The following is a 57,671-nucleotide window of genomic DNA, read 5'->3' as shown; positions in this document are numbered from 1 at the left end:
TAAGGAAAAGAAGAGGAAAAGAGGGTCAGCTAATGCTGGTCATGTTGTCTGCGGCTATTGCGCCAGGATTGGCGCTTCTCAGCTATTTTTATTTGAAGGATCAATATGAAACCGAACCGATATCGGTTGTGGTCAAAACATTTTTATTCGGCGTCTTTCTCGTTTTGCCGATCATGTTCATACAGTATGTGCTTGAAACGGAGCATATTTTGAATACGGACTTAGCAAATGCTTTTTTATGGGCAGCATTGCTTGAAGAATTCTTCAAGTGGTTCATCCTCATTTATGTTATTTACCAGCATGTAGCCTTCGATGAACCCTATGACGGGATCGTGTACGGTGCGGCCGTATCGCTGGGATTTGCCACGATGGAGAATATCTTATATTTGCTGGCAAATGGAGTGGAGCATGCTTTTATCAGAGCCGTGCTTCCTGTATCCAGTCATGCCTTGTTTGGTGTCATAATGGGGTACTATTTGGGCAAGGCGAAATTTTCATCCTCAAATAATAGATTTTATTTATTTTTGGCATTGATCGTCCCGATAGCATTACATGGCGTGTATGACTATATTTTAGTGTCGCAGAAATTTTGGATATACTTCATAATGCCCTTTATGATCTACCTTTGGTGGTTAGGGATGAAAAAAGTGAAAAAGGCCCGTCTATTATCAGATTTCCATGCAGAAAAACTGTCCCGGAATCAATTTATAAGTAAATGACCATTATTATCAAAACGGAGTGCTGGCATATTTTGCCCGCTCCGTTTTTTTTATGGATTGGAATAAAAAAGACAGTTAAGAAGAAAATAGAATTACATTAATTCAAGAAAAAGAGGAGTGTTTTTGATGAAAGGAATTTCGTCAAAATGGAAATGGCTTTTGCTGTTTTCGTGTATAACAATAGGTTTCGGAATTTACCCGGAAACAAGAACAAATGCCTTTTCGAGCCAAATCATTCAAAAAGGTGCGGTTGGAGATGATGTCATCGAACTTCAGGCACGCTTGCAAAACATCGGTTACTATCATGGAAAGATTGATGGGGTCTATGGATGGGGCACTTATTGGGCACTCCGAAACTTTCAACAAGATTTCGGGCTGCCGGTCGATGGCCTTGGAGGCACCACGACAAAAAAGAAGTTGACGAATGCCTCCAACTTCAATAAACAATTCGTCCACGATCAGATTAATAAAGGGAACGAGTTCACTTATTATGGCGGGGTAGATATTGATAAGCAGGTAAAGGTGAAAGGCAATGGGAATGATTCCAAGTCAGGTGGAGGTAACGCCAATGCAGGCAAGGAACCTGCAAAGCCAGGCACTTCAGCCAATCTTCCTGGAGGGTATTCGCAGAATGACATACAGCTGATGGCCAATGCGGTCTATGGAGAATCGCGTGGCGAGCCGTATACCGGACAGGTGGCCGTTGCAGCGGTCATTTTAAACAGGGTCGAAAGCGCTGCTTTCCCTAACTCGATTTCAGGCGTGATCTTTGAACCTGGAGCCTTTACGGCTGTTGCGGATGGGCAAATATGGCTGACCCCGAACGAACGGGCAAAAGAAGCTGTCGTGGATGCCATTAATGGATGGGACCCGAGCGGCAATGCCGAATATTACTTTAATCCTGAAACGGCAACAAGCAAATGGATTTGGTCGAGGCCGCAAATTAAAAAAATCGGAAAACATATCTTTTGTAAGTAAAGAGGTGAAGGTACATGATCAGGAATATAGTCATTGCCCTGCTTGTTGTAGGTGTTGGAGGAACTGCATTCTGGGGCTATCAAGAACATAAGGAAAAAAACGCAATCTTAATCAATGCGGAAAACACTTATCAGCGAGCCTTTCATGATTTAAGCTACCAAGTAGATTTATTGCACGATAAGGTAGGCGGTACATTGGCAATGAATTCACGATATTCATTAAGCCCAGCACTGACGGATGTATGGCGCATCACTTCCGAAGCACAAAGCGATGTCGGGCAGCTGCCATTGACCCTGCTTCCTTTTAATAAGACGGAAGAATTTTTATCGAAGATTGCGGATTTCAGTTATAAAACAGCTGTACGTGACCTTGAAAAAGAACCATTGAATGATCAGGAATATTCGACTTTACAATCCCTGTATGCACAGGCAGGAGATATCCAGGGTGAATTGAGGAAGGTTCAATATCTCGTCCTTAAAAACCATTTAAGATGGATGGATGTTGAAATGGCCCTAGCGACCGGAAAGGAAAATTCGGATAACACGATCATTGATGGACTAAAGACCGTGGAGAAAAAAGTTTCAGGGTATGGGGAAGCGAATGAAATGAACCCGACCTTCACCTCAACCCAACAAAGGGATGAAAACTTCAAGAATTTGCAGGGGAAAACGATCACTAAAAAAGAAGCGATCGAGACTGCGAAGAGATATGCACATTCAAAAAGCGGGAATGTGGAAGTGAATGTGGAGGAAAATGGAAAAGGTTCTGATTATGGCTTTTATAGCGTCAGCATCCTGAATAAAGATTCCAATAGCGAATTGAATATGGATTTGACAAAAAAAGGCGGTTACCCGATTTGGTATATCAACAATAGGGATGTGAACAAAACCAATATTGATTTGAATCAAGCCTATACAAAAGCGGCGGAATTTCTTAAAGAACATGACTTCAGTTCGCTTGAACTCTTTGAAAGTGCCCAGTATGATAACATCGCTTTGCTGAATTTCGTGTCATCAGAGAATGGGGTCAAGATTTATCCGGATTCAGTCAAGGTGAAGATCGCCTTGGATGACGGAGCCGTGATCGGATTCTCGGCGGATGAGTATTTAAGATCACATAAAACGAGGGAAATCGGAACTCCAAAGATACCCGCGAAAGAAGCAAGGGATAAAATCAATCAAAATGTTAAGATCATGGAAGAGGGTAAGGCGCTGATCATCAATGATATCGGCAAAGAGGTTCTCTGTTATGAATTTCTTGGCACGATTAAGGAAGATACATACCGTATTTTCATTAATGCCGATACTGGTCAAGAAGAAAAAGTGGAAAAATTGAAGAATTCGGAGCCCGTATATGAAAATTTAATCTGATTGTATGTCTAATTTCGATTTTAAATGGGGAAATGTGCCTAGTCACTTTCCCTTTTTCTCATTTCATGACATAATAATAGAAACGATTTTTGGATTAAATGGGAAATTTGATGGGCAATGGGATGTCGTTAACCAAATTCCATTACATCATGAAGGAAGTGGAACGTGATGATTAAAATTGGTGATATATTAATGCTCGAACAAAAGTACTCCGCCCAGAAGGAAAAGTTCAAATGTATGGTTGTCGAGATGGAGCCTGGTTTTGTTTATATAGATTTTCCCATCCATTTAGAAACTGGAAAAATTGCCTTCCTGATGGACGGGACTCAGCTGAACGTCACGTTTACAAGTGAGGAGCAGGCGGTTTATGTGTTTGATTCCGAAGTCCTGGGAAAAGTGAAAGGCAGGATACCGATGATACAGCTCTCCCTGCCCCATTTGGACACGTTTGTGAAAATTCAACGAAGGCAGTACGTTCGTCTGGATGTAACGCTTGATGCTGCCCTCCATCCTGAGCATGCCGAGTTTACCCCCTTTCGAGCATTAACGGAGGATATCAGTGCCGGCGGAGCATCGATAAGGCTTTTGAAAGGGGCAACCATCCAATCGGCTTCACAGATATACCTATGGCTGGCGCTAACGCTTAAATCGGGGGAAATCCATTACTTACGTTTGAAAAGCAAAGTCATCCGAGTGACGGAGAAGGATTTTGGCAATATGCTTTTGCATGTCCAATTTGTTGAGCCGTCAAAAAATGATGTACAAACATTAATGCGATTCATTTTTGAAAAGCAGGTCGATTTAAAGAAAAAAGGGTTGTACGCATGACGGGGTTGAATGAAAACCGGCGATTCCACCCATACTGCTAATATAATCAGTATGGAAGGGGCGGAGCATGAAAACATTTGAAAGAATATTAATTAAAGTGATTCTCATCCAATTGGCCTGCTTATTCTTATTCCAGTTCCTATTAAGCAGGGAGGACCAAATCTTTGATTTGACCAAGCTTTCGAAATATGAAGGCGTTACCAGCAATAATTATACGAAAATCATTGAAACGTTCAATGGGATTACAAAATAAAGCGGTGATCCGCTTTTTTTTTGTATGAGGAGTTACGATGATCGGAAAACTATCGGGGTGGGAGGATTCATAGGGGATTTTGATTGTACGCTTCCTTTTATTAATGATTTTCCAGCCATTTGTGATAAAATGAAAGTGTAATAACTAATCAGCATGATTGTAGGATTCTTGGGAGGATTTATGGAAAAAAAATTATCAGTTGCAATCGATGGGCCAGCTGCGGCTGGAAAAAGCACGGTTGCTAAAATTGTTGCAGAAAAGTTCAATTACATATATGTGGATACAGGCGCGATGTACAGGGCCCTTACCTTTAAGGCCCTTAATCAACAGGTACGCCTCAATGATGAACAAGCTCTTTTTGGAGTGCTCATCGATACGGAAATAGAATTAAGGACGAGTGAAAAGGGACAGCTGGTATTCTTGGATCATGAGGACGTGACAGCCCAAATCAGAAACAATGAAGTGACTGGCTCTGTATCGGAAGTGGCGAAGCACCGGAGCATTCGCGAAGAAATGGTGCGCAGGCAGCAAATCTTTGGCGAAAACGGCGGCGTCGTCATGGATGGAAGGGATATCGGCACGCATGTGCTGCCAAACGCTGAAGTGAAGGTTTTCCTGATTGCGTCTGTAGATGAAAGGGCCCAACGGCGACACCAGGAAAATGTATTGAAAGGTTTCCCTTCCGATATCGAAAAGCTGAGGGAAGAAATTGCAACAAGGGATAAGCTGGACTCCGAACGTGAAGTATCGCCCTTGAAAAAGGCAGCGGATGCCATCGAAATCGATACGACTTCCTTATCAATTCAAGAGGTGGCCGAAAGTATCATGTCTTTAATAGAAGAGAGGAAAAGATAAATTGGATTTTTACACATTTGCCAAAAACGTTGTAAAAGGCGTTTTAACGCCTGCTTATAGGGTTAAAACCTTAGGAAAGGAACATTTCCCTAAAGAGGGCGGTGTCTTGATCTGCTCCAATCACATTGATAATTTGGATCCGCCCGTAGTTGGCATGACATCACCTCGCGATATACATTTCATGGCGAAGGAAGAGTTGTTTCAAGCGCCTGTTTTAAAGGGTATATTACCTAGGGTGAATGCTTTTCCGGTCAAGCGGGGCAACAGTGACCGGGAATCGCTCAGGAAGGGTTTAAAGCTTCTGAAGGAAGGCAAGGTCCTCGGGCTGTTTCCCGAGGGAACCAGAAGTAAAACTGGTGAATTGGGAGAAGGCTTGGCAGGTGCTGGTTTTTTCGCATTGCGATCTGATGCCGTGATCATACCTTGTGCAATCATCGGCCCCTATAAGTTTTTACGGCCATTGAAGGTGGTTTACGGTCCTCCCATCGATTTCAACGAATATCGGAAACAGAAGATTTCAGCCGATGAAGCGACAAAGATCATCATGGACCGTATCGGGAAATTGATTTCCAAGCATAAATAGTTCTTCATACTTGACAATTTTCTGATTTTGTTGGAATTTATAAAATAGGGGCAATGTTCCTTATTGGCGATGAAAAAGGATATAACCTGATTATTCTAAAAAAACTGTTTTTTTATCTTTATTAGGAAAGTGTTTTTATTGAACCACTTAAATAAAATATGTGGCCGATGAAGAGGAAGATTGCTGATCAGTCATGGGTTAAGGAGGAGTTAGTAATGACAGAAGATATGAACCAGGTAGAAGTGAACAATTACAAAGTTGGGGATCAAGTGAAAGCAACCGTTTCAAAGGTAGAAGAAAAGCAGGTCATTGTCGATGTTGAGAACAGTAAGACTGATGGAATCATCCCTATCAGTGAGCTGTCCAGCCTTCATGTCGAAAAGGCATCAGATGCCGTTTCGGAAGGGGATGTATTGGAGCTTGAAGTTATTAAAGTGGAAGAAGAAGCTCTCATTCTATCAAAACGTAAAATCGACGCACTAAAGGCATGGGATGACCTGGAATTGAAGTTTGAAAATGGTGACGTATTTGAGGCAGAAGTGAAAGATGTCGTCAAAGGCGGACTTGTTGTGGATCTAGGCGTACGTGGTTTCGTTCCGGCTTCTCTAGTAGAAGACTATTTCGTTGAAGACTTTTCTGATTACAAAAACAAAACTTTAACATTCAAGATCGTTGAGCTTGAGAAAGACAAGAATCGCTTAATTCTCTCACATCGTGCGGTAGTCCAAGATCAAAAGGAAAAACAAAAGGCAAATGTACTCGATAATCTTGAAAGCGGGCAAGTGCTTGAGGGTGTCGTCCAAAGGATCACCGATTTTGGGGCATTCGTCGATATCGGAGGCGTGGACGGCCTTGTCCACATTTCCCAGCTTTCGCACCAGCATGTCGACAAAGCGTCCGATGTCGTTTCCGAAGGCGATAAGGTACAAGTGAAGGTGCTTTCCATTGATCGTGATAATGAGAGGATCTCGCTTTCCATCAAGGATACCCTTCCAGGACCGTGGGCAGGCATTGCCGATAAGGCAGCAAAAGGATCTACACAATCGGGAATCGTCAAGCGCCTTGTTTCTTTCGGTGCATTCGTCGAGATTTTCCCTGGGGTAGAAGGGCTTGTTCACATCTCGCAAATATCGCATAAACATATTGCCACACCACAGGAAGTACTGAAGGAAGGGCAATCCGTCGAGGTGAAGGTTTTGGATGTCAATGAAACGGAACAGCGTTTATCATTGAGCATAAAAGAACTTGAAGAACCTCAGTCCTCTAATTACAACACATCAAACTATGAACTTCCTGAAGAAACAAAGGGTTTTCAGCTAGGTGAAATGATTGGGGATCAATTGAAAAAACTAAAATAAGATAATAATGGTGATAGCCTTGGAGAGAGAAAAACGAAAATTAGATCATATAGAATTTGCGCTAAAAACAGGTCAGCAGCATAACTCCGGACTGGAAGATATTTCGTTTATTCACCAAAGCTTACCAGGAATTTCTTTGAATAACGTGACCCTCACAGCAGAAATTGGCGAACTTGAATTAAGTTCGCCAATTTTTATAAATGCCATGACCGGAGGCGGGGGCGCTGAAACGGAAAAATTGAATGGTGATCTTGCCATAGCTGCAAGGGAAACGAAAATCGCCATGGCGGTCGGTTCGCAGATGGCTGCAATCAAGGATCCTGCCCAGCAGGCATCTTTCAAAGTGGTCAGACAGGAGAATCCCGACGGCGTGCTGATTGGCAATCTTGGCGGTGAAGCAACTGTAGACCAAGCGAAGCGAGCAAGCGACATGATTCAGGCAAATGCCCTGCAGATTCACATCAACACGATACAGGAGCTGACGATGCCTGAAGGAGATAGGGATTTTGCCGGAACCCTGTCAAGAATAGAAAAAATCACTAGCAGCATCGGAATTCCTGTCATTGTAAAAGAGGTCGGTTTTGGAATGAGTAAGGAAACGGTGGATCAATTGCTTTCCGTTGGTGTTTCAATCATTGATGTAGGCGGTTTTGGCGGCACGAACTTTGCTAAAATCGAGAATGAAAGACGAGCGAAAGTACTCGGATACTTTAATGAATGGGGCATTCCTACGGCTGCTTCGATTGTGGAAGCGGTTAAAGTTTCACCTGAACTTTCGGTGATTGGATCCGGCGGCATCCGTAATTCTCTGGAAATCACAAAATGCCTCGCTTTAGGAGCGAGAGGGGTCGGTTTGGCCGGTCATTTTCTCAAGTTGCATAAAGAGTTGGGCCTTGTACAATTAATTAAAGAAATAACCTACATACATGAAGATATAAAAATCATCATGACTGCACTCGGCTGCCGAAATATCGGCGAATTAAGGAAATCGAAAATGATCATTTCAGGAAATACCTACCATTGGTTAACGCAAAGGGGAATCGATTGCTCCGCCTATGCAAGATGATAGCCATAGAAAGAAGCACCTCAATGGGAATGAGCATTGAGGTGCTTCTTTTTTTCGTTCATATATGCCTAGCTATTCCTTTTTCGTGCCTCTTCGGGGCCTTCCATACTCGTGGCCCCTTTATGATCCAAGGATTGATCCCTATCGGACTCCACCCGCTTACTTTGTTTCAACTTCTTCTCCTGGCGATCTTTGCCCATGTTTCCACCTCCTTAATTTAAAAATGACCGAACGGAATTGTGAATGAATGCATAGAAAGCCCCAATAATTGCAGGACATTACGTTTATTCCTTAAAAAAATGAGCCATAATGTTTCCTAGAGGGGGATGCTGCATGGATGGAATATTGTTTTATTGGTTTTCTTGGATAGTTTGGGTCATTGTCATGTTTTTTATTCCGAAAACGGTGCCATATCGGTTTGATTTTTTGTTTCATCTGTTGGCAGTCATGCTATTAGCGGGATATAAGTTGGAGATTTCCTTGCTTTCCATGCATGTGAGCGGACTCTACCTATTCTTAATACTGTGTGTGTATATCAGGAAGCAATCGATTTTCAAAATCATGGAGTTGATCAGCGGCTGTCTTATCGTTACGCTCGCCTATGCAAGTTTTCAACTTTTTTCTTTGCTAGACCCGATATGGCTCATTATCAACCCCTCCTACCTCTTGTGCCTCTTTTTGAATTATCTTATCCTATTACTTTTTAAAAATTGGAAACATCGCTTGTTTGCCCTTTTAATTGGTTTAATAATGGGGGATATCATATATTCTGTTTTACTGGTTTATCACTCTTTCCCATATGTGGCCTTGGCATTCGCTTGGCATGATGATGCAGCCCTGATTCTGGGAGCAAACGTACTTTGGCGGATGTTGGAGCTTGTTGGCCAATATGTATATTCAGCTTCCCAATCGAGATTTTTAGCGAAACAGAGAAAAGAGAACTTCAATCAGTGAACAAGGGGAGGAGGATCCTTTCTCGTGTTTTATCCCAATGATGCCTGTTAAATGGAGTAAATTGGAATGGGAGGCTTTTATTTATACAATCATTGTTGATTGGCGCGAAATTTGGTACTATAGGGTAGTTAGAGGTCTGTAGATAAATCGTAAAGTGCTCTAAGCAATTAATAAGGAAGCACATGCTTGAGAGCTTTCTTCATTTTTTTTTGGGCTGTATATAATCATGTTTGAGCATGCAGTCGGTTCATGTAAAGAAAGTGAACGAACTTGCCTGTAAATCCTTGATACGTTTAACTGATCATCAGTTGTGCATGTAGTCCTGATGGAAGTTTCCTTTATATGATGATGGATACAGTCTTTTCCTTGAAGTAGGAAATAATGAAAAACAATAATGCAATGCAAGTAGTGCATGCATTCCTGGATTTCGTGACTTTGACAGAGATATAGTAGCAGAAAGGGTGAATAGCAATGCCAAAACCGGTAATTGCGATTGTCGGTCGTCCGAACGTAGGTAAATCGACGATCTTTAATAGAATAGTGGGAGAACGGGTTTCGATTGTCGAAGACGTTCCAGGAGTGACACGTGACAGGATATATAGTTCAGGTGAATGGTTGACACATGATTTTAACATTATTGATACAGGCGGAATCGATATCGGTGATGAGCCGTTCCTTGAACAAATTCGCCAGCAGGCTGAAATTGCCATCGATGAAGCCGATGTGATAATCTTTATGACGAATGGCCGTGAAGGGGTTACGGCTGCTGATGAAGAGGTAGCCAAGATTCTTTATAAGTCGAGAAAGCCGGTTGTCCTTGCGGTTAATAAAGTCGATAATCCAGAAATGAGAGATCAAATTTATGATTTCTATGCGTTAGGCTTTGGGGATCCATTCCCGATTTCCGGGTCACACGGACTTGGGCTCGGAGACTTGCTGGATGAAGCAGCGAAGCACTTCCCTAATTTCAGCGGCCAGGATTATGCTGACGATGTCATTAAATTCAGCTTGATCGGAAGGCCGAATGTAGGCAAATCATCATTGGTCAATGCATTGCTGGGGGAAGATCGCGTTATCGTAAGTGAAATTGAGGGTACGACCCGTGATGCGATCGATTCGCCTTATAAATATAACGGTAAAGAGTATGTCATCATTGATACCGCTGGAATGAGGAAAAAAGGGAAAGTGTATGAAAGTACGGAAAAATACAGCGTACTTCGTGCATTACGGGCAATTGAACGCTCAGACGTCGTTCTTGTCGTATTGAACGCTGAAGAAGGCATTCGCGAGCAGGATAAAAAAATTGCCGGTTATGCTCATGAAGCAGGCAGGGCGGTCATCATCGTCGTCAATAAATGGGATGCGATCGAGAAAGATGAAAAGACAATGAAGGATTTTGAAGAAAAAATCCGTGCCCACTTCCTATTCCTGGATTATGCGCCGATCATCTATCTTTCTGCATTGACTAAAAAGCGGACACATACATTGATTCCGGTCATCGATCAGGCTAGTGAGAATCATGCCATTCGAGTTCAGACAAACGTATTGAATGAAGTGGTCATGGATGCCGTGGCGATGAACCCTACGCCAACCCATAATGGGAACCGCTTGAAAATTTACTACACGACCCAGGTAGCGATCAAGCCTCCTACTTTCGTTGTATTCGTTAATGATCCTGAGTTATTGCATTTCTCCTATGAAAGATTTTTAGAGAATCGAATTAGGGATGCCTTTGGTTTCGAAGGAACACCAATTCGGATTTTTGGGCGCCAAAGAAAATAGTAAAGGGAGTCATACAATGGTGAAAGCAAAAGAAAGCATCGCAGTCATTGGTGCAGGTAGCTGGGGCACTGCTTTAGCGATGGTATTAGCTGATAACCAGCATGAAGTGAGATTATGGGGACATAATCCGAAGCAAATTGAAGAAATAAACCAACATCATACGAATGAAAAATACTTGCCTGGGATTGAATTGCCTAAAGGGATTAAAGGCTATTCTTCCATCAAGGAAGCGTTGTTCGGAATTGAAATGATCATTTTGGCTGTGCCGACCAAAGCATACCGGGAAGTTCTTGGGCAGATCGAAGCGGCCCATGATAAACCATTGACAGTTGTGCATGTAAGTAAGGGGATCGAACCGGACTCCCTGCTGCGTATTTCTGAAATGATCGAAGAAGTCTCTTCTCCGGATTGGCTAAAGGATATCGTTGTTCTTTCGGGACCAAGCCATGCGGAAGAGGTCAGTCTCCGTCATCCAACGACAGTTGCCGTTTCTTCAAAAAATATGAAGGCGGCAGAAAAAGCTCAGGATCTTTTCATCAACAACAATTTCCGCGTTTATACGAATCCCGACTTGATTGGTGTTGAAATTGGCGGAGCCCTGAAGAACATCATTGCTTTGGCTTCAGGAATTACCGACGGGTTAGGCTATGGTGATAATGCAAAGGCTGCCTTAATGACCCGTGGTTTGGCAGAAATATCCCGTTTAGGAGTGGCCATGGGTGCCAATCCACTTACTTTTTCAGGATTAGCTGGAATTGGTGATTTGATCGTCACTTGTACAAGCGTTCATTCCCGAAATTGGAGAGCAGGGAATATGCTTGGTAAAGGAAAGAAACTGGATGAAGTATTGGAAAGCATGGGAATGGTGGTCGAAGGGGTCAGAACCACTAAAGCCGCCTACCAGCTAGCCCGGAAATACGAAGTCAATATGCCGATTACTGAAGCCCTGTACCATGTTTTATTCAATGGAAAAGAAGTGAAAAGTGCAGTTGACCTTTTGATGAATCGTTCAAAAACGAATGAAATGGAAGAACTATACAACATTTTGGATAACAGGCAGTAGGATTTTCCCTTTTTTTGCTGCTTTCATAAAAGAATTTCAATTAATTAGGCATTCGATGATGCGTCTTGCCATGTATCAGCATACAATGCAACGAAAGTAAACTAGTAATTTGACCTCGGCACGGGGGATTTAGTCAAATGAGCAGAAGATATCTTAATATCTTCTGCTTTTTTTGTGGAAAAAAAACTTCCCTGAAAGTATGAAAAAATGAATAGGTTATTCAAGTTTGCATCAAGCATACTCTATATTTCCTTATTTTTTGTTAAATAGCGACTATTTTTTTTGGTATGAAAATTGCTGAGTGTAATATAACCAAGAAATTTTTTGAAATGAACGGAGAAGCTGGTCGATTTTTCTCGAAAAAAAGGGAAGGGGCATGATACATGCAAACAGGTAAACTGAAAAGGTCTTTAAACTTATGGCAAATCGTCTTGCTTGGTGTTGGGTACATGACGCCGATGGTCGTCTTTGATACATTCGGGATCGTTTCCGAATTAACGGGAGGACATGTGCCGACCGCTTATGTCATTGCTTTGGTGGCCATGCTGTTTACGGCAGCCAGCTATGGGAAAATGGTGAAAATTTATCCTCAGGCCGGGTCCTCCTATACGTATACACAAAAAACGATCAATCCGCATTTAGGTTTCCTTGTCGGATGGTCATCGATGCTTGATTACTTATTTTTACCGATGGTGAATGCGATTTTAACAAAAATATACTTAACGGCACTTTTTCCGGAAGTAGCCCCATGGATATGGGTGGTGGCATTTGTCTTGTTAATGACTGGAATTAACTTATTCAATGTAAATTTCGCTGCAAACTTCAATAGCTTCCTTGTTTTTTTTCAAATTCTCGTCATCATCATTTTCGTGGCACTTGTCATCAAGGGGGTCATGCATGGTGAAGGTACCGGAGACGTTTCCTCGCTTCAGCCGTTCATCGGACCTCATTTGGAAACGTCGACGCTCATAGCGGGTGCTACGATCCTTTGTTTTTCCTTCTTGGGGTTCGACGCGGTCACGACATTATCGGAAGAAACACCCAATCCAGCCAAAACGATTCCGCGGGCCATTTTTTTGACGGCTCTCATCGGAGGGGTTTTATTTGTGGCAGCTGCATTTTTCACCCAGCTATTCTTTCCCGATGTTTCCCGTTTCAATGATCCGGAAGCAGCTTCCCCGGAAATAGCACTTTTCGTAGGCGGGAAGCTATTCCAATCGATATTCCTTGCTGGCACACTATGCGGCACCCTTGCCTCCGGTCTTGCTTCACATGCCAGTGTATCAAGGTTGTTATATGTGATGGGGCGCGACCAGATGATTTCAAAAAAGCTTTTCGGATTTGTCCATCCAAAATATAATACGCCATTTTTTAATGTCATCTTTGTCGGAGCCATTTCGCTGGTTGCCTTATTCCTTGATCTGGTTACGGCTACTTCGCTGATCAATTTCGGAGCGCTGATGGCTTTCACCTTCGTCAATATTTGCGTAATCGTCCATGCCATCAGGAACAAAAGTTTTCACACGGTCAAAGGATTTCTTGCCAATATGCTGTTCCCTATTATTGGCGGGGCATCGGTGTTCATCCTATGGCTTAATCTTGAAATGAGCTCCTTGATTCTGGGGACAGTCTGGGCAGGGATAGGGATCGTGTATCTTTCTTACCGGACGAAATGGTTTACGGAATCCCCTCCGTTATTCAGTTTTGAAGAGGCACAGTGAATCGACTTTCCTGTTTAGGGAGGCAGCCGATCCCGTTTAAGACGTTCAGCAGCGTTCATGTCAATGTCCTATTCGTTTTTGGATCAAGAATTTGGTAAGCGGCTTCCGTGCATGCATGTAGAGGAAATGGTGTGGTCGCTTAAACCAAAAAAGGGCGTATCAGAAGCTTATTGGCCCTAGACGCAACGATTCAGTTTACTGATTATTTTGACGATTAGCCAGGTAGGGTGACAATGGCTGCAACAGGAATACCCTTCTCCATATCATAGGGAGAGGAAGATTGAAAATGTCGTCCGTTTAGATGAAAAGGGCCAGCGGATGGCCCTTTTCTTATGGCTTGAATAGGCACAGGTGTAAGAGGTATCAAAAGTTATGGGTTATTTTTTATCTAGCAATTCAGAATTATGTTAAAATATAGACTAGGTTACTTTAAGGGGAGTGAAACTGTGTTATCCATTCCGGATGATAAAATTAGACCATTCATAACGATCACGATCGATCAGCCAGCACTTTCAGAGCAAAACATTCATGAGATACAGGAACCTTTCTTCTTTCTAATGAAGGATAATCAGGTGTTTGCCTATATCCGCATGGATGATTTGCCGTTAAATGAAAGAATAACAACAGTCGAACAGCTTTTACAGTATGCCTTATCGATTGATAATGTCTGTAAATTGCCTCCGAACATATCCTTGCCGCTACTGTTTCAAATTATTGGCGAACCAATCGTCCTGATCAAGACCGACGATGGCATGCTTACCGGTTATGTCAAAAGGGAAGATGTGTTAGCGGAATTATTCAAGCAGGACAGCAAACAAAACCTGGACCTGTTAAAGGTCATATTAACTTCTATTCCGATGGGGATCTTTGTCGCGGATAAAGAAAAAAATATCGTGAATTTCAATGAATCGGGCCTGAAAATGATCAAGAAGCCTGCTGAACAGGTTCTTAATGAACCAGCTGAGACCATCTTTAATAAAGAGCATATACATAGCGTGTTTGCAAGCGGGGGCAGTATTCTTAATCAGCTGGAAATCACTGATGTCATGAGTGTACTTGTCGATTATAGCCCGATTCTGAACCATGCTAAAGAAGTGGAAGGCCTGATCATCATCGTTCAGGATTTACCGATGGTTGAGGAAATGGCGATGGAAATAGAATTGATAAAAAGTTCAAATAAAGACTTGAATGCCATTTTAGCGAATATTTATGATGAAATCCTGGTCGTTAATCAAAAAGGGGAGCTGCTTCGTTATAGTGACAGCATCATTTCCGGTTTTTGGGGTAAGGATTTAAAGGATTATATCGGAAAGAATCTCTTGCAGTTGGAGGATGAAGGGATTTTCAATCCTTCTGTGACCCGTCTTGTCCTTGAACAAAAAAAGAAAGTATCGATTGTCCAAGATACCAAAATGAATAAAAAAGTCCTTTCCGTCGGAACGCCTGTATTCAATGAAAAAAGGGAAATCGAACGAATCGTGATTGCATCAAGGGATATTACCGAAACGACGCAATTGAAATCGGAATTGAATGAAATGAGAAAAGAATTGGATTCGTTCAAAAAGCAAGATCAATTTTATAAAGAGTTGATTTTTGCCAGTCCTAAAATGGAACAGATCATCAGCCAAATCAAGAAAATCGCTCATTTTTCCTCTACCGTTCTGATCAATGGGGAATCGGGGGTTGGGAAAGAAGTGATAGCCGAGGCCATTCATAAAATGGGGAGGCGGTCGAAGCAGCCCTTCCTGAAGATAAATTGCGGCGCAATACCGGAAAACCTTCTTGAAAGTGAATTGTTCGGTTATACGAAAGGGTCCTTTACCGGAGCGGATAAAAACGGGAAAGTCGGCTATTTTCAACAGGCCAATAAAGGCGTTTTGTTCCTTGATGAAGTGGGTGACATGCCGATCCATCTTCAGGTCAAGCTGCTGCGTGTCCTTCAGGAGCAGGAAGTGATTCCGATTGGAAGTACGACACCGATCCCGATCGATGTTCAAATCGTTGCTGCCACCAATAAAGGATTGGAAAAAATGGTCGAAATGGGAACGTTCCGTGAAGATTTGTTCTATCGGCTGAATGTCATTCCGATACATGTCCCGCCTTTAAGGGAAAGGCCAGAGGATATACCGCCGCTTGCCTTTCATTTTCTCCAAAAATTGAATGAAAGGTATCAACGGAACTACCACTTTTCCCCTGATGCCTTGAACATCCTGGAGGTGTATACATGGCCCGGTAATATCCGGGAATTGCAGAACATGATCGAGAGGTTGGTTGTTTCTGCTGATGAAGAGATGATCGATGCCGACTTCATCCAACGATTCATTCCTGTCGGGAGCGGTTTTAAACAAACGAAACCAATCATCACGCGAATCCTGCCTCTTCAGGAAGCGATGGATCACGTCGAGGAGCAACTGATCATGCTTGCCATGAAACAGTACAAAACGACGACGAAAGCGGCAAAAGCGCTAGGGATAAGTCAATCTTCCGTAAGCAGGAAGTATCAAAAGGTCCTGGCTGAACAAAGCAGGAAAATCGAAAAAAATGCCTATTAAATGAAAGTCATGGGACAAGCGATTTACAGTCGCTTGTCCCATGGCTTTTTTTCTTGAAGATGCAAATATACAGGCGATTATGCAAACCGAAATAGAGCTATGCATTTTCGCATAGTTTCGGAGGGGATTCTAACCTAAATGACGATATTCATAGGATTTTTAACTTGGCATGCTTCTTGCTTAATTATATATATATAAGCAAAAAGGGAGGTAAGCATTAACATCTCACCAGAAATATTTAAAATGATCCAACCACTACAGTTATCAAAAAGGAGATTATTACATGTCTATCAATGTTGAAAGCAAAAAAACTCAAGCTACCCAATCGGAAACTCAAGACTATATTAAAAAAGTGCTTCAATTAATCGAACAAAAGGAAATTTCAAAAGAGGATGCCCAATGGGTCACGAGGGAAACGGTCGAGAACTTCCGTAATCATGTAAACCCTGGGTTTTTGGAATATCGGAAGACGGTGACAAAAGACACGCAATTCGCCGCTGTTGAGTGGTCAGATCAGGATTCCTGCTTTACGGATGTAAATGGAAAGAAATATATTGATTGTTTAGGGGGCTTCGGGATTTATAATGTTGGTCACCGCAACCCTAAAGTCGTGAAAGCAGTCACGGATCAATTGCAAAGACAAGCCCTCCATAGCCAGGACTTACTTGACCCTTTACGGGCAATGCTAGCCAAGATCCTTGCCGATATCACGCCGGGAGATCTTAAATACTCCTTCTTTACGAACAGCGGGACGGAGAGCGTGGAGGCTGCGCTTAAGCTTGCTAAAATGTATAGTGACCGCTTCACGATCATTTCCACGACGAAATCATTTCATGGCAAGAGCCTTGGTTCCCTTTCGGCCACAGCGAAGGGCATGTTCCGAAAACCATTCATCCCACTGATACCAGGTGTGCGCCATGTTCCGTTCGGTGATGTGGATATGATGAGAAAAACGTTTGAAAGTTGTGCTCTGGTCGGTGAAGATGTCGCTGCCGTGCTGTTGGAACCTATCCAAGGTGAAGGCGGGGTCATCCTGCCTCCGCAAGACTATTTAAAACAGGTTCGGGCATTGTGCGACGAATATGATGCATTATTGATATTGGATGAAGTCCAGACTGGTATGGGCCGAACTGGTAAAATGTTCGCTTCCGAGCTCTATGATGTTGTTCCGGATATTATTTGTTTGGCTAAGGCGTTTGGCGGCGGGGTGATGCCGGCTGGTGCAGTCGTTGCCAATGAAAAAGTGTTTAAAAGCTGGTTTGACAATCCATTCATGCACACGACGACGTTTGGCGGAAATCCACTCGCTTGCGCTGCGGCCATAGCTACGATCGACGTTCTTTTGGAAGAAAAATTACCGGAGCGTGCTGCAGAAGTGGGTGAATATTTCTTGAATGGTTTAAGGGAAGTGGCAAACGAGCACCAAGACAAGGTCTTGGAAATTCGCGGCCAAGGATTGATGATCGGTATTGAGTTCCATAAAGACGAAGTGGGCTATGAATTTTCAAAAGCCTTGTTTGATAAAGGAATTTTAGTGGCAGGTACGCTCATTAATTCCAAAACGATTAGGATTGAGCCATCATTGACGATTCAATTGGATGAAGTCGATACCGTTATCAATGCGTTTAAAGAAGTGCTGCCAACGCTTCAAGCTTAATTGGAATCTGCGCAAAAGACAGCCTTAGGGCCGTCCTCACATTGTAGACAAACTCGATGAAAAATCGAGTTTGTCTACTTTTTTTATGGCTTGAACAATGTGGACGTTGAACTCCGTCATTATTCAGTTTGAGTCTTCCACTAGTGCTGCTTGGTTTCGATTTTGGATACGCAATCAACTCATGAATGGTCTCGGTTCAAGGTGATGGAACAAAGCGGGGAAAACCCGATTATTGATGGGGATTCAAGCCGTTCGAGTGACAAATGCACAGTTTGGACAATGATTTAATTCCTTTAACGTAATTTGGTATGTTATAATAATTTCTGGAAAAAGGAGTGATAAATATATGACACCCGCTCTGCAAAAAATGTGGATATCCTTCATCGCCATGGGCTTTATGGTTATCTCGATATTTCTTATCTACTTAAGCCGGTATAAGTTAAAAGGCTTTTGGAGAGGCTTGACAGCAATCATCGCATACATACTTATGATACTAGCCGGCTTGATCATCATCGTCGTTGTTCTTAGCGGGCCAACCACTTGATAGGTGAGGAGAAATGATGAAGAATTTTTTCAAAATATTATGTTTATTAACCATCACTGTATCATTATCCGGCTGTTTATATCCGGAGAAGCAAAAAATGCAAAATCAGCTGCCTTATAAAGAGCAAATACAATCCGTCCAAAGTGCCGTCGATCAATTTCAAAAGGACGAAGGTGGCATATTGCCCATCGTTACGAAAGATGCCGAGACACCGATTTATCAAAAATATGTCATTAAATTTTCTAAGATTTCTCCCAGGTACATGGCAGAACCGCCGGATAACGCCTATGAATCTGGAGGTGTTTTTCAATATATCCTAGTCGATGTTGAAAAAAATCCGACTGTGAAATTGCTGGATGTCAGGATTGCCCAGAAGATTCAGGATGTTTCATTAAGATTGACAGCCTATCAGCAGAACAACGGATACCCTCCATTCAAGGAAAGGTTATCCGATGATGTCTTTACCCTCGATCATGAAAAGATGGGCCTGAAGGAAGCTCCCACGGTCACAAGTCCTTTTTCACAAAGGGATCTCCATCTAGTAGTGGATGGGCGAGGGAATATTTTTGTTGATTATACCCCTGATCTAATCGATGTTTTGAAGACAAACGAGGCGAAATTCAAACCGGGTGATGATATAAGGGAACTGCTTGTGCAAAGCTCGGAGTTCGTTCCAGCTTATTCATTGCCCTATACCATTGATGCAAAAACAAAAAATCCAATATTTCTTGAAAAATAGGCATAACCCTTCTTCTGCAAAATATATTGTAGGGGAAGGGTTATTTCTTTATCTTTAGTTCATCTTACTTATACAAATAACAACCCTTATATAAAATTTCTGGTGGAGGAAGGGATTGAACCAGGGAAATAATTGGAATAAATTTTTAGGACAACATCATAGATATATAGTGTCCTAATAAAAACAAATGGATAAACGAAATCCCAAAACGCTAATTCGGGAGGGGATACCTTGGAAAAGGTAGATATTTTTAAAGATATAGCTGAACGGACCGGCGGCGACATTTATTTAGGGGTGGTCGGTGCCGTCAGGACAGGGAAATCGACATTTATTAAAAAATTCATGGAGTTAGTCGTCATACCTAATATCCCGTCAGAAGCTGACCGTGCACGAGCACAGGATGAATTGCCGCAGAGTGCTGCCGGAAAAACGATCATGACGACAGAGCCTAAATTCGTACCGAATCAGGCAGCATCGATTTCGGTAGCCGAAGGTCTGGAAGTGAATATTCGTTTAGTGGATTGTGTCGGTTACACGATACCTGGAGCTAAAGGGTGTGAAGATGAAAATGGTCCGCGCATGATTCATACACCTTGGTATGAGGATCCGATCCCGTTCAATGAAGCGGCGGAAATAGGCACTCGTAAAGTGATTCAAGATCATTCCACCTTGGGTGTGGTCGTTACGACGGATGGTTCCATAGGAGAAATACCACGGAGTGATTATTTAGAGGCAGAGGAAAGGGTAGTCGAAGAATTGAAGGAGGTCGGCAAGCCGTTCATCATGATCGTCAACTCCGTCCAGCCCCACCATCCGAATACGGTGGCCTTAAAGGAATCCCTCCAGGAAAAGTATGATATCCCCGTCTTGGCCATGAGTGTCGAGGGAATGAGGGAATCGGATGTTTACAGTGTCCTCCGTGAAGCCCTCTATGAATTTCCTGTTCTTGAAGTCAATGTCAACCTCCCAAGCTGGGTAATGGTTTTGCGAGAGGATCATTGGTTAAGGGAAAGCTATCAGGAAGCGGTTAAAGAGACGGTGAAGGACATTAAACGCCTGAGGGATGTTGATCGGGTGGTCGGACATTTCAATGAATTCGATTTTATCGATCGTGCAGCCCTAGCAGGTATTGAGATGGGGCAGGGTGTTGCTGAAATCGACCTATATGCCCCAGATGAACTTTACGACGAAATCCTGAAGGAAATCGTCGGTGTGGAAATACGGGGCAAGGACCATCTATTATCTTTGATGCAGGACTTTGCCTATGCAAAAGCGGAATATGACCAGGTGGCTGATGCACTGAGGATGGTCAAACAAACGGGATATGGAGTCGCGGCTCCCTCCCTTAATGATATGAGCCTGGATGAACCGGAAATTATCCGTCAGGGAGCCAGGTTCGGTGTCAGGTTAAAAGCGGTGGCTCCTTCCATCCATATGATCAAGGTCGATGTCGAATCGGAATTCTCACCGATCATCGGGACGGAGAAGCAAAGTGAAGAATTGGTACGATACTTGATGCAGGATTTTGAAGACAATCCACTTTCCATTTGGAACTCTGATATTTTTGGCAGAAGCCTGAGTTCTTACGTTAGGGAAGGCATCCAGGTGAAATTGGCGATGATGCCGGACAATGCACGCTACAAATTGAAAGAGACTTTGGAAAGAATCATTAATGAGGGCAGCGGGGGCTTGATTGCCATCATTTTATAAAAACGTTGAAAAGCTGGACCAACTCCTTCATTGGATTGGTCTTTTTGCATGCAGCCCAGGCAGGAACAAACCTGCTGAAGTCCTTTTTTATTTCGCATTTTTAGGAAAATCTTGAAAAAACCCCATGGTTAAGCGATTTTCAGTGAAATAATAAGTTTAATTTCTATAAAAACGGGAAATGATGAATAGCGAAAGACAAAATTTATAATATATACAATTATTAATGAAAAGATTCCCATTATTTTTTGAATTCCCTTGCTAAGCTTATAGGATTTGTGATAATCTACATACAGAAAACGCGTTGTAACAGCGATTTCGACCTATTTTTAATTTTTGGATGCATTATTTGGAAATTTGATCAGCTTGGTCATCCCCGGTTTACAGGGAATGAAAATGTTCGAAACGAAACTAATATCAAATCACTATTATAGTGTTGTAATAATGATTTTTTATAAAGATTCCTTTTGGGAGGAGGTGAATGGCATGAACAAAACAGAATTGATTAATGAAGTTGTTACAGCAACTGAAATTTCTAAGAAGGACGCTACAAAAGCTGTTGATGCTGTTTTTGATACAATCTTAGAAGCTCTAAAAACTGGTGATAAAGTCCAATTGATTGGTTTTGGTAACTTTGAAGTTCGTGAACGTGCGGCTCGTAAAGGACGCAACCCACAAACTGGTGACGAAATCGAAATTGCAGCTAGCAAAGTGCCAGCTTTCAAACCTGGTAAAGCACTGAAAGATGCAGTGAAGTAACTCTACCATTACATACGGGTGCTTAACCGAAAAGGGCCGCGTGCAAACGCGGTCCTTTTTTTGCTTCTTAATTTCCATCTGTGATAATATAAAAGACAGTGAATATTTTAGGAACGCTGTAGGCCAGAATGAAATAAACATACGGAAAATGCGGTTCTGACAAGCCTGTGCAGGAATGGTACAATATTGCAGGGGCTCCGGCTGCGTTAACGATGGGATTAAAGGATCTCAGGGTGTCGTTATTACCTTGAAATTTATTTGAATACATACTATTTTTTAAATTTTTTAGGAGGTACGGATAAATGGGTAATGTAGATCATGCCAAGATAGAGGAAGCGGTAAAGATGCTACTTGAGGCTGTAGGGGAAGACCCGACAAGAGAAGGGCTGCTTGATACACCAGGGCGTGTGGCAAGGATGTATGAAGAGATTTTTTCTGGACTTAATCAAGATCCAAAGGAATATTTCGATACCGTTTTCGGCGAGGACCATGAAGAACTCGTACTTGTAAAGGATATTCCGTTTTACTCGGTCTGTGAGCATCATTTAGTTCCTTTTTACGGTAAAGCGCATGTAGCTTACATTCCGAAAAACGGGAAAGTGACGGGCCTAAGCAAATTGGCGCGTGCGGTCGAGGCCGTATCGAAGCGTCCCCAGCTGCAGGAGCGCATCACCTCAACAGTGGCCGACTCGATAATGGAAAAACTTGAACCCCATGGTGTGATGGTGGTGGTCGAGGCCGAACATATGTGCATGACGATGCGCGGCGTCAAAAAACCAGGTTCCAAAACAGTCACCTCCGCTGTTAGGGGAACGTTCGCGAAAGATCATCGTACTAGGGCGGAAGTGTTGGCGTTCATTAAAGATTAAGGATAGGGGGGCAAAAAAATGAATGAGAAAAAGATCCTGAACGATTTTGTGGTAATTAAGGCCATTGAGGATAGTGTGAATGTGATCGGATTGACAAGGGGAACGGATACCAAGTTCCATCACTCGGAGAAGCTTGACTCAGGCGAGGTGATGATCGCGCAATTCACGGAGCATACCTCGGCAATCAAAATCAGGGGACATGCCAAAGTGTATACGCCATTCGGTGAGATAGAAAGTGATTCTAAAAAAAATTCTTTTGATAAATGATAGCCAGTCTACCATTGCATGAGACTGACTCCATTAACTGATAGGACGTTTAACAAGCTGGAAACTCCCGCATCCATTTTTTTGAAGAAGCTAAGCGGCCGCTTCCTTATTATTGGAAGTTTCTTTTTATAAACGTTGTCCATTTCATCTGATTGTTTTTATGGTATAATAATGTGTATTTTACACAGACAGAAACCAATATGCATGAAAAAAATATCTTTCAGGGATGCAAGGGTGGTCTCAATTGTTAAACATAACGGACGACAAAAGCCAATTAAAACGATTAATAGAAAAGAAAGCTCAACATCCATATTTATTGAAGTTTATACAAAAACCAAGCTTGGACGAAGATAAATTGCTATTGCTTTGGGGATTGTTTAACGACTTGGACGTTAAAAGCGAAAAAAGGGATCAATACATCACTTCGACCATGCTCGTGCAAATCGCCCTCGACACCCACGAAATCGTATCGAATTCGGTTGAGGGACCGGAATTGCCTGAAGTATTGAAAAACCGCCAATTACAGGTGCTTGCCGGTGACTACTACAGTGGTCTGTACTACCAGGTTCTTGCCAGTGTGGGGAATGTTGAGATGATCCGTATCCTTTCAAGCGCCATAAAAAAAATAAATGACAATAAAATCATCCTATATCAACAAAGGTCGATAAAGGATGTTCGATCACTTGTAACGACGATAAAAGCGATCGAGGCTTCGCTGATCCATAAACTCGCGGTTTATTATAAACAGCCTGCCTGGATCGATGTTTCGGAAGATTTCCTGCTTTTGAGCAGGCTTCATGCCGAGAAGGGGCATTACTTGAAGACCGGGCGATCGATCATATTCGATATCCTCCGGGAGATGCCTTCAGATGGTTCGAATGATCAGGAAGAACTCGCTCCACAAAAGGAACAGCAGGTCCGGTTCAGGTTCGAGAAATGCTTGGGGGATGCCAGGAAATCCTTGGAGCGTTCGATGCAAAAACTGATGAAAACGGATGATGAGCTAAGGGAACGAGTGAAGGTCCTCATGGAACAAACAGCAAGTATAGCAAATTCATATGTGAAAGAAGGGTGAAGCATGGAGCAGTCTAAAGAGCAAAAAGTTCATCATGTCTTTGAGAAGATATACGGAAACTATGACAAGATGAATTCCCTCATCAGCTTTAAGCAGCATCTTAAATGGCGGAAGGCTACCATGGCCATCATGAATGTCCCGAAAGGCGCCCACGCCCTTGACGTATGCTGCGGCACAGCGGACTGGACCATTGCCCTTGCTAATGAAGTAGGACCAGAAGGCAGTGTTGTCGGTCTGGATTTCAGTAAGAACATGCTTAAAATCGGTGAGCAAAAGGTGAAGGATCTCCATTTGGATCAAATTTCCCTGATGCAGGGGAATGCAATGGAGCTGCCTTTTGAGGATAATAGCTTTGATTACGTCACGATCGGGTTCGGGCTGCGGAATGTTCCTGACTACATGCAAGTGCTTAAAGAGTTAAATCGTGTCGCCAAACCGGGGGGGATGGTCGTTTGCCTTGATACCTCACAGCCAACCATGCTTGGCTTCAAGCAGGGGTATTATTTTTACTTCCGCTTCATCATGCCTGTGTTCGGTAAGTTATTCGCGAAAAGCTACAGCGAGTATTCTTGGCTGCAGGAATCTGCACGCGATTTCCCAGGCATGAAAAAGCTTGAAAGCATGTTCAAGCAGGCAGGAATGGAAAACGTCAGTTACAAGGCCCATTTCGGCGGTGTTGCAGCAACACATTTCGGGTACAAACCTTCAAAATAAGCATAATAGCAATGGACAAAGCTGGGTGGAATGTATGAAATTTAAAATGATGTATTCATTTTTGAATGCAGATTTGCAATCAATAGAAAAAGAATTGGAAGACGCTATTGAAGCGGATTCCACTGTTTTAAGGGAAGCCTCCCTGCATTTGCTGCAATCCGGCGGAAAGCGGATCCGTCCGGTATTCGTCCTATTGGGCGCCAAGTTTGGCGATTATGATATTCACATCGTCAAGCATGTTGCGGCGACATTGGAACTGATTCACACGGCTTCGCTTGTGCATGATGATGTTGTGGATGATGCAGATTTGCGCCGGGGATCTGCAACCATCAAATCAAAATGGGATAATCGTGTCGCCATGTATACAGGCGACTTCATTTTTGCACGTGCACTGGAAATGATGTCAGTGATCGAGTCACCCCTTGCGCACCAAATTCTCGCGGATACGATGGTCGAACTATGCCTTGGGGAAATAGAACAAATTAAAGATAAATACAATTTCGAACAAAATTGGCGGATATACTTCAGGAGAATCAAACGAAAAACGGCATTGCTCATCGCTTCCAGCTGCCAATTGGGGGCGATTTCAGCGGGTGTTGATGAAAAGATCCATCAAAAGCTATTTAAATTCGGATATTATGTCGGGATGTCTTATCAAATCACCGATGATATATTGGACTTTACGGCTTCGGAGGAAGAACTTGGAAAACCAGCTGGAAGTGATTTGATCCAGGGAAACATCACATTGCCCGTCTTGATTGCTATGGAAGATCCAAAACTGAAGAAGCTTATCGAAACGGTTCGTGAGGATACGCCTAAAGAAGAAATGACCGCTATCATACAAGCGATAAAATCTTCCGGTGCCATCGAACAGGCAGCGAAGGTCGGTGACCTGTATTTGGAAAAGGCTTTTACTGAATTGAAAGGCTTGCCAGCCATAAAAGCGAGAAAAACATTATCCGATATCGCGAAAAACATCGGAAAACGAAAGTTTTAATACTTGCAGTTGCGAAACTGCTCAAACAATGGTAATATTCTAAAAGGATTGCCTTATATAGGCAAATAACAATGATACATATTAGGAGTGACAATAATGGAAAGAACATTTTTAATGGTTAAGCCTGACGGCGTTCAACGCAATCTAATCGGTGAAATCGTTTCCCGTTTTGAAAAAAAAGGCTTCCTGCTTGCAGGGGCAAAATTGATGGTCATTTCTCAGGAATTGGCTGAGCAGCATTATGGCGAGCATAAAGAACGTCCTTTCTTTGGCGAATTAGTGGACTTCATCACTTCAGGTCCTGTCTTCGCAATGGTTTGGGAAGGTGAAAATGTAATCGCGACTGCACGTCAAATGATGGGTGCCACTAACCCTAAAGATGCCGCTGCTGCAACCATTCGCGGTGATTTCGCCGTAACTGTCGGCAAGAATATCATTCACGGATCTGATTCAGCTGAAAGCGCTGTACGCGAAATCGGTTTATTCTTCAAAGAAGAAGAACTTGTTGAGTATTCTAAACTTGTCAACGAGTGGGTTTATTAATCAATAGATTCAAATGAATGTTAAAGCGGATTTCATCGCCCTCATGCGACGGAATCCGCTTTTTTATTTTGGGCCTTTAAAGAAAAAATGCCATTCTCCGATATATATAGAAGAACTATTTAAAATAAATATGTGCAAGGGAGTCGTGGGGATGCCTCAAGAATATGAAGCGTTTATTCGGAATATCAAGATGCTGACAGGTATCGATTTGGCATTATACAAGGAAGGGCAAATGAAAAGGCGACTGACATCTTTATACGAAAAAAGAGGATATCATTCATTCGGTGCATACTATAAAGACATCCAAGCCAATCCCGGCGTTTTAAACGAGTTTTTGGATAGGATGACCATCAATGTTTCTGAATTTTATAGAAATGCGAAAAGATGGGAAGTGTTGGAGCATAAAATCCTTCCTGGCTTATTGGAAAGCAAAAAAAAATTGAAAATCTGGAGTGCGGCCTGTTCAACGGGTGAGGAACCTTATACGATAGCGATGATTCTAGCAAATCTCGTCCCGCTTGGCCAAATAGAGATTCTGGCAACGGATTTGGATGTAAATGTCTTGGCACGGGCGAAATTGGGGATGTATCCGGAAAGGTCCTTAAATGAAGTTCCAGAAGAAATAAAAAGGAAGTACTTTAAAAAAGAAGAGGATTTTTATCGGGTCTCGGATGAAATCAAAAAGAGGGTCACATTCAAACGGCACAATCTTCTTTCGGATCGCTTTGAGCAGGGATTCGATTTAGTCGTTTGCCGTAATGTGTTGATATACTTCACTGAAGAAGCCAAAAATCTATTGTATGAGAAGTTCAGTGCATCGCTGATTGGAGGGGGGGTATTTTTTGTCGGAAGTACGGAGCAAATATTCACCCCTGGAAAATATCAATTTGAAACGATTGACACATTTTTTTATCAAAAAAAGTGAATACTTATCCATAAGGGACTGATCGTGCATTCGCATTCAGTCTCTTTTCGCATGTTCTAATATGCCCAATGGTGTTGCGGGCCAAGATCAGAGTGATTAAACTATATCGAAAATGTTGGAGAAGATGTAAAATAAAATGAATAATGAATAAATTCAACGTGCAAAAAGGTTTTTAGGTTTACATATACCCACATTGAATAAAATTGTGGTATATTGATACATATACACTTTAAAGTGCTAAAAGGGGGCTGGAAGATGAGATACTTAACAGCGGGAGAATCACATGGTCCGCAGCTAACGACAATTATTGAGGGATTACCGGCTGGAATGCCGATTACGAATGAAGATATCAATGAAGAACTGGGACGCCGGCAAAAAGGGCATGGGCGTGGCCGAAGGATGCAGATCGAGAAAGATCAGGCGTTCATATCCTCGGGGATCAGACATGGCTATACATTAGGTTCTCCTGTAGCCTTAGTGGTGGAGAATGACGATTGGAAGCATTGGACAAAAATCATGGGAAGTGAAGTTCTTTCAGAGGAAGAAGCTGAAGGAGTCAAACGGAAAATCACGCGTCCTCGTCCAGGGCATGCCGATTTGAATGGCGGTATCAAATATGGACATCGCGATTTGAGGAACGTTTTGGAACGGTCATCAGCCCGTGAAACGACTGTAAGGGTAGCGGCAGGTGCCGTGGCTAAAAAGCTATTGTCGTTATTGGGGATTGAAGTGGCCTCACATGTTCTGGAAATTGGCGGAGTGAAGGCAGAACCGCCGGTATATGAAACGATTCAGCAATTGCAGCAAGTGACAGAGGAATCTTCAGTTAGATGTTTCGATAAAAACGTCGAGCAGCAGATGAAGGATGCCATTGATGAAGCGAAACAAAAGGGAGATTCCATCGGCGGCATCGTTGAAGTCATTGTCGAAGGAATGCCTGTTGGTGTAGGAAGTTATGTTCATTATGACCGTAAGCTTGATGCAAAACTCGCTGCTGCGATCATGAGCATCAATGCATTTAAAGGGGTCGAGATAGGAATTGGGTTCGAAGCGGCCCATCGCTTCGGCAGTGATGTCCATGATGAAATTGCCTGGGATGAAGACAAGGGCTACTACCGGAAAACAAACCGCCTTGGCGGCTTTGAAGGCGGTATGACAACGGGCATGCCGATCGTTGTGCGCGGAGTCATGAAGCCGATCCCGACTTTATATAAACCTTTGAAAAGTGTTGATATCGATACGAAGGAAGTGTTCGAAGCAAGTGTCGAGCGTTCCGATAGTTGTGCAGTTCCTGCAGCGGCAGTAGTTGCCGAAGCAGTAGTGGCATGGGAGCTTGCGGCTGCCATCGTCGATCAATTCCCTTCAGATCGTTATGAACAGTTAGCGGAATACATAAGGTCGTATCGGGAAGACGTAAAGGGGTTTTAATAGATGGAAACCATCCAAATAACAACGGTCTCCAAGCAATATCCCGTTTTGGTCGGTAAGAAGGCAATACAGGAACTGCCGGAATTAATAACAACTGAATTCAATCACCTGAACAAGATTTTGATCATAACCGATGAGAAGGTCGCTGAACTGCATTTGCAAACCGTGAAACATGCATTGATCAAGACCGGAAAACCGGTACTGCAGCATGTCGTGCCTGAAGGGGAGCATGCAAAAACATTCGAAGTGTTTTATGAATGCCAAGGCTACTGCCTATCCCAGAAACTCAATCGCAAGTCATTGATCATTGCCCTTGGCGGCGGAGCGGTCGGTGACTTGGCTGGGTTTGTTGCGGCCACATTCATGAGGGGAATTCCATTCATCCAGATCCCGACGACTTTGCTAGCCCACGATAGTGCCGTGGGAGGCAAGGTCGCCATCAACCACCCTTTAGGGAAAAATATGATTGGTGCCTTTCATCAACCTGAAGCGGTCATTTATGATCTGGATTTTTTACTAACTCTGCCGCTGCAAGAATTAAGGTCAGGTTTTGCTGAAGTGATTAAGCATTCCTTGATTGCCGATCATGACTTTTATCATTGGCTTAAGTCGAATATTGTGGACTTGAACGAGATTACGGATGAGCAATTTCTGACAATGATCACAAAAGGAATCGCCATTAAAGCGGCAATTGTCGAAGAAGATGAGAAAGAAATGGGCATTCGTGCGTTTTTGAATTTTGGCCATACACTTGGACATGCAGTGGAGGGTTCCATGGGTTATGGGAATTTTACACATGGAGAATCGATTTTAATCGGGATGGTTTATGCGCTTAAATTGAGTATGAAAAAAGAGGGTCTCGATTTTAACCTTGAGGAATTCATTGATTGGGTGTCTCAATTAGGCTACCAAATTACCATTCCAGACCGCCTTGAAACTGCAGCGTTACTTCATTTAATGAAAACGGACAAAAAATCAGTCAATGAAGCAGCTACCTTTGTCCTGCTAAATCAGGTGGGGTCACCAATATTAAAAGATATACCCGACTCTGAGCTGATAGATGAAATGACTGAAATGAAATAAATTAAAGGAAAAGGGGGAACTGTGTGTGATAAGAGGAATTAGAGGTGCCACTACAATTGAAAAAGACACAGAAACGGAAGTGATCGCCGCCGTCGAAAAGCTGATGGCGGAAATCATCGAGGTCAATGAGATTGATCCTGACACGGTTGCCTCCGTATTTTTTTCAGCTACGGATGAGATCCGTTCGGTTTTCCCTGCCAAAGCCTTGAGGAAATTCGACGGCTGGACCTATGTACCGGTAACTTGCATGAAGGAAATACCTGTGAGCAACTCCCTGCCATTCTGCATCCGTGTCATGATTCATGTCAATACAACGAAAACGCAGCAAGAAATAAAGCATGTCTATCAGGAAGGGGCCATAGCATTACGGCCGGACTTGATAAAAAAGGGGTAAGCCGATTCGAACCCAGGAATATGATATACTATTCTCACACTTTCTGGCTTTAAAGTGATAAAAACTATAGGGGTGATTGACATGAAATGGAATGAAGCGGTCCTTTCCTTGAAATCTTACCAACCGGGAAAGTCCACAGATGAAGTGAAGAAATTGTACGGTCTCGAAAAAATCACGAAACTCGCGTCTAACGAAAATCCGTTCGGGTGCTCAGAAAAGGTCAAGGAATCCGTCAGGAATTCAACCCATTCTTTTGCCATCTATCCGGATGGCTATGCAACGATGCTAAGAGAAGCTGTGGCGAAGCATACAGGCGTGAAGCAGACTCAGCTTATCTTTGGGAATGGCTCTGATGAAAACATTCAAATCATTTCCAGAAGCCTATTGGGCGCAGGAAAGAATACGGTCATGGCAACGGGCACTTTCTCGCAATACCGTCATAATGCTACGCTTGAAGGTGCAGAAGTCAGGGAGGTTCCCCATCTTGATGGTGCGCATGATCTGGAAGGCATGCTGAAGGCGATAGATGAAAAAACCGCGGTCGTCTGGTTATGTACACCGAATAATCCTACAGGGAAATACATCCCGGAAAAGGAACTATTATCGTTCATCGAAAAGGTGCCTGAAGATGTCCTTATCGTACTGGATGAAGCGTATTGTGAATACGCGACGGCTGAGGATTACCCAAGAACGAATCAATGGATCAATCGATTCAAAAATTTGATCATACTGCGCACATTTTCTAAGATTTATGGTCTTGCCAGCTTCAGGGTAGGATACGGATTGGCGGATGAGGATATCATTCAGAAGCTGGACCCATCGCGCGAACCATTCAATGTCAACACATTCGCACAGAATATTGCTATCGTCGCTTTGGAAGACCAAGCTTTCATAGAAAAATGCAAAGATGAAAATCAAAAAGGCCTCAAGCAGTACTACGAATTTTGCGACAAGGAAAATTTAGCGTATTACCCGTCACAAGGAAATTTCATTTTTATCCACTTTAAACAAGATGCCGATAGGGTGTTCCAATATTTACTTGAGCACGGATACATTGCAAGGAGTGGGAAAGGTTTCGGTTTTCCTACCAGCCTGAGGATAACGATTGGTTCAACTGAGGAAAACGAAGGAATGATCAATGCGATTAAAACGTTCTTGAATGAAGTCGAGGCACCATCTGATTCGCTGCTTTAACATGCATCAAACCTTATGGAGTCTTAAAGGATGCGGGGGAGAAAAGAGTGAAGGGAAAGGTTTTTGTAATAGGTCTGGGACTAATTGGAGGATCATTGGCCAAGGCTGTCCGCCATGCCCATCCTGAAGCGGTGATAATTGGTACGGATATCAGTGAAAAGAATATTCAACTCTCGATGCTGCTGGGGACGATAGATGATTCCGTTTCTACTCTGGAAGCGGGGGCGTGTGAGGCTGATTTGATCCTTCTTGCTGTGCCTGTCAATGAGACCGTCAAGATTTTAGCACAACTGGCTGACATGAATTTAAAAAGTGACGTCCTCATATCCGATGCGGGAAGCACGAAGGATACAGTCGTAAAGGCAGCAAAACCATTGATTGATAAAGGGGTGGCCTTCATCGGGGGGCACCCTATGGCTGGTTCACATAAAAGCGGCGCAGGAGCTGCCAAGCTGCATTTGTTTGAACATGCGTTTTATTTGCTGACACCGGGAGACTCCATCGAGGAGAAAAAGGTGGAACGGCTGAAGGAATGGCTCAAAGGGACAAGAGCGAACTTTTTGGTCGTCACTCCTTCCATGCATGATAAGCTGACGGGTGTCGTCAGCCATTTTCCGCATATTGTCGCATCAGGTCTTGTGAAGCAGGCAGAAAATTATAGCAAGGAAAATAAATTGATTTCCAGGCTCGCGGCCGGTGGCTTTCGTGATATCACAAGAATAGCTTCTAGCAGTCCGGAAATGTGGCGTGATATTCTGTTGCATAACCGGGATGTGTTACTTGAATTAATGAAGGATTGGCTGGCTGAAATGGAGCATGTAAAAGGGTTGGTGGAGAATGGAGATAGTGAGGAAATCCTTCGCTTCTTTGCGGATGCCAAGGTTTTCAGGGATGATTTGCCGACTCACGCCAAAGGTGCCATACCAGCCTTTTATGATTTATATATCGATATACCGGACTATGCGGGAATAATTTCAGAGATTACCGGATATCTGGCGCAAGAAGGAATCAGCATTACGAACATAAGAATCATCGAAACCAGGGAAGAGATATACGGTGTATTGGTCATTAGCTTCCAAACGGATGTTGACCGCATTAAAGCAGCGGATTGTATCTCCAGACATTCAGATTACGAAACGATCCTGGCATGATGACAGGGAAAGGAAGGTAGCATGAAAACAAAAAAATTACAAACCGATATCCACTCACTACGCGGTTCGATAGACATACCTGGGGATAAATCGATCTCCCACCGCTCGATCATGTTCGGGGCTCTCGCCGAAGGTGAAACGACCGTCACTAATTTTCTTCCGGGAGCCGATTGTTTAAGCACGATTTCGTGTTTTAAGCAACTTGGCATCCAAATCGAACAGGAAGGGAAGCGTGTCCGTATCCAGGGTAAAGGGTTCAAGGGATTAACCGAACCTAATGAAGTGCTGGATGTCGGAAATTCCGGGACGACAATTCGATTAATGACGGGTATCTTGGCAGGACAAGATTTTTCGGCGGTTTTGACAGGGGATGAATCAATAGCCAAACGGCCAATGACCAGGGTGGTGAATCCTCTCCGTCAGATGGGGGCGGTCATAGACGGCCGTAAGGGGGCGGAATATACCCCGATCTTCATCAGAGGAGGCAAGCTAGAGGGTATCCGCTATGAATTGCCTGTGGCAAGTGCACAGGTCAAATCGGCGATAATCCTGGCAGGCTTACAGGCCGAGGGTGAAACGATCATTGTTGAACCGGAAGAGACTCGTGATCATACCGAAAGGATGATCCAGGCGTTTGGCGGGAAAATCGAAAAAGATGGACATACCATTAAAGTGGGCGGAAATCAGGTTTTCAAAGGAACTTCCGTACATGTGCCGGGAGATATTTCCTCGGCCGCTTTCTTCTTGGTGGCAGCTGCGGTTACCAAAAATAGTGAAGTCGTCTTAAAGAATGTCGGCCTAAATCCGACAAGGACTGGAATCCTCGAAGTCATGAAAGCGATGGGAGCGGATATCACGATCGAGAAGAAGACGAGTGGAGGCGAACCGGCAGGGGATATCACTGTAAGGAGTTCACGCTTAAAAGGAATCACCATCTCAGGTGACCTAATTCCGCGCTTAATCGATGAAATACCGGTCATTGCGCTTCTGGCAACCCAGGCAGAAGGGGTAACTACGATCAAGGATGCAGCAGAACTGAAGGTTAAAGAAACCAATCGAATCGATACGGTGGCCAATGAGCTTTCCATTCTTGGAGCTGATATAACACCTACAGCAGATGGATTGATCATCAATGGAAGTAAGAACCTGAATGGTGGAAAAGTTACAAGCCATGGAGATCATCGCATCGGGATGATGCTCGCTGTCGCCGCATTGATAACGGATGGGGATGTTGAACTTGCCGATCCTGATGCGATTGATGTTTCTTATCCTGAATTCTTTGAGCATATGACGCGTTTGATACAATGAATGTCCAAGAGTTTACGGCCCTTGATCAGGACCGTAAACTTTTTTTTTCATTTTTACGTGCTTAGAAATGTTGAAAGCGCTGACATTCTGCGTGAATGGGTCATGAAATTCACAAAAAGGACCTTCGAATCAAAAAGGAGATTGACCCTGGCATGGAGAATTAACTAGTAACCTTTTTTTAATGAGAATGGAGGGGACTTCATCAATGGAATACAGGGCTGCAGTATGGTAAACTAAGAAATACTGTTTACCAGGCATCTTACGCTTACATGGGCATTTTGCTCATAATGGAAAAGGATTTGACATTATCGCGTGAGAGTGTTTGATCAGAGACCAGTTTATCTTGCAAAAGGAAGGAATTCGCAATGAACACAGTGGAACAAGTAATCCAACATTTAAAAAAAGGGGAATTAACAGAAGCTCTTAAACATATAAATCGAATTAAATCATCGGAGTCAGCGGAGGACATTTTGCTGCTGGCCGAAGAAATGCTTCAGCTTGGTTTTGTGGAGGAGGCGAAAGACCTTTTCGAACATCTCCTTGAACTCTATCCTGATGAAGGGGAATTGATGGTTTCATTGGCTGAAATCTTGATTGACATGGACCAGGAAGATGAAGCGATGTTGATGCTTGAAAAAGTACGTGCAGATGATGAGGTATATCCAAGTGCTTTGCTTTTGGAAGCGGACCTTTACCAATTACAGGGAATGGATGAGGTCAGTGAAAGAAAATTACTGAAAGCCAAGGAAATACTGCCTGATGAGATCATCATTGATTTTGCGCTTGGTGAACTGTTTTTCCATCAAGGCAGGGATCAGGAAGCCATTGCAAATTACATAAAGGTATTGGAACATGAACAGGAAATATCCGGAGTCAATGTACATCAGCGGCTTGCTGAAGCATTAAGCAGCTCAGGTAAGTTCGAGGAAGCCCTGCCGCATTTTGAAAAAGCCTTGGAGGATGGACTTGAAATCAATACATTATTCGAGTATGCATTTACAGCTTTCCAAGCAGGTCTTTATGAGACGGCCGTCCGTAAATTTATCGAGCTGAAAGAATTGGATCATGAATATCATTCCTTGTATTTATACTTGGCAAAGAGTTATGAGCATCTGGAGGATTTGGAAAATGCCTTGAAAACGGTCAAAGAAGGAATCAAGGCTGATGAATTCAATAAGGAGCTTTATTTCTTCGGCGGAAAAATAGCATTGAAAAGCGGACTCGATGAAGAAGCGGAAAATCTATTTAAACAAGCTCTTGCCCTTGATCCAGGCTATCTGGAAGCGGCGCTTACCCTCTTGAAATTGTATATGCATCAGGAAAGGTATGAAGATATCTTGGAGTGCATCGGAGAAGTGAGGAGATACGGAGAGGATGATCCTCAGTTTGAATGGATAGCCGCCGTATCTTACCAGCACACCGAACAATTTAAAGAGTCATTAACCAGCTATCATAATGCATATAATTCATTCAAGAACAATCAAGATTTCCTCGAAGACTATGGTTTCTTTTTAATCGAAGAAGGAGACAGAGCCACATCTAGAGAAGTATTTAATAAGCTGCTTGAGATTAACCCGGCGAATGATGAGTATGCCATGATTTTGGAGCGGCTTGGTGAAGGCTCGGATGAATCGTAAGCAAGCGTAACCAAACTAAATCAAGACAGAGGAGGGAATTCATGGTGGCTGCCCCTGTTTCTGTGAATGAGAAGAAGGATTTTATTCGGTGGTTTTTAAATCATTATCAACTTAAACGAAGAGAATGCGTTTGGATATTGAATTATTTAATGAGTCATGATCAACTGATGAAAAAAGTTCATTTCGTGGAAAATGCCCAATATTGCCCTCGTGGACTCATTATGTCGACACATTGTGTGGAAGAGGTCCCATTCCGGTTTTATAAGTCCAATATCATGACGACCGATGCAGAGAAATCCTTTCACGATATTCGATTGAACCGGGATGAAGATATTTATATCCAACTCAATTTCAAATCGGCTTACTCTTCCTACCAATATGCAGCAGTTTTGGAGCAAAACCCATTCATGCCAAAATCGACGGCATCCAATGAAAAAGATCAGTTGCTGGCAGAACAATTTTTAGAAAAAAGCATGCTCTATTTTCAAAGGGACCGCCTGCTGAAGGAAATCGATGAGGCATTGGATAAGCATGATGAACAAGCATTCAAGAGCCTGACTGAACAATTGAATCAATTGAAAGTGCTTGGCTGACATAAGGTTTCAGACTGTAGGCAAAAGGGTTCCGGAATGTATTCATTCCGGGACCCTTTTGATTTTTATTGGCTTCAATAGCGCTTTAACAAAAACTGTTAAATGTACTTTATCATTTGTGATTGGACGAAAAAAGTGAAGAAACGGACGAATAAACCTGCGAGGGTACGAAAAAAGTGAAAAAATGGACGGATTGACCATCTTTGGATAGACGAGTGCTTGCACCGAATAGAAACAGTGAAATTTTAAATGAACTTAAGAATTGTATACAAGAAAACCTTTCCGTTTTCAGGATAGGTTTTTTCATAAAATATAGATAAAATCCACATTTTTGTAAAGACTATGGGTATATGGTAAAGATGACATAAAAAGCATGGTAAAATGATAAGGAGTTGATTCGAAAAGTCGGGAGTGAAGAGAAAGTATGAGATGGACAGCAAAAGAACTTGATATGTATAGTCAGTCAAAGGAATATGTGGATACCGTTTTGATTCCATTGGTTCCCCTTTCTTTTGGAGGCCAAATGAAGCAAACGGGCTCGATGAATGAATTTCTTACCATTTTAAGCTTGGAAATTGAAAAACAAATGAAGGGGCGGATCCTGCTGATGCCATCCTTTCATTATATAAGCAATGAAATGGATAAGGTGGAACGTTTGAAGCATTGGGCAACTGAACTGAAGGAAAATGATATCAAGCATATTTTTTTTCTAACATCGGATTATGAGTGGAAGAAGGATGAACGGGAATTGGAAAATAACTTACTATGGATCCCGGCCATACCATTGGAGAGTCTGGAAAATGAACAAGCCAGGGGTATGATCAATCAACAGGTTCTCCAAATCCTTGATATTTTCACTTATAATTGGAAAAATGAAAAAAAGTAGGATTTTTCGCATAATTTGACACATAGTTGCCACCTTTTGGGTTTTACAAATATTGACCTTGGTAAATTATTGAGATATCATGGAAATGTCCTAGTTTTATAGTGTTGCTATTTATTGGTCCTTTGGGCTCTCAGTATAGTAATAGAGGGGGGGAAAACGCATGAGCAAGCATAATGTTTCACGACGTCAATTCCTTAATTACACACTGACTGGCGTTGGTGGATTTATGGCGGCCGGTATGTTGATGCCGATGGTAAGGTTTGCGATCGATCCTGTATTATCTGCAGATAAAGGCGGGGATTTCGTTGCAACCAAGCAGAAGGTAAGCGAACTGACTGCCGAACCGACTCGTGTTGACTTTAGTTTTAAGCAGGTCGATGGGTGGTATGAGTCCGAAGAAACGAATACAGCTTGGGTTTACAAAATGGATGATGGTAAAATCATTGCTTTATCTCCAATCTGTAAGCATTTAGGCTGTACGGTAGCATGGAATACGGATAAGTCTAATCCGAATCAATTTTTCTGTCCTTGCCATTACGGCAGGTATACGAAAGATGGAGTGAACGTGAAAGGGACACCTCCGGTTAAACCTTTGGATGTCTATGAAACGAAAGAAAAAGATGGAATTCTTTACTTGGGTCGACTAAAACCGCACGGGGAGGCGTAAACATTGTTAACAAAGTTATATGACTGGGTGGACGAGCGTTTAGACATTACGCCGTTATGGCGGGATATTGCTGACCATGAGGTTCCTGAACATGTTAACCCCGCACATCATTTTTCCGCATTCGTATATTGTTTTGGTGGGTTAACATTCTTCATCACGGTCATCCAAATCTTATCAGGCATGTTCTTGACGATGTACTATGTCCCGGACATTAAAAACGCTTGGGAATCTGTTTATTATTTACAAAATGAAGTGGCCTTCGGTCAAATTGTCCGTGGAATGCATCACTGGGGAGCAAGTCTGGTCATTGTTATGATGTTTTTACATACTCTTCGTGTCTTCTTCCAGGGAGCTTACAAAAAACCGCGTGAATTGAACTGGATGGTCGGCGTATTGATTTTCTTCATCATGCTGGCATTAGGATTGACTGGTTATTTACTGCCATGGGATATGAAAGCGCTATTTGCGACGAAAGTTACTTTGACAATTGTCGATTCGGTACCGTTAATGGGTCCGGCACTCAGGGCCTTGATCGCAGGAGATCCAACCGTCGTTGGAGCACAGACACTGACACGATTCTTCGCCATTCATGTATTCTTCCTGCCTGCAGCATTATTTGCTTTACTGGCGGCTCATTTCCTAATGATCCGAAAACAAGGTATTTCAGGTCCACTTTAATAGAATTATGAACCAATAACCAAAAAAACCTTTTCATAAAGGAGGGGAATTGTTCAATGCATCGTGGGAAAGGTATGAAATTCGTAGGTGACTCGCGTATCTCTGCGAACCGTAAACCGAATATTCCGAAAGATTATTCAGAATATCCTGGTAAAACTGAAGCATTTTGGCCTAATTTCCTTTTAAAGGAATGGATGGTCGGGGCTGTGTTCCTTGTTGGCTACCTATGTCTGACAATTGCACATCCATCTCCATTGGAAAGGATAGCAGATCCGACGGATACAGCGTATATCCCGCTTCCTGACTGGTATTTCCTATTCCTTTACCAATTACTTAAGTATACGTATGCCTCAGGTCCTTACAATGCAATAGGGGCTCTTGTCATTCCTGGTTTGGCTTTCGGGGCATTGCTCCTGGCGCCTTTTTTAGACCGTGGTCCAGAGAGGAGTCCAGCAAAACGTCCGTTTGCTGTGGGCTTCATGCTTTTGGCAATTGCCGGTGTATTTTATTTAACCTGGGAGTCCGCTGCCCATCATGATTGGGAAGCCTCCAAGAAGCAAGGGGCAATCGTAGAGGGTGCAGACATCGATAAAGATAGTGATGGATATAAACTGATGGATTCCAATGGCTGCATTAGTTGCCATGGCGCTGAGTTAACTGGCGGGGCTGGAGCGCCAAGCTTGATTGACACTGGTTTAAAGCCGGAAGAAATCGCTAAAATCGCCCGCAAAGGACAAGGTGCGATGCCAGCTGGCATGTTTAAGGGTTCAGATAAAGAATTGGACACATTAGCTGAATTCGTATCTGGATTATCAGCAAAATAAGGAATCCTGTCCAGTTTCCTTCAAAAGCTGAAAAGGATAGCTGACAACTCATGTTGTCGGCTTTTTTATTGGTAAATGCAAGTGAATATGAAAAGAAATTGAAATCAATTCTTGGTTTTCACGATCAAGACCTGTAAAATGAGAATAATTGAAGAGGTAAGAGAGGTTAACGGAATGAATGTTATATATGGTTGGCTTGCCAGCCGGCAAATGCTTGTTTTATTATTCGTCATAAATATTCTTGGTACGGCATTTGGGTATTATTGGTATGGGGGGCAATTGGAGAACACACCAGGCATATTTTTGGCCTTCGTACCGGATAGCCCGACAGCCAGCTTGTTTTTCGTTTTTGTACTATGGGGCTTCCTTTTAAAAAGAAATTTCGGGTTAATGGAAGCTTTGGCCATCATTACGCTATTCAAATATGGCATCTGGGCAGTTGTCATGAATGTAATGACGCTTGTGACAACGGGTACTCTGCCATGGGAAGGGTATATGTTAATGGCTTCCCATTTGGGCATGGCGATTCAAGGGATATTATATGCGCCATTTTACCGGATAAAGCCTTGGCATTTGGTTGTCGCCGGAATTTGGACGATACATAATGACATAATCGATTATGTGTTTGAAATGATGCCCATCTACCGTGACTTATTGATGTATATGAATGAGATCGGCTACTTTACTTTTTGGCTCAGTATCCTTTCCATCTTTGTCGGTTGGTACTTCGGGTATAGGAAAAACAGGATCACACTTTCTTTCATCCATTAGAAAAGTTAACCTCGCTTACAGGTTTTGTAAAGGCGGGGTTAACTTTTTTATATGGAACAAGGTCTACTCATCTTTATTGTTTCATATCGTTTTAGTAGAGATATGAGGAGGGACGAGTAGCATGTTAAAAAAATCCATATTAACCATTGCTGTTTTATTTGTCGTCTTACATTTCCCTGTCTATGCAGAATCCTCTTCAAGTTTGGAGCAATTGGATAACATTTCCGATAGAGCGTTGGAAATGACCAAGTTGAAGCGATATGGAGATTCGGAAAAGATGCTGACGTATTTTTCTGACCGGTTTTTAAAGGAGACAGCGAAAGAGCAGATTCTTGACATGGACGAACTTCGGATTATCACTGTAGCTCATAATGAGGCGTTGATGACGATAAAGGATATGAATAAGGGAGATTCCGAAAAGGTTAATTCTGTGACGAAATTCCGCCTTGTCGTTGATGCGGTCAAGTCAACACATCAGCCCCTTTGGACAGAGATGGAGGATCAGATGATGAGTTCTTTCCAGCAGACGAAGAATGCCGCCATCAAACAAGACGCGATTACATTCAATAGCCAGTTGAACTTATTCCTTTCACAATATGAAATGATCTATCCCAGCTTGAAAGTGGACCTTTCCAAGGAAACGATGCAGCAATTGGACACTCGGATTCAATACATTAACCAGTACAGACCGGAAGTGATCAATGATGGTGAAAGTCAAAAGGAGTTGGACGCTTTACAAACCGAGCTAACCTCCATTTTTGAAGATATGGGGGAAGATGATACCGATCCTTCGCTTTGGTGGGTCATCATATCTACAGGCAGCATCATCATCATGACCCTTTCTTATGTCGGCTGGAGAAAATATAAAGGAGACCGGGAAAAACCAAGAAAACAACATAATGATTAAAAACGAAAGGGAAGAGAACACTATATTTGACAGGGGTGTCTTCTATCCATAGAATTAAGAGTAATTATAGTTATAGGAGGATACCATGTATTTCATATATTTGGCGATTATCATTTTAATCCCGATTTATGCACAAATGAAAGTGAAAAGTACGTATAAAAAGTATTCCCAAGTGCCGGCATCTTCGGGGATGAATGGTGCTGAGACGGCAAGGGCCATTTTGGATCAAAATGGACTGTTCAATGTCAGGGTGGAAGAGACGCCTGGAATGCTATCTGACCATTATGATCCAAGAGATAAAACGGTACGGTTATCAACGGACAACTATCACGGTCACTCGGTTGCAGGGGTAGCGGTTGCGGCGCATGAAGTCGGACATGCGATCCAGGATAAAGAAGCGTACGCATTCCTGCGATTTCGTCATGCATTGGTACCGGTCGCTAACTTTGGTTCCAACATATCTTGGATCTTGATTTTAGTCGGAATGTTGGCTCATATTCCAGGGTTGCTACTGGCGGGGATCGTATTCATGGCAGCGGCTGTAGTATTCCAAGTGATTACACTGCCGGTCGAATTCAATGCTTCGTCTCGTGCAATGGATCAGCTCGTTTCCGTTGGTGTCATCCGGAATGACGAAGAGCGGGAAACGAAAAAAGTATTGAGTGCAGCTGCGATGACGTATGTTGCTGCCGCTCTTGTAGCAGTACTTGAATTGGTCCGCCTTTTGCTCATGTATACAGGCATGACGAGGGATGAGGATTAATTGGTAAAGGACGCCATCATGTGATGGCGTCCTTTTTTTGTTTCCGCTTATACAGACGAAGACGGCTTGTTATGAAAGTAAGCTTTTCCGGGAACGCTTCAGAATGATGACTCATCTTTCAATCGGATTCTTATTCTCATCGAGGGTGAAGCCCTCACCCAATACATCATGCACTTCACTTACTGATACGAAGGCATGGGGATCCACTGACGTAATGGCATTTTTTAAACGGACCAGCTCATTTTTGGCGACGACGCAATAGAGAACTTCCCGATCATTCCGTGTAAATGAACCATATCCACGTAAGACTGTCACGCCCCGCTCCATATCTTTCATGATTTTTTCAGCAATTTCCTGGTTCTTTTCACTGATGATCATCGCACCCCTGGCAGCATATGCGCCCTCCTGCATGAAGTCAATGACTCTTGCCCCGATAAATACGGCAACAAGGGTATACATCGCTTGCCGATAGTTCAAGTAGGTGAGGATGGAAAGGCCGATCACGACGGCATCAAAGATGAACATGGTCCGGCCCATGCCCATTCCTAAATAGCGATGTGCAAAACGGGCAATGATATCGACGCCTCCCGTTGTCCCCCCGTACCGGAAGATTATGCCAAGCCCGACGCCTACAAAGACCCCTGCAAACAACGCGACCAGCATCAAATCGCCTCCGAGGTCGATGTTGATTTGGTATTTTTCGAACACCCATAGCCATACCGAGAGGCCTACCGTTCCAATGAGCGTATAGAGGAAGGAGGTGCGGCCTAAATATTTCCAACCGATTAAAAACAGGGGAATGTTCAAAACCAAATTGGAATAGGAAGGATTTATGCCTACAAGTTGATATATAATCAAGGTTAGACCGGTGAAGCCGCCCTCGGCCAAATTATTTTGCATGTTAAAATGCACGAGGCCAAAGGCAAAGATCCCAGCCCCAAATAGGATGAATAGTGTATTTTTTAGTTTTAAGCCGAAAAGCATTCTCCATACCTCCAAACGGTTGAATAAAACATCAATTGACTTATTATAACTAATTAGCCAACTATGGGCAATTTTGATTCGCGAACGTATCTGTTGTCATCTGTTTCACTTTTAGCTAACATGGAGAAGATATGAAGTTTGTAAACGAAAATCGAGATTGGGTGACTATATGGAAAAGCACAAGACGATTCAACACATGCAGGCTGAGGTGGACCAATACATAGGACAATTCAAGGAAGGCTATTTCAGCCCGCTTGCCATGCTTGCTCGCATGACTGAAGAGCTCGGGGAATTGGCGAGGGAGGTCAATCATTATCATGGTGAAAAACCGAAGAAAACAACGGAGGAAGAGAACACGGTCGAGGAAGAATTGGGCGACATGCTTTTTGTTTTAATTTGTTTTGCCAATTCATTAGGGATCGACCTCCAAAGCTCACATGATAAGGTGATGCATAAGTTTACAACCCGTGATAAAGATAGATGGACAAAAAAACAAGATACTACGGAGGGGGAAAGTGAAGATGAGTAAAGTAAAGGTAATTGTAGCGGGTCCGCGAGGCAGAATGGGAAATGAAGCGGTGAAGCTTGTCCAAAGGACGGAAGAATTTGAATTGGCGGCTGTCATCGACCACAAACATAACGGGATAAGCCTTTCCTCCATAGAAGGTTTTCAGGGCATGGATGTGCCTGTTTTTTCGGATATTAACGAATGCTTTTCTTCGGTGAAAGCAGACGTATTGATTGATTTGACTACGCCAGAAGTGGGGATGTACCATACCGAGACCGCACTGAAGCACAACATCAGGCCTGTAGTGGGCACGACCGGCTTTACCAAGGAAGATTTAACGAAGCTGGAATCATTGACAAAGGAAAAAGGTATCGGCTGCATCATTGCACCAAACTTCGCGATAGGTGCCATTTTGATGATGAAGTTTTCCCAAATGGCGGCTAAATACTTCCCGGATGTAGAAATCATTGAAATGCATCATGACCAAAAACTGGATGCCCCTTCAGGCACCGCCTCGAAAACGGCAGATATGATCGCGGCGGTTAGGGAAACGAAGCAGCAAGGTCATCCTAACGAGAAGGAAACCATCCAGGGCGCAAGAGGAGCGAATGTGGAGGGCATGCATATCCATAGCGTTCGGCTTCCAGGACTCGTCGCTCATCAACAAGTGCTTTTCGGAAGCGATGGGGAGTTATTGACGATTAGACATGATTCCTTCAATCGGGCTTCCTTCATGTCAGGAGTTAAACTTGCGGTAGATACCGTCATGAAATTGGACATACTTGTATACGGTCTGGAAAATATTATTGAATAGGGAGTGGAGGATTGACGATGAAAATTGCCTTGATTGCCCATGACAAGAAAAAAGAAGATATCATTCAATTTGTAACAGCGTATAAATCAGTATTTCAGCAGCATGAGTTATTTGCAACAGGTACGACCGGAAAACGGATCATGGAAGAAGTATCCTTGACAGTTCACCGTTTTCATTCGGGTCCGCTTGGCGGAGATCAGGAAATAGGCGCCATGATTGCACGGGGGGAAATGGATATGGTCTTATTTTTCCGCGATCCATTGACATCACAGCCCCATGAACCGGATGTATCGGCCCTTATCCGTCTTTCCGACGTATATGAAATACCCCTGGCCACCAATATGGGTACGGCCGAAGTACTGGTAAAAGGCTTGGAGCATGGGTATATGGATTGGCTTAAACTACGAAAAAAACAAGGTGAAATCAATGATAAGCAAAAGTAATATAGATATCCTGGCGTTCGGTGCACATGCGGATGATGTTGAAATCGGTATGGGCGGCACGATCGCCAAGTATGTACAGCAAGGCAAGCATATCGTGATATGCGATTTGACAAAGGCTGAAATGTCATCGAACGGAAGCATCTCATTAAGGCAAAAGGAAGCTAAAAAGGCGGCAGACATCCTTGGAGTGGAGAGAATTTCCCTGGATTTACCCGACCGGGGGCTTTATATGAAAGCGGAATACATAAATCAAATCATTACCGTCATTCGCCAGTATAAACCTGCGCTCGTATTTGCCCCTTTTTCAGCGGATCGCCATCCCGATCATGGAAACTGTGCAAAATTAGTGGAAGAAGCAGTTTTTTCTGCGGGAGTGAGAAAGTATATGGAAGAAGGCAGCAGCGACTATCATCGTGTCAAAAATATGTATTATTATATGATAAACGGTTTTCACAAGCCGGACTTCGTCGTGGACATCACTTCTACATTACCGACGAAGCTGGATAGCCTCAGGACATACGCCAGCCAATTCGACAAAACGGATGGAGCGGCGGACACACCGCTTGTGAATGGTTATATCGAGACGGTAGAGGCACGGGAGCGAATGTTCGGCAAAGAAGTCGGTGTCGGATACGCTGAAGGATTCATGACAAAGAAACCGTTATTGATTGATGCCGATTTGTTAGGAGATAACTAATCTTATGAAATTAAAAATTGGAATTACCTGCTATCCCACAGTTGGAGGTTCAGGTGTCGTAGCCACTGAATTAGGCAAGATGCTTGCGGAAAAGGGGCATGAAATACATTTCATTTCTTCAAGCCTCCCTTTTCGCTTGAATAAGATGTATCACAATATTTATTATCACCAAGTGGAAGTGAATTCGTATTCCGTATTCCAGTATCCCCCATACGACCTTGCGCTTGCGAGCAAGTTAGCTGAAGTGGTGAAACGGGAGAAATTGGATATCCTTCACGTTCATTATGCCATTCCCCATGCTGTTTGTGCGATTTTGGCCAAGCAAATGTCGGGCAATGAAGTGAAGATCGTCACCACGCTTCACGGTACAGACATCACTGTGCTGGGACATGATCCTTCCCTGACCAATTTAATAAAATTCGGGATAGAGCAATCAGATGTCGTTACCGGTGTGTCTAATTCACTTGTCAAACAAACATATGATTTGATCGCTCCCGATAAGGAAATTAAAACCGTATATAACTTTATTGATGAAAGGGATTACCATAAAGCAAATTCAGATTACCTGAAGGACGAATACGGGATCAAGGATGACGAAAAAGTGATCATCCATGTTTCCAATTTCCGTTCCGTCAAGCGTGTGAAGGACGTCATCCAGGCGTTTTATTTAACTCAAAAGAAAATCCCTGCCAAGCTTCTCCTCGTTGGGGATGGACCGGAAGTGACAACCGTATTGGCCTTGGCGAAAGATCTTGGAATCGATGAATCGGTCCTATTCCTTGGAAAACAGGATAACCTTGCCGAATTATATTCAATCAGTGATTTGCTTTACCTGTTATCGGAAAAAGAAAGCTTCGGCCTGGTGCTTTTAGAAGCGATGGCATGCGGAGTTCCTTGTATCGGAACGGATATTGGCGGCATTCCGGAGGTCATCGTTAATGGGGAGACCGGTTATATTTGTGATTTGGGAGATGTCGCGACGGTGGCCGAAAAAGCGGTCGGTCTATTAAGTGATCCCGCCCTGCATGAACGTTTTTCTGAGGCTGCACTGGAAAGGGCCAATACCGATTTTCATTCAGATACGATCATGTCGCAATATGAAGCTATTTACCTGGAAGCGTTAGAAGCTAAATCCATCAAATAGGGAGGGGATGCTGATGGACGAATTATTCTTAAAATCGGTGCCCATTCTTGAAAAGATTGAACAAGCAGGATTCGAGGCGTATTTCGTTGGTGGCTCTGTAAGGGATTATATTCTAGGCCGTGCGATTAATGATGTGGACATCGCCACTTCCGCGACCCCGCTGGAAATAAAAGAGGTGTTTCCCAATACGGCGGATATCGGGATTGATCACGGTACGGTGCTCGCCATTACGCCGTCAGGTACATATGAAATTACGACATTTAGAACGGAAGGCGGTTATTCGGACTTCCGCAGACCGGATTCCGTCCAATTTGTCCGCTCTTTGACGGAGGATTTACAAAGAAGGGATTTTACGATGAATGCAATCGCCATGGATAAAGGGGGAAATATCATCGATCCTTTCAATGGGAGGCGTGATCTTTCAGAGCAAAGGATCATTACGGTCGGTAACCCGCATGAACGATTTCATGAGGATGCCTTGAGGATGATGCGCGCATTAAGGTTCGTCAGCCAGCTTGGTTTTGAACTGGATCATGACACTTTCCACTCGCTTCAAGTGAATGCCCCCATCATTGGCAAGATTGCAGTCGAAAGGATTCTGGTCGAATTCGAGAAGTTAATGGCCGGTACATATAAGAAGAGGGCAATCGCCCTTTTGTTGGAAAGCGGATTGTATCAATACCTGCCAAAGCTCTCGGATAAGAAGGACCATTTAAAGAATGTACTGAACCTGCCGCTTCATCATTTAAAAGCGGCAGAGTTATGGTCCGTGATCATGGTCAAGACAAAGGATGACGAAATGGAAGCGGCGTTAAGGGCATGGAAACTGCCATTAAAAACGATCCGAAACATCCAGCGGATTGTACAGCTGATAAAGCAGGAACCGTCTTTTGAAAAATCATCCTTTGAGGTATTCCAAGCCGGGCATGACTTGACTGTACAGGCGGCCAAGGTCAAAGCTTCCCTGACGGGGGGGAATGTCATCGAGGCGGAGGAAAGCGGCCAACAGCAGTACGAGGCACTGACTATCAAAACGATGTCCGAACTTGACGTAACGGGGACGGATTTAGTGAATTGGCGTCAAGAAAAACCAGGACCTTGGGTCAAAGCATACCTGGAAATGATCGTGAAGGCGGTCTTGGATGGAGAATTAAGAAATGATAAAGAAGAAATAATGAGGTGGCTCGTGAAATGCAATCTGAGTTAAGAACAAAGCTGATGGAAGCCCTTTCAAAGGCGGATGGTGCATTTATATCAGGGCAGGAAATTGCCGAATATATTGGCTGTTCACGAACAGCGGTATGGAAGCATATCGAAGATCTGCGCAGTGAAGGATATCGCGTCGAGGCGGTTAGAAAAAAAGGCTATCGGATCATATCGGCACCAGAAAAAGTGTCCGAAAGCGAAATACAGCTTGGCTTGGAAACAACGACGATCGGCAAGATGATTCACTATCAGGAGACGGTGGAATCTACACAGAAAATTGCCCATCAACTTGCAAATGAAGGTGTTCAGGAAGGGACATTGGTCGTTGCCGAGGAACAGATATCCGGGAAAGGAAGATTGATGAGATCTTGGCATTCACCAAAATTCAGCGGCATATGGATGAGCCTCATCTTAAGGCCGAAGATCCCGGTTCATGAGGCTCCGCAGTTGACCTTGTTGGCAGCGGTTGCCGTGGCTCAGGCCATAGAGGATACGACTGATTTGAAACCGCAAATAAAATGGCCGAATGACATTTTGGTGAATCGCAAGAAAGTGGTGGGCATCCTGACCGAAATGCAGGCGGAATCGGATAGGATTCATTCTGTCATCATCGGAATTGGAATGAATATTAATCAGCAATTGGAAGACTTTCCCGAAGAGCTGCAGGAAAAGGCTTCTTCGCTTTTCATAGAAAGCGGAGAACTGATTTCAAGGTCGACGGTCATTCAGCGTGCATTATTGCGCTTGGAACATTTATATGATCTCTACCTGGAGGAAGGCTTCAAGCCGATAAAGGATCTGTGGGAAAGTTATGCGATCAGCCTTGGACAGGTTATCAGGGCCAGCACCGTCAACGATACGATCGTCGGAAAAGCATTGGGCATAACCGATGCCGGTGTGCTGCTCCTTGAGGATGAAAAAGGAACCGTTCATTCGATTTATTCGGCAGACATTGAAATTCAGTAGATTTTTGTCAATTCCATAAAAAAAAATAGAATTTTTGATTTTTGCTTGATATAATGCAAGTGGGCAGTATCTTATGTGAACTGCACCCCCATAAATGCCAAATTATTTGAAAATCTGCCTTGATCCAGATTATTGGACGGGGACGGAGGGATGAAACTTCTGATGGAACAAAAGGATTGACTAAAAGATAAGTGCTGTTTATTGAACGAAATATGGCTTTTTTTGCTATTTTTCGCGCGTAACAGATACCTTTTTTAGTCAGTCTTTTTTTTGCGTATGAATGTAGAGGCACCAGTTCACTTACACTGATGTTTTCATCTCCTCCATCAAAAAGGAGGAAACGTAATGAAATTGTCCGGAGATTTTTTGAAAATGAAACAAAATCAAGAGAAGATCGTCATGCTGACGGCTTATGATTACCCATCCGCAAAATTAGCCGAACAAGCAGGAGTGGATATGATATTGGTGGGCGATTCTTTAGGAATGGTCGTATTGGGATATGAGTCGACGATTCCTGTAACGGTGAATGATATGATTCATCACACCAAGGCCGTAAAACGCGGGGCGCCGGATACTTTTGTCGTTACGGATATGCCCTTCATGAGCTATCATCTTTCAATGGATGAAACACTCAAGAATGCAGCTCGAATCATGCAGGAAGGCCATGCGGATGCCGTGAAGCTTGAAGGGGCAGATGAAGTCGTTGAAAAAATAGCCGCGTTGACGAAGGCAGGCATCCCGGTTGTAGCCCATCTTGGCTTGACCCCTCAATCGGTGGGGGTGCTAGGGGGATACAAAGTACAAGGAAAAGACGCCGAAGCTGCTGCACAGCTTGTGGAGGACGCAAAGAGGTGTGAAGCTGCGGGGGCAATGGCAATAGTATTTGAATGTGTACCATATCAAGTGGGGGAGCTGGTCACGCATCACTTGGGAATACCGACCATCGGGATTGGAGCAGGTGCAGATACGGATGGCCAGGTTCTCGTCTATCATGACGTGATCAAATATGGCGTTGATCGAGTGGCCAAATTCGTCAAAGTATACGGAGATGCGAATGAACTCATAGGGCAATCGCTAACAAATTATGTCGCTGAAGTGAAAGCGAATCAATTCCCGTCCCAAGAACATACATTTACGATGAAGGAAGAGGAGCTTACAGAGCTTTACGGAGGGAAAAGATGAAAACTTTTACATCAGCAGGGGAATTGCAGCAGGTGCTCCGCGAACAAAAAAGCAACCAGAAAAGTATCGGCTATGTAGCGACGATGGGGTACTTACATGAAGGGCATGCCACCCTTATGGAAAAGGCAAGGAAAGAAAATGATATCGTCGTTTTAAGTATATTCGTCAATCCTTTGCAATTTGGGCCGAATGAGGACTTTGAAACATATCCGCGTGATTTGGAACGTGATGAAAACGTTGCTGCGAATGCAGGTGTGGATTATCTCTTCTATCCTACCGTCCAGGAGATGTACGGTGAGGAACCTTCGGTGAAGGTAGTGGTCCAAAGCAGGACGGATTGCCTTTGCGGCAGGAAAAGACCAGGCCATTTCGATGGGGTGGCGACAGTCCTAACGAAGTTTTTCAATATCATCCTTCCCGATCGAGCCTACTTCGGCAAGAAGGATGCCCAGCAAGTCGCGGTGATAGATGGTTTGATCAAGGATTTTAATTTCCCGATAGAGCTTGTCGCCGTAGATACCGTTCGTGAAGAAGACGGTTTGGCGAAAAGCTCGAGAAATGTCTATCTTTCAGATGGGGAGCGCATGGAAGCTAAAGAGTTGTATCAAAGCTTATTGAAAGCGGCGGAGGCCATTGATTCAGGTGAAAGGAATGCTGCAGCTGTCACGGCACTGGTAAGGAAGCATATCGAAGCCCACACGCATGGATTGATCGACTATATTGAGATCTATCAATATCCGGCGCTTAAACCGCTTGAAACGCTTTCGGGAAACATCATCCTTGCACTTGCCGTTAAATTCAAGCATGCTCGGCTTATTGATAATATTACGATTAACATTAAATAAATCATGATTTTTCAGGGGGAATTTGAATGTTTCGAACGATGATGAATGGGAAAATCCACCGTGCAAGGGTGACCGAAGCGAATTTGAATTATGTAGGCAGCATTACAATCGATGAAGATATCATTGATGCGGTAGGGATCCTCCCTAATGAAAAGGTTGCCATCGTGAATAATAACAATGGAGCAAGACTTGAAACATACGTAATTGCGGGCGAAAGGGGAAGTGGTGTCGTTTGCTTGAACGGGGCTGCAGCAAGACTTGTCCAGCCGGATGATATCGTGATCATCCTATCTTATGTCCTGGTCGCTGAAGAGAAGCTTAAAGACCACAAGCCAAAGGTAGCGATCATGAATGAAGAAAACAAAATAATCGAATTGATCTCCAACGAACCTGCAGCTACAATCATGTAAGCGAAAGGCCGGTCCATATGTGCATATGGACCGGCCTTTTTCAATGGAAATAAGTCATTCCATAAACGGAATGAACGGCTTGTTTCCTTTATTGTGATTATTATGGTATAAAAAAGATAAGAGAATTCCATCAGGAAGTGGAGAAAACAAAGTTTGAGGTGTACATTGATGACGCAACGATATGTAGTGGTCGATTTGGAAACAACAGGGAATTCTCCAAAAAAAGGGGATAGAATTATTCAATTTGCTGGGGTGGTCATTGAAAATGACCAAATTGTCGATGAATATTCGACATACATTCACCCTGGACAGGAAATTTCCCTATTCATTGAAGAATTGACCGGGATCAGCAACGAGACGGTAAAACATGCACCTGACTTTGAAGATGTCGCAAATAATATTGCCCAGCTTATAGACGGGGCTTGTTTTGTAGCCCACAATGTTTTATTTGATTTATCTTTTTTACAGGAAGAATTGGTACGCTGCGGCTATGAACCGTTTTACGGGTCCACCCTTGATACGGTCGAATTAGCCAAAATCTTAAAACCAACATCGGATGGATATAAGCTTCACCAGTTAGCTAAAGAAGAAAACCTAGATCATTCGCGGCCGCATCAGGCGGATAGTGATGCATATGCCACTGCCTTACTATTGCTGGAATTGAAGAAAAAGCTGTTGAATCTGCCGGTGATGACGCTGAAACAGTTATATCGATTATCTTATTCCTTACAAAGTGAGATTTCCGAATTGATAGATGCTTGCATTGCAAGCAAATTAGCGAAAACGGAAGTGCATTCTCCTGACCTTATCACGTATAGGGGCCTTGCCTTTAAAAAGACCGGGGAAGAAAGTAATCGTAACGACAAAGAGTCGGAATTCCCGCTCGACGATGAGGCTAAAATGGCGATGCTCAACCATGCTTTTCCTGCATTTGAAGCAAGGCGCGGCCAGCTTGAAATGATGAATATGATCCACCATTCCTTTGAATCGAACCAAGATGCGATCATTGAAGCGGGGACGGGAATCGGGAAGTCGTTAGGCTACCTGCTTCCAGCCGTTTATTTTGCAAGAAAGAATCAAAAGCCGGTTGTCGTATCGACATATACGCTTCAACTGCAGGATCAGCTTCTGCAAAACGAGGTTCCTAAACTGAAAGCCATCCTGCCGTTTAGTTTTCAAGCAGTCCTGTTAAAAGGGAGAAGCAATTATTTAAGCTTGGCGAAGTTCGAGCGGGCCTTGCGTGAAAAAGAGGATAATTATGAAACGGCCTTAACGAAAATGCAAATATTGGTCTGGCTTACGGAAACGGAAACAGGAGATAAGGATGAATTGAACCTCACCAGCGGCGGTCAGCTATTTTGGAATAGGCTGCAAAGTGACGGTCTAACATATGCGGGCTTAAAACAACCTTGGCAGACGTTGGATTTTTTCGAACGGGCAAAAAAAACGGCGGTCAAAGCAGATATCATCATTACAAACCATTCATTTTTAATGTCCGATCTTCTGACGGAAGATGCGTTGATTCCAAAGAAAGGTTACCTGATTCTCGATGAAGCACATCATCTGGAGCAGGCGGCTTCTAAACAGTTGGGGAGACGGCTCAATTATATATCAGTGAAAACGATATTGAATCGATTAGGAACAACGGACCAAAAGCAATTATTGTATAAATTGGACAGATTACTCCTAAATAACGGACTGGCAGATGGGAGGAATGGCCACGAACTAGATCGAAAGCTGAATGATTTTTCTTACGAATTCGAGCAGCTTTTCCATTTCCTCTCCAATCAGGCGGAAAAACTTTCACGTTCCATGAGTCCGAAACGGATTTCCTTCAAGGTGGATGATGGAAGATGGGGGAAAGGGATCCTTGTTGCCGAGCGATTGGTTGACTTATTGGGATATATCATCACGGAGCTCTCGCAAAGATTGGCCCATTTATTGAATCATGAATCGCCTTTAGGTAAAAATTCGCTATTTTATTTAAACGATATTGAAGTTCTCCTTGGACATTTGCAGGATACGAGGGAGTCGTTACATGAATTTTTCATGAAGCCGCATGAAGAGAATATTTATTGGCTTGATTATACGAATGCGGCACCGCAGCATGGAGTGACTTTGACGGTCCAGCCGATTGCAGGAAGTAAATGGCTGTGGGATTCCTATTTCGGGCGCCAGAAAAGTGTGGTCATGACATCGGCAACCCTAGTTGTGAAGGATTCCTTTCAATATTTTAAAGAACAACTTGGGCTAGAGAACCAGTCCATGCTAACGGCAAGGTTTCCTTCGCCTTTTCCTTATAAGGAGCTTGTTAAGGTTCTCGTTCCCAATGATATACCCGATATCAATGGTTTATCCGTTGAGGAGTTCTCGGAAACGGCAGCAAATCATATCATTGCCGCTGCACAGGCAGCCCAAGGGAGGATGATGGTCTTATTCACTTCACATGAGATGTTGCGGGCCACCTATCATTCCATCAAGGACACCGGGGTTTTGGACGAGTTCACCTTGTTTGCGCAAGGGATTTCGGGCGGAAGCCGAATGAGGCTGCTCAGGAATTTCCAAAACTTCGAGAAAGCCATCCTTTTTGGAACGACCAGCCTTTGGGAGGGCGTCGATATCCCAGGTGAGGATTTATCTTGTTTGGTGATTGTCAGGCTGCCTTTTTCACCACCGGACGAACCGGTAACCGCTGCAAAATGCCAGCTTTTCGAGAAGCAAGGGCGAAATCCCTTTGCTGCGTATTCCTTACCAGAAGCACTGTTAAGATTCCGCCAAGGGTTCGGCAGGCTCATACGTACTCCTAATGATAAAGGCGTTTTGGTCGTTCTGGATCGACGCATCGTCACGGCCAAATACGGTCCCGAATTTCGCAAGGCCATTCCAACGGTCGAATGGCACCAAGCATCCATCACGGAGATGGCCGAGATGATAGAAGAATGGATATAATGAGTTTTTTGATAATTGCTGGATTCCGCTGAAATTTTACGGAATTATGAAGAAAAAAAACCTTCGAACTGGTATAATGTGAAAGGTGGTAAAGCCTACTAATCCTATTCATATCAGTGGTTGTTGACAATTTTATAATGGAGGGCGTTTTCATGGAAAGCAAAATTGAAGTAATCTCGACAGTCAGGCTGCAGCATTCACCTGATTTGTATAAAATTGTGGATTCTTTGAACCGAACATTGAAAAAGGATGACTTGATGTTCGGGTTGGCATTGGATTCCGAAGATCAAGAAAAAGCGATATTTACAATTTATCGTACATAGAAAGTGGGAAAAGCAGCTTTGAAAAAATGGTTGATTATTGCTTCCATCCTGGTCCTTTGTCTTATCGGTTTTGTCGGCGGAGCATATATTAAAGCATTGCAGCCAAAAAAAGAAGCTGGCAATGCGGCTTTTAAGAAGGCAAGGGAAGAGGCCGGCCTTCGGTCCATGGACGAATTCTACCTTTATAATGGACAGGATTCATATTCCGTCATCATAGGTAAGGGAGAAAAAGGGATTAAAAAAGTAGTCTGGCTTCCCGAGGACAAAAAAAAGAAAATTGTAGTGGAAGATTATAAAGATGGTAAAACGAAAAAAGAAATTTTAAGCATTGCCAAGGAAAAGCTCAATCCAGAAAAAATCATTTCCGTAAAGCTTGGCATGGAAAAGAACGTTCCTCTTTGGGAAGTAACGTATCTTGATGATTCCGAGCGGTTTAATTATGATTATTATGATTTTAAAACTGGGGAATGGCTTAAGTACTATCGAAGCATTTAGAATGGGGGATTATTTTTATGAAATTAGCGAACCGAGTTCAGTCTTTGACACCATCGACAACATTGGCCATCACGGCAAAAGCAAAAGAACTTAAAGCCCAAGGGATTGATATCATTGGTCTGGGGGCCGGTGAACCTGACTACAATACGCCCAAGCATATTATAGAGGCAGCCGTTCAATCGATGAATGAAGGCCAAACCAAATACACGCCTTCTGCTGGCCTGCCGAAGCTTAAAGAAGCGATAGCAGCTAAGTTGAAGCGTGATCAAGGCTTGGATTACAAGACTTCTGAAATCTTGGTAGGCTCCGGGGCCAAGCATGCGCTTTACACATTATTTCAAGCCATCCTGGATGAAGGCGACGAAGTCATCGTCCCGATCCCATATTGGGTAAGTTACCCCGAGCAAATCAAGCTTGCTGACGGAAAGCCGGTTTATATTGTCGGCACCGAGGAAAACCAGTATAAAATAACGAAGGAACAATTAGAACAGGCGATTACCGCGAAAACGAAAGCAGTGATCATTAATTCTCCAAGCAATCCAACGGGCATGCTTTATACGAGGGAAGAACTGGCGGCCATTGGGGAAGTTTGCCTTGCCCATGATATCTTGATCGTTTCCGACGAAATTTATGAAAAATTGGTTTATGGTAATGCAACGCATACATCGATTGCAGAAATCTCACCTGAATTGAAAAAGCAAACGATCATCATCAATGGCGTGTCTAAATCTCATTCAATGACTGGCTGGAGAATCGGGTATGCAGTCGGTGATGAAGCGATCATCAAAGCGATGACGAACCTTGCAAGCCATAGTACCTCCAACCCAACGACGACTGCACAGTATGGAGCGATTGCTGCATACGAAGGGCCGCAGGATGCCGTTGAAGAAATGCGTCAAGCGTTCGAGGGACGTTTGAATAAGATATATGATAAATTAGTCGAAATACCAGGATTTAGCTGCATTAAACCTCAGGGGGCATTTTACCTGTTTCCAAATGTTAAACGCGCCGCAGAATTAACAGGATACAGCAATGTCGAGGCCTTTACGACTGCACTATTGGAAGAAGCGAAAGTCGCAGTCATTCCAGGTTCAGGTTTCGGTGCACCTGATAATATCCGACTTTCATATGCGACTTCATTGGAATTGCTTGAAACAGCCATTGAAAGAATCCATTCATTTGTTACATCCAAACTGGCATAATACTCCCAAAGCCTGCAGGTGTCCCGCTTAAAGCGGACTGCAGGCTTTTTTTTATGGAAAATATCGAAGCCGTTCTATCGATAAGAAGGAAGAACAGTCATGATGAAACTCCTTTCGCCAGCGAAGCTAAGCGATTGGACAATCGGGGATCTCTCTACCTGTCAAGCTCAGGAATTGGAAGGGCTGTTCAAGGCTCTTGGGCGTCAACGGAGTCCGGGACGCCCGATACCGGTGCAGATTACTTAAGTAGATAGTGAAAAGGCGAAATCGTATATGATTTTCAGTAAAAACCAATTGCAATCATATATGATTTCATATATGATAAAAATATGGAAGAGAAAAACAAAAACACCAATAAAAAGCAAATCGCCTACGAACACCTGCGCCAATTGATTTTGGATGGAACATACGGTTCTGGACAGCGCATCATCATCGATCAAATTGCTAAAGAATTACGTTTAAGTCCAATCCCGGTCAGGGAGGCGATCAGGCAACTCGAATCGGATGGACTTATTCATTACAAGCCCTATAGCGGAGCCGTTGTAACAAGCATCAATGAGAGCGAATACATTGAAACGCTTTCTGTCTTATCGCTGCTTGAAGGCTATGCTGCTGCATTAAGTTCTTTAACGATGAACGATCAGGATTTTGACAATCTAATAAATTTAAACAAAGAAATGGAAAAAGCACTCCATAACTTTGAATTAGAGCTGTTTGGTAAATTAAACGAGTGCTTTCATGCCGAAATTACTGAAAAGTGCGGCAATTCCTTTTTAATGGAGGAAATCAAGCAGTCTCAGCAAAGAATGAATAGAGTCAGAAAGTCGATGTTCACCATGGTACCGCAGCGTGCTGTCCAATCGATCCGTGAACATGAAAGCATTATCAAGCTCCTGCAGGAAAAAGCTTCATTTGAAGATATTGAATCATTGGTAAGAAAGCATAAGCTTAATGCCATCAGTACATTCAAGCAGAGGGCGGATACGAACCACGATCAAGCACTTTAATGACCCAGGCTTCGTTTTTATAATAGTCGACTGATTATCTATTAAAGCAAAGCCTATTTTCTTATGTTCATTATTCGGAATATTAAAAAATGAAAAGGTGGTCAAAAAAATGTACGAGGAAATCAAACGTCGTTTAAGGGGATCCATTGCGCCAGTCATCACACCGTTTGACAAGAACTTGGAAGTGGACGTAAAGGGAATTGAAAATCTCGTAAACTGGCATATTGAAAGCGGTTCCCATGGCATCTCGGTATGCGGCACGACAGGAGAGCCCAGCTCATTAACGGTGGAAGAACGGGAATTGGTGATGGAGACCGCTATAAAAACGGCAAAAGGCCGGGTTCCGGTTGCACCGGGTACAGGGTCTGCCAATCAAAAAGAAACGTTGCATTTGACAAAAAGAGCCCAGGAAATGGGGGCGGATGCTGCATTGGTTATCGTTCCTTATTACAATAAACCAAACCAGCAGGCACTTTATGATCATTTTAAAACGGTTGCGGATTCAGTTGATATTCCGATTGTCGTTTATAACATTCCCGGCAGGACGGCAACAAATTTAGAAGTGAAGACATTGGCGCGACTTGCTGAAGATTGTAAAAATATCATTGGTGTAAAGGAATCCAATAAGGATTTCGAACATGTGAACCGTGTCTTATTGCATTGTGGCAGAGATTTCCTCTTATATTCCGGCATTGAATTATTATGCTACCCGATGCTTGCGATAGGCGGAGCGGGACATATCAGCGCAACAGCCAATATCACCCCTAAAGAAGTGGCCGATCTCTATAACCTTTGGGTGGAAGGGAAGGTAGATAAGGCACTCGAGCTTCATTATAAATTGATGCCTTTGAATGATGTATTGTTTAAAGAAACAAATCCAGGGCCATTGAAAGCGGCAATGGGAATGATGGGGAAAATCAATCCAGCCTTAAGGCCCCCAATGGGTCCGCCTTCTGAACCGTTGGAAAGGGAATTGCGCGAAACCCTCCAATCATACGGATTGGTAGAACAAGTCATCAAATCATGATTACGAGATGGAAACGAAAACGGAATCTCATTATCTTCCCCAATTAGATTAAAGGAGGATTCATCATGCCAGCTTTTCCCGTACAGGATATCCAGCACTACATCAATGGGCAATTCATCGATGGTATTTCACGAAAAACATTTGTCAATCTTAACCCTTTTAATAATCAAGCAATCAACAATGTCGCAGAAGGGTTTAAAGAGGATATCGATCAAGCGGTAGCTTCTGCAAAAGAAGCATTCGATAATGGACCATGGCGATCGATGAAAGTGGAAGAAAGATTGGCATACTTGGTCAGGATTGCTGA

61 protein-coding genes (1 of these 61 only partly in view) are annotated in these 57,671 nt (G+C 43.3%); 59 read left to right on the top strand and 2 right to left on the bottom strand.

Translation table 11 applies throughout. The annotated features are described in order from the left end of the window. Nucleotides 1-32 precede the first annotated feature (32 nt). The 9 genes from prsW (at nucleotide 33) to fni (ending at nucleotide 8,010) form a co-directional block, all read left to right on the top strand. Nucleotides 33-719, top strand: coding sequence for a glutamic-type intramembrane protease PrsW (gene prsW / locus AS888_RS22480; protein ID WP_061144307.1), 687 nt, complete (start codon nucleotides 33-35; stop codon nucleotides 717-719). 126 nt (nucleotides 720-845) lie between these two features. Next, a complete protein-coding gene (sleB, locus tag AS888_RS22475; protein ID WP_081092572.1) occupies nucleotides 846-1,697 on the top strand; it encodes a spore cortex-lytic enzyme in 852 nt (283 codons plus the stop codon). Nucleotides 1,698-1,711: 14 nt separating this feature from the next. After that, a complete protein-coding gene (gene ypeB / locus AS888_RS22470; RefSeq protein WP_061144306.1) occupies nucleotides 1,712-3,067 on the top strand; it encodes a germination protein YpeB in 1,356 nt (451 codons plus the stop codon). 168 nt (nucleotides 3,068-3,235) lie between these two features. Next, nucleotides 3,236-3,895: a flagellar brake protein gene (locus tag AS888_RS22465; RefSeq protein WP_061144305.1), complete on the top strand. Its 660-nt coding sequence runs from the start codon at nucleotides 3,236-3,238 to the stop codon at nucleotides 3,893-3,895. Nucleotides 3,896-3,962: 67 nt separating this feature from the next. Next, nucleotides 3,963-4,148 carry a YpfB family protein gene (locus AS888_RS22460; RefSeq protein ID WP_061144304.1) on the top strand — a complete coding sequence of 62 codons (186 nt, stop codon included), beginning with the start codon at nucleotides 3,963-3,965 and terminating at the stop codon, nucleotides 4,146-4,148. Between the two features lie 180 nt (nucleotides 4,149-4,328). Beyond that, nucleotides 4,329-5,003: a (d)CMP kinase gene (cmk, locus tag AS888_RS22455; RefSeq protein WP_061144303.1), complete on the top strand. Its 675-nt coding sequence runs from the start codon at nucleotides 4,329-4,331 to the stop codon at nucleotides 5,001-5,003. Nucleotide 5,004: 1 nt separating this feature from the next. Continuing rightward, entirely contained in the window at nucleotides 5,005-5,586 is a 582-nt protein-coding gene (locus AS888_RS22450; RefSeq protein WP_061144302.1) for a lysophospholipid acyltransferase family protein, read from the top strand. 215 nt (nucleotides 5,587-5,801) lie between these two features. Continuing rightward, nucleotides 5,802-6,944 (top strand): 30S ribosomal protein S1, encoded by a 1,143-nt coding sequence (gene rpsA, locus AS888_RS22445; protein ID WP_061144301.1) that lies wholly within the window; start codon nucleotides 5,802-5,804, stop codon nucleotides 6,942-6,944. A 7-nt stretch (nucleotides 6,945-6,951) separates the two neighbouring features. Continuing rightward, nucleotides 6,952-8,010, top strand: coding sequence for a type 2 isopentenyl-diphosphate Delta-isomerase (gene fni, locus AS888_RS22440; RefSeq protein WP_311316498.1), 1,059 nt, complete (start codon nucleotides 6,952-6,954; stop codon nucleotides 8,008-8,010). 68 nt (nucleotides 8,011-8,078) lie between these two features. On the opposite strand, the gene AS888_RS25360 is transcribed toward fni, so the two are convergent. Further along, entirely contained in the window at nucleotides 8,079-8,210 is a 132-nt protein-coding gene (locus AS888_RS25360; protein WP_081092571.1) for a YpzI family protein, read from the bottom strand. Between the two features lie 133 nt (nucleotides 8,211-8,343). Here AS888_RS25360 and AS888_RS22435 point away from each other — a divergent pair, with 133 nt between their 5' ends. From AS888_RS22435 to AS888_RS22280, 32 genes are all read left to right on the top strand, one after another. Beyond that, a complete protein-coding gene (locus AS888_RS22435) occupies nucleotides 8,344-8,964 on the top strand; it encodes a YphA family membrane protein (RefSeq protein ID WP_061144300.1) in 621 nt (206 codons plus the stop codon). Between the two features lie 471 nt (nucleotides 8,965-9,435). Then, entirely contained in the window at nucleotides 9,436-10,746 is a 1,311-nt protein-coding gene (gene der / locus AS888_RS22430) for a ribosome biogenesis GTPase Der (protein WP_061144299.1), read from the top strand. Nucleotides 10,747-10,762: 16 nt separating this feature from the next. Then, the gene (locus AS888_RS22425; protein ID WP_061144298.1) at nucleotides 10,763-11,809 is read left to right on the top strand and encodes an NAD(P)H-dependent glycerol-3-phosphate dehydrogenase; all 1,047 of its coding nucleotides are present in this window, start codon (nucleotides 10,763-10,765) and stop codon (nucleotides 11,807-11,809) included. Nucleotides 11,810-12,192: 383 nt separating this feature from the next. After that, a complete protein-coding gene (locus tag AS888_RS22420; protein WP_061144297.1) occupies nucleotides 12,193-13,530 on the top strand; it encodes an APC family permease in 1,338 nt (445 codons plus the stop codon). 446 nt (nucleotides 13,531-13,976) lie between these two features. Then, nucleotides 13,977-16,082: a sigma 54-interacting transcriptional regulator gene (locus tag AS888_RS22415; RefSeq protein WP_061144296.1), complete on the top strand. Its 2,106-nt coding sequence runs from the start codon at nucleotides 13,977-13,979 to the stop codon at nucleotides 16,080-16,082. A gap of 283 nt (nucleotides 16,083-16,365) precedes the next feature. Further along, nucleotides 16,366-17,739, top strand: a complete 1,374-nt coding sequence (locus tag AS888_RS22410) for a putrescine aminotransferase (protein ID WP_061144295.1) — start codon at nucleotides 16,366-16,368, stop codon at nucleotides 17,737-17,739. A gap of 346 nt (nucleotides 17,740-18,085) precedes the next feature. After that, nucleotides 18,086-18,283, top strand: a complete 198-nt coding sequence (locus tag AS888_RS22405; RefSeq protein WP_061144294.1) for a DUF2768 domain-containing protein — start codon at nucleotides 18,086-18,088, stop codon at nucleotides 18,281-18,283. Nucleotides 18,284-18,299: 16 nt separating this feature from the next. Beyond that, nucleotides 18,300-19,022 (top strand): LptM family lipoprotein, encoded by a 723-nt coding sequence (locus tag AS888_RS22400; protein WP_061144430.1) that lies wholly within the window; start codon nucleotides 18,300-18,302, stop codon nucleotides 19,020-19,022. 231 nt (nucleotides 19,023-19,253) lie between these two features. Next, the gene (gene spoIVA / locus AS888_RS22395) at nucleotides 19,254-20,732 is read left to right on the top strand and encodes a stage IV sporulation protein A (protein WP_061144293.1); all 1,479 of its coding nucleotides are present in this window, start codon (nucleotides 19,254-19,256) and stop codon (nucleotides 20,730-20,732) included. A 483-nt stretch (nucleotides 20,733-21,215) separates the two neighbouring features. Next, complete coding sequence (locus AS888_RS22390; protein WP_061144292.1) at nucleotides 21,216-21,488, top strand: HU family DNA-binding protein; 273 nt, start codon at nucleotides 21,216-21,218, stop codon at nucleotides 21,486-21,488. A 302-nt stretch (nucleotides 21,489-21,790) separates the two neighbouring features. Beyond that, a complete protein-coding gene (gene folE, locus AS888_RS22385) occupies nucleotides 21,791-22,357 on the top strand; it encodes a GTP cyclohydrolase I FolE (RefSeq protein ID WP_061144291.1) in 567 nt (188 codons plus the stop codon). Nucleotides 22,358-22,375: 18 nt separating this feature from the next. Then, the gene (mtrB, locus tag AS888_RS22380; RefSeq protein WP_061144290.1) at nucleotides 22,376-22,624 is read left to right on the top strand and encodes a trp RNA-binding attenuation protein MtrB; all 249 of its coding nucleotides are present in this window, start codon (nucleotides 22,376-22,378) and stop codon (nucleotides 22,622-22,624) included. 244 nt (nucleotides 22,625-22,868) lie between these two features. Next, on the top strand, nucleotides 22,869-23,699 hold the full coding sequence (locus tag AS888_RS22375; RefSeq protein WP_061144289.1) for a heptaprenyl diphosphate synthase component 1: 831 nt from the start codon (nucleotides 22,869-22,871) through the stop codon (nucleotides 23,697-23,699). A gap of 3 nt (nucleotides 23,700-23,702) precedes the next feature. Next, nucleotides 23,703-24,413 (top strand): demethylmenaquinone methyltransferase, encoded by a 711-nt coding sequence (locus AS888_RS22370; RefSeq protein ID WP_061144288.1) that lies wholly within the window; start codon nucleotides 23,703-23,705, stop codon nucleotides 24,411-24,413. A 34-nt stretch (nucleotides 24,414-24,447) separates the two neighbouring features. Further along, nucleotides 24,448-25,410, top strand: a complete 963-nt coding sequence (hepT, locus tag AS888_RS22365) for a heptaprenyl diphosphate synthase component II (RefSeq protein ID WP_061144287.1) — start codon at nucleotides 24,448-24,450, stop codon at nucleotides 25,408-25,410. A 96-nt stretch (nucleotides 25,411-25,506) separates the two neighbouring features. Beyond that, entirely contained in the window at nucleotides 25,507-25,953 is a 447-nt protein-coding gene (gene ndk / locus AS888_RS22360; protein WP_034308008.1) for a nucleoside-diphosphate kinase, read from the top strand. Nucleotides 25,954-26,104: 151 nt separating this feature from the next. Beyond that, the gene (locus AS888_RS22355; RefSeq protein WP_061144286.1) at nucleotides 26,105-26,878 is read left to right on the top strand and encodes a CheR family methyltransferase; all 774 of its coding nucleotides are present in this window, start codon (nucleotides 26,105-26,107) and stop codon (nucleotides 26,876-26,878) included. Nucleotides 26,879-27,133: 255 nt separating this feature from the next. Further along, nucleotides 27,134-28,306 carry a chorismate synthase gene (aroC, locus tag AS888_RS22350; protein WP_061144285.1) on the top strand — a complete coding sequence of 391 codons (1,173 nt, stop codon included), beginning with the start codon at nucleotides 27,134-27,136 and terminating at the stop codon, nucleotides 28,304-28,306. Nucleotides 28,307-28,309: 3 nt separating this feature from the next. Beyond that, nucleotides 28,310-29,389, top strand: coding sequence for a 3-dehydroquinate synthase (gene aroB / locus AS888_RS22345; RefSeq protein ID WP_061144284.1), 1,080 nt, complete (start codon nucleotides 28,310-28,312; stop codon nucleotides 29,387-29,389). A gap of 25 nt (nucleotides 29,390-29,414) precedes the next feature. Further along, complete coding sequence (aroH, locus tag AS888_RS22340; RefSeq protein ID WP_061144283.1) at nucleotides 29,415-29,783, top strand: chorismate mutase; 369 nt, start codon at nucleotides 29,415-29,417, stop codon at nucleotides 29,781-29,783. 81 nt (nucleotides 29,784-29,864) lie between these two features. Further along, a complete protein-coding gene (hisC, locus tag AS888_RS22335) occupies nucleotides 29,865-30,977 on the top strand; it encodes a histidinol-phosphate transaminase (RefSeq protein ID WP_061144282.1) in 1,113 nt (370 codons plus the stop codon). A 47-nt stretch (nucleotides 30,978-31,024) separates the two neighbouring features. Then, a complete protein-coding gene (locus AS888_RS22330; RefSeq protein WP_061144281.1) occupies nucleotides 31,025-32,128 on the top strand; it encodes a prephenate dehydrogenase in 1,104 nt (367 codons plus the stop codon). Nucleotides 32,129-32,149: 21 nt separating this feature from the next. Continuing rightward, nucleotides 32,150-33,436 (top strand): 3-phosphoshikimate 1-carboxyvinyltransferase, encoded by a 1,287-nt coding sequence (aroA, locus tag AS888_RS22325; protein ID WP_061144280.1) that lies wholly within the window; start codon nucleotides 32,150-32,152, stop codon nucleotides 33,434-33,436. Nucleotides 33,437-33,801: 365 nt separating this feature from the next. Further along, on the top strand, nucleotides 33,802-35,073 hold the full coding sequence (locus AS888_RS22320; RefSeq protein ID WP_061144279.1) for a tetratricopeptide repeat protein: 1,272 nt from the start codon (nucleotides 33,802-33,804) through the stop codon (nucleotides 35,071-35,073). 41 nt (nucleotides 35,074-35,114) lie between these two features. Then, on the top strand, nucleotides 35,115-35,666 hold the full coding sequence (locus AS888_RS22315; RefSeq protein ID WP_061144278.1) for a ReoY family proteolytic degradation factor: 552 nt from the start codon (nucleotides 35,115-35,117) through the stop codon (nucleotides 35,664-35,666). A 424-nt stretch (nucleotides 35,667-36,090) separates the two neighbouring features. Continuing rightward, the gene (locus AS888_RS22310; RefSeq protein ID WP_061144277.1) at nucleotides 36,091-36,552 is read left to right on the top strand and encodes a YpiF family protein; all 462 of its coding nucleotides are present in this window, start codon (nucleotides 36,091-36,093) and stop codon (nucleotides 36,550-36,552) included. 160 nt (nucleotides 36,553-36,712) lie between these two features. Next, nucleotides 36,713-37,219, top strand: a complete 507-nt coding sequence (locus tag AS888_RS22305; RefSeq protein ID WP_061144276.1) for a QcrA and Rieske domain-containing protein — start codon at nucleotides 36,713-36,715, stop codon at nucleotides 37,217-37,219. A 3-nt stretch (nucleotides 37,220-37,222) separates the two neighbouring features. Continuing rightward, on the top strand, nucleotides 37,223-37,897 hold the full coding sequence (gene qcrB / locus AS888_RS22300; RefSeq protein ID WP_061144275.1) for a menaquinol-cytochrome c reductase cytochrome b subunit: 675 nt from the start codon (nucleotides 37,223-37,225) through the stop codon (nucleotides 37,895-37,897). 56 nt (nucleotides 37,898-37,953) lie between these two features. After that, the gene (locus tag AS888_RS22295; protein WP_061144274.1) at nucleotides 37,954-38,721 is read left to right on the top strand and encodes a menaquinol-cytochrome c reductase cytochrome b/c subunit; all 768 of its coding nucleotides are present in this window, start codon (nucleotides 37,954-37,956) and stop codon (nucleotides 38,719-38,721) included. A gap of 174 nt (nucleotides 38,722-38,895) precedes the next feature. After that, nucleotides 38,896-39,492 carry a lipoprotein heptaprenylglyceryl N-acetyltransferase LhaT gene (gene lhaT / locus AS888_RS22290; protein WP_061144273.1) on the top strand — a complete coding sequence of 199 codons (597 nt, stop codon included), beginning with the start codon at nucleotides 38,896-38,898 and terminating at the stop codon, nucleotides 39,490-39,492. A 121-nt stretch (nucleotides 39,493-39,613) separates the two neighbouring features. Beyond that, nucleotides 39,614-40,399, top strand: a complete 786-nt coding sequence (gene ypjB, locus AS888_RS22285) for a sporulation protein YpjB (protein WP_061144272.1) — start codon at nucleotides 39,614-39,616, stop codon at nucleotides 40,397-40,399. Between the two features lie 85 nt (nucleotides 40,400-40,484). Continuing rightward, nucleotides 40,485-41,162: a zinc metallopeptidase gene (locus AS888_RS22280; RefSeq protein WP_061144271.1), complete on the top strand. Its 678-nt coding sequence runs from the start codon at nucleotides 40,485-40,487 to the stop codon at nucleotides 41,160-41,162. A gap of 111 nt (nucleotides 41,163-41,273) precedes the next feature. On the opposite strand, the gene AS888_RS22275 is transcribed toward AS888_RS22280, so the two are convergent. Beyond that, nucleotides 41,274-42,146 carry a YitT family protein gene (locus tag AS888_RS22275; RefSeq protein ID WP_061144270.1) on the bottom strand — a complete coding sequence of 291 codons (873 nt, stop codon included), beginning with the start codon at nucleotides 42,144-42,146 and terminating at the stop codon, nucleotides 41,274-41,276. A gap of 169 nt (nucleotides 42,147-42,315) precedes the next feature. Here AS888_RS22275 and AS888_RS22270 point away from each other — a divergent pair, with 169 nt between their 5' ends. The 18 genes from AS888_RS22270 to hpaE form a co-directional block, all read left to right on the top strand. Further along, the gene (locus AS888_RS22270; RefSeq protein ID WP_061144269.1) at nucleotides 42,316-42,675 is read left to right on the top strand and encodes a nucleotide pyrophosphohydrolase; all 360 of its coding nucleotides are present in this window, start codon (nucleotides 42,316-42,318) and stop codon (nucleotides 42,673-42,675) included. Beyond that, nucleotides 42,668-43,468 (top strand): 4-hydroxy-tetrahydrodipicolinate reductase, encoded by an 801-nt coding sequence (gene dapB / locus AS888_RS22265; protein ID WP_061144268.1) that lies wholly within the window; start codon nucleotides 42,668-42,670, stop codon nucleotides 43,466-43,468. The genes AS888_RS22270 and dapB overlap by 8 nt, the downstream gene beginning before the upstream one ends. Nucleotides 43,469-43,485: 17 nt before the next feature. After that, a complete protein-coding gene (gene mgsA, locus AS888_RS22260; RefSeq protein ID WP_061144267.1) occupies nucleotides 43,486-43,911 on the top strand; it encodes a methylglyoxal synthase in 426 nt (141 codons plus the stop codon). Then, the gene (gene bshB1, locus AS888_RS22255) at nucleotides 43,895-44,608 is read left to right on the top strand and encodes a bacillithiol biosynthesis deacetylase BshB1 (protein WP_061144266.1); all 714 of its coding nucleotides are present in this window, start codon (nucleotides 43,895-43,897) and stop codon (nucleotides 44,606-44,608) included. The genes mgsA and bshB1 overlap by 17 nt, the downstream gene beginning before the upstream one ends. Nucleotides 44,609-44,612: 4 nt before the next feature. Next, on the top strand, nucleotides 44,613-45,752 hold the full coding sequence (gene bshA, locus AS888_RS22250; protein ID WP_061144265.1) for an N-acetyl-alpha-D-glucosaminyl L-malate synthase BshA: 1,140 nt from the start codon (nucleotides 44,613-44,615) through the stop codon (nucleotides 45,750-45,752). Nucleotides 45,753-45,765: 13 nt separating this feature from the next. Then, entirely contained in the window at nucleotides 45,766-46,959 is a 1,194-nt protein-coding gene (locus tag AS888_RS22245) for a CCA tRNA nucleotidyltransferase (protein ID WP_061144264.1), read from the top strand. Further along, on the top strand, nucleotides 46,944-47,924 hold the full coding sequence (locus AS888_RS22240; RefSeq protein WP_061144263.1) for a biotin--[acetyl-CoA-carboxylase] ligase: 981 nt from the start codon (nucleotides 46,944-46,946) through the stop codon (nucleotides 47,922-47,924). Before AS888_RS22245 ends, AS888_RS22240 begins: the two co-directional genes overlap by 16 nt. Nucleotides 47,925-48,269: 345 nt before the next feature. Further along, nucleotides 48,270-49,106 carry a 3-methyl-2-oxobutanoate hydroxymethyltransferase gene (panB, locus tag AS888_RS22235; protein WP_061144262.1) on the top strand — a complete coding sequence of 279 codons (837 nt, stop codon included), beginning with the start codon at nucleotides 48,270-48,272 and terminating at the stop codon, nucleotides 49,104-49,106. After that, nucleotides 49,103-49,951 carry a pantoate--beta-alanine ligase gene (gene panC, locus AS888_RS22230; protein WP_061144261.1) on the top strand — a complete coding sequence of 283 codons (849 nt, stop codon included), beginning with the start codon at nucleotides 49,103-49,105 and terminating at the stop codon, nucleotides 49,949-49,951. Before panB ends, panC begins: the two co-directional genes overlap by 4 nt. 26 nt (nucleotides 49,952-49,977) lie before the next feature. Next, a complete protein-coding gene (gene panD, locus AS888_RS22225) occupies nucleotides 49,978-50,361 on the top strand; it encodes an aspartate 1-decarboxylase (RefSeq protein WP_061144260.1) in 384 nt (127 codons plus the stop codon). A gap of 168 nt (nucleotides 50,362-50,529) precedes the next feature. Further along, nucleotides 50,530-53,310, top strand: a complete 2,781-nt coding sequence (dinG, locus tag AS888_RS22220; protein ID WP_061144259.1) for an ATP-dependent DNA helicase DinG — start codon at nucleotides 50,530-50,532, stop codon at nucleotides 53,308-53,310. A gap of 152 nt (nucleotides 53,311-53,462) precedes the next feature. Then, nucleotides 53,463-53,633 carry a YpmA family protein gene (locus AS888_RS25355; RefSeq protein ID WP_064505144.1) on the top strand — a complete coding sequence of 57 codons (171 nt, stop codon included), beginning with the start codon at nucleotides 53,463-53,465 and terminating at the stop codon, nucleotides 53,631-53,633. A gap of 3 nt (nucleotides 53,634-53,636) precedes the next feature. Then, entirely contained in the window at nucleotides 53,637-54,128 is a 492-nt protein-coding gene (locus AS888_RS22215) for a cell wall elongation regulator TseB-like domain-containing protein (RefSeq protein WP_221408623.1), read from the top strand. Between the two features lie 17 nt (nucleotides 54,129-54,145). Further along, nucleotides 54,146-55,330 (top strand): pyridoxal phosphate-dependent aminotransferase, encoded by a 1,185-nt coding sequence (locus tag AS888_RS22210; protein WP_061144257.1) that lies wholly within the window; start codon nucleotides 54,146-54,148, stop codon nucleotides 55,328-55,330. Between the two features lie 99 nt (nucleotides 55,331-55,429). After that, on the top strand, nucleotides 55,430-55,576 hold the full coding sequence (locus tag AS888_RS26025) for a hypothetical protein (RefSeq protein WP_185113152.1): 147 nt from the start codon (nucleotides 55,430-55,432) through the stop codon (nucleotides 55,574-55,576). An 83-nt stretch (nucleotides 55,577-55,659) separates the two neighbouring features. Continuing rightward, the gene (locus tag AS888_RS22205) at nucleotides 55,660-56,337 is read left to right on the top strand and encodes a GntR family transcriptional regulator (protein WP_061144256.1); all 678 of its coding nucleotides are present in this window, start codon (nucleotides 55,660-55,662) and stop codon (nucleotides 56,335-56,337) included. A gap of 109 nt (nucleotides 56,338-56,446) precedes the next feature. Continuing rightward, nucleotides 56,447-57,364, top strand: coding sequence for a 2,4-dihydroxyhept-2-ene-1,7-dioic acid aldolase (gene hpaI, locus AS888_RS22200; RefSeq protein ID WP_061144255.1), 918 nt, complete (start codon nucleotides 56,447-56,449; stop codon nucleotides 57,362-57,364). Nucleotides 57,365-57,429: 65 nt separating this feature from the next. Then, a protein-coding gene (hpaE, locus tag AS888_RS22195; RefSeq protein WP_061144254.1) for a 5-carboxymethyl-2-hydroxymuconate semialdehyde dehydrogenase crosses the window boundary here: on the top strand, nucleotides 57,430-57,671 show its beginning. 1,273 nt of this gene lie beyond the right edge of the window; 242 of the gene's 1,515 nt are visible here — the first part of the coding sequence; the start codon lies at nucleotides 57,430-57,432; the stop codon falls past the right edge of the window.

The sequence above is a fragment of the Peribacillus simplex genome (assembly GCF_001542915.1).
Lineage (GTDB): Bacteria > Bacillota > Bacilli > Bacillales > DSM-1321 > Peribacillus > Peribacillus simplex_B.
The sequence above is the reverse complement of the archived record's forward strand: the minus strand, read 5'-3'. Positions and strand labels throughout refer to the sequence as shown.

What these genes read in the sequence shown, in the direction of transcription:
- AS888_RS22210 (WP_061144257.1), top strand. Translation starts at nt 54,146, where the DNA reads ATGAAATTAGCGAACCGAGTTCAGTCTTTGACACCATCGACAACATTG.
- fni (WP_311316498.1), top strand. Translation starts at nt 6,952, where the DNA reads ATGGTGATAGCCTTGGAGAGAGAAAAACGAAAATTAGATCATATAGAA.
- hisC (WP_061144282.1), top strand. Translation starts at nt 29,865, where the DNA reads ATGAAATGGAATGAAGCGGTCCTTTCCTTGAAATCTTACCAACCGGGA.
- aroC (WP_061144285.1), top strand. Translation starts at nt 27,134, where the DNA reads ATGAGATACTTAACAGCGGGAGAATCACATGGTCCGCAGCTAACGACA.
- AS888_RS22435 (WP_061144300.1), top strand. Translation starts at nt 8,344, where the DNA reads ATGGATGGAATATTGTTTTATTGGTTTTCTTGGATAGTTTGGGTCATT.
- cmk (WP_061144303.1), top strand. Translation starts at nt 4,329, where the DNA reads ATGGAAAAAAAATTATCAGTTGCAATCGATGGGCCAGCTGCGGCTGGA.
- AS888_RS22320 (WP_061144279.1), top strand. Translation starts at nt 33,802, where the DNA reads ATGAACACAGTGGAACAAGTAATCCAACATTTAAAAAAAGGGGAATTA.
- panC (WP_061144261.1), top strand. Translation starts at nt 49,103, where the DNA reads ATGAAAACTTTTACATCAGCAGGGGAATTGCAGCAGGTGCTCCGCGAA.
- bshB1 (WP_061144266.1), top strand. Translation starts at nt 43,895, where the DNA reads ATGATAAGCAAAAGTAATATAGATATCCTGGCGTTCGGTGCACATGCG.
- AS888_RS22400 (WP_061144430.1), top strand. Translation starts at nt 18,300, where the DNA reads ATGAAGAATTTTTTCAAAATATTATGTTTATTAACCATCACTGTATCA.
- ypeB (WP_061144306.1), top strand. Translation starts at nt 1,712, where the DNA reads ATGATCAGGAATATAGTCATTGCCCTGCTTGTTGTAGGTGTTGGAGGA.
- ypjB (WP_061144272.1), top strand. Translation starts at nt 39,614, where the DNA reads ATGTTAAAAAAATCCATATTAACCATTGCTGTTTTATTTGTCGTCTTA.
- rpsA (WP_061144301.1), top strand. Translation starts at nt 5,802, where the DNA reads ATGACAGAAGATATGAACCAGGTAGAAGTGAACAATTACAAAGTTGGG.
- AS888_RS22370 (WP_061144288.1), top strand. Translation starts at nt 23,703, where the DNA reads ATGGAGCAGTCTAAAGAGCAAAAAGTTCATCATGTCTTTGAGAAGATA.
- AS888_RS22205 (WP_061144256.1), top strand. Translation starts at nt 55,660, where the DNA reads ATGGAAGAGAAAAACAAAAACACCAATAAAAAGCAAATCGCCTACGAA.
- AS888_RS25360 (WP_081092571.1), bottom strand. Translation starts at nt 8,210, where the DNA reads ATGGGCAAAGATCGCCAGGAGAAGAAGTTGAAACAAAGTAAGCGGGTG.
- bshA (WP_061144265.1), top strand. Translation starts at nt 44,613, where the DNA reads ATGAAATTAAAAATTGGAATTACCTGCTATCCCACAGTTGGAGGTTCA.
- hepT (WP_061144287.1), top strand. Translation starts at nt 24,448, where the DNA reads ATGAAATTTAAAATGATGTATTCATTTTTGAATGCAGATTTGCAATCA.
- prsW (WP_061144307.1), top strand. Translation starts at nt 33, where the DNA reads ATGCTGGTCATGTTGTCTGCGGCTATTGCGCCAGGATTGGCGCTTCTC.
- dinG (WP_061144259.1), top strand. Translation starts at nt 50,530, where the DNA reads ATGACGCAACGATATGTAGTGGTCGATTTGGAAACAACAGGGAATTCT.
- AS888_RS22425 (WP_061144298.1), top strand. Translation starts at nt 10,763, where the DNA reads ATGGTGAAAGCAAAAGAAAGCATCGCAGTCATTGGTGCAGGTAGCTGG.
- AS888_RS22305 (WP_061144276.1), top strand. Translation starts at nt 36,713, where the DNA reads ATGAGCAAGCATAATGTTTCACGACGTCAATTCCTTAATTACACACTG.
- AS888_RS22405 (WP_061144294.1), top strand. Translation starts at nt 18,086, where the DNA reads ATGACACCCGCTCTGCAAAAAATGTGGATATCCTTCATCGCCATGGGC.
- hpaI (WP_061144255.1), top strand. Translation starts at nt 56,447, where the DNA reads ATGTACGAGGAAATCAAACGTCGTTTAAGGGGATCCATTGCGCCAGTC.
- AS888_RS22280 (WP_061144271.1), top strand. Translation starts at nt 40,485, where the DNA reads ATGTATTTCATATATTTGGCGATTATCATTTTAATCCCGATTTATGCA.
- aroB (WP_061144284.1), top strand. Translation starts at nt 28,310, where the DNA reads ATGGAAACCATCCAAATAACAACGGTCTCCAAGCAATATCCCGTTTTG.
- sleB (WP_081092572.1), top strand. Translation starts at nt 846, where the DNA reads ATGAAAGGAATTTCGTCAAAATGGAAATGGCTTTTGCTGTTTTCGTGT.
- AS888_RS22315 (WP_061144278.1), top strand. Translation starts at nt 35,115, where the DNA reads ATGGTGGCTGCCCCTGTTTCTGTGAATGAGAAGAAGGATTTTATTCGG.
- AS888_RS22355 (WP_061144286.1), top strand. Translation starts at nt 26,105, where the DNA reads ATGCCTCAAGAATATGAAGCGTTTATTCGGAATATCAAGATGCTGACA.
- AS888_RS22390 (WP_061144292.1), top strand. Translation starts at nt 21,216, where the DNA reads ATGAACAAAACAGAATTGATTAATGAAGTTGTTACAGCAACTGAAATT.
- AS888_RS22310 (WP_061144277.1), top strand. Translation starts at nt 36,091, where the DNA reads ATGAGATGGACAGCAAAAGAACTTGATATGTATAGTCAGTCAAAGGAA.
- AS888_RS22460 (WP_061144304.1), top strand. Translation starts at nt 3,963, where the DNA reads ATGAAAACATTTGAAAGAATATTAATTAAAGTGATTCTCATCCAATTG.
- AS888_RS22275 (WP_061144270.1), bottom strand. Translation starts at nt 42,146, where the DNA reads ATGCTTTTCGGCTTAAAACTAAAAAATACACTATTCATCCTATTTGGG.
- AS888_RS25355 (WP_064505144.1), top strand. Translation starts at nt 53,463, where the DNA reads ATGGAAAGCAAAATTGAAGTAATCTCGACAGTCAGGCTGCAGCATTCA.
- panB (WP_061144262.1), top strand. Translation starts at nt 48,270, where the DNA reads ATGAAATTGTCCGGAGATTTTTTGAAAATGAAACAAAATCAAGAGAAG.
- mgsA (WP_061144267.1), top strand. Translation starts at nt 43,486, where the DNA reads ATGAAAATTGCCTTGATTGCCCATGACAAGAAAAAAGAAGATATCATT.
- der (WP_061144299.1), top strand. Translation starts at nt 9,436, where the DNA reads ATGCCAAAACCGGTAATTGCGATTGTCGGTCGTCCGAACGTAGGTAAA.
- AS888_RS22270 (WP_061144269.1), top strand. Translation starts at nt 42,316, where the DNA reads ATGGAAAAGCACAAGACGATTCAACACATGCAGGCTGAGGTGGACCAA.
- folE (WP_061144291.1), top strand. Translation starts at nt 21,791, where the DNA reads ATGGGTAATGTAGATCATGCCAAGATAGAGGAAGCGGTAAAGATGCTA.
- AS888_RS22240 (WP_061144263.1), top strand. Translation starts at nt 46,944, where the DNA reads ATGCAATCTGAGTTAAGAACAAAGCTGATGGAAGCCCTTTCAAAGGCG.
- AS888_RS22245 (WP_061144264.1), top strand. Translation starts at nt 45,766, where the DNA reads ATGGACGAATTATTCTTAAAATCGGTGCCCATTCTTGAAAAGATTGAA.
- AS888_RS26025 (WP_185113152.1), top strand. Translation starts at nt 55,430, where the DNA reads ATGATGAAACTCCTTTCGCCAGCGAAGCTAAGCGATTGGACAATCGGG.
- AS888_RS22420 (WP_061144297.1), top strand. Translation starts at nt 12,193, where the DNA reads ATGCAAACAGGTAAACTGAAAAGGTCTTTAAACTTATGGCAAATCGTC.
- lhaT (WP_061144273.1), top strand. Translation starts at nt 38,896, where the DNA reads ATGAATGTTATATATGGTTGGCTTGCCAGCCGGCAAATGCTTGTTTTA.
- panD (WP_061144260.1), top strand. Translation starts at nt 49,978, where the DNA reads ATGTTTCGAACGATGATGAATGGGAAAATCCACCGTGCAAGGGTGACC.
- dapB (WP_061144268.1), top strand. Translation starts at nt 42,668, where the DNA reads ATGAGTAAAGTAAAGGTAATTGTAGCGGGTCCGCGAGGCAGAATGGGA.
- ndk (WP_034308008.1), top strand. Translation starts at nt 25,507, where the DNA reads ATGGAAAGAACATTTTTAATGGTTAAGCCTGACGGCGTTCAACGCAAT.
- AS888_RS22295 (WP_061144274.1), top strand. Translation starts at nt 37,954, where the DNA reads ATGCATCGTGGGAAAGGTATGAAATTCGTAGGTGACTCGCGTATCTCT.
- AS888_RS22465 (WP_061144305.1), top strand. Translation starts at nt 3,236, where the DNA reads ATGATTAAAATTGGTGATATATTAATGCTCGAACAAAAGTACTCCGCC.
- mtrB (WP_061144290.1), top strand. Translation starts at nt 22,376, where the DNA reads ATGAATGAGAAAAAGATCCTGAACGATTTTGTGGTAATTAAGGCCATT.
- AS888_RS22410 (WP_061144295.1), top strand. Translation starts at nt 16,366, where the DNA reads ATGTCTATCAATGTTGAAAGCAAAAAAACTCAAGCTACCCAATCGGAA.
- aroA (WP_061144280.1), top strand. Translation starts at nt 32,150, where the DNA reads ATGAAAACAAAAAAATTACAAACCGATATCCACTCACTACGCGGTTCG.